Here is a 55893-nt window from a genome sequence, read left to right as displayed (position 1 = left end):
CCGTGCACCAGGATCACCTGTGCCTCGGCGGGATCCATCGAATCGAACTCCTTCGACAGCGCCCGGATGGCGAGTTCGCGTATCTGCCCGGCGATCTCGACCCCGGTGGGGCCGCCGCCGCTGATCACGAACGTGAGCCAGGGTTTGCGCAGCGCCGGCGTAGGGAGCGTCTCGGCGATCTCGAACGACGAGATGATCTTGCGTCGGATCGCGAGCGCATCGTCGACGGTCTTCATGCCCGGCGCGAACTGCTCGAACTGCTCGTTGCCGTGATACGACTGCCGCGCCCCGGCGGCGAGGATCAGATAGTCGTAGTCGATGTCGAAGGTCGACCCGTCGAATCGTCGCGCCGTCACCGTCTTCGCGGTCACGTCGATCCCCGACGCCTCACCGAGGAATACCCGCAGGTTGCGGCAGCGCCGCAACAGGTGTCGCAGTGGGCTCGCGATGTCGCCCTCCGACAACAGCCCGGTGGCGCACTGGTAGAGCAGCGGCTGGAACACGTGCGAGGTGCCACGGTCGAGCAGGGTCACCGAGACGTTCGCCCGCTTGAGGCGCCGAGCGGCGAACACGCCGGCGAAACCTCCGCCGATGATCAGGACATTCGGTCTATCACCAGCCATGGCTCGATTCTGCCCTACCGCCCGGCGCGGTCGACGGCGGTGCGGGTCAGGCGTTCGATCTGTGTCGAGTAGGCGACGAGGCTCACCAGATCGACCGACACCTCGGCGTCGCGTACCGCGCGAACCTGCTGTGCGACAGCGTCACCGACCGGCCACCCGTAGGAACCGCCGGAGATCAACGGGAAGGCGACCGACTCCGCGCCCAGCGAGTGCGCGAGCAGCAGGCACCGCGCGTAGGCCAGGCGCAGGACGTGCGACCGGTCGTGGGTGGAGGAGTGGCGCGGGCCGACGGTGTGGATCACCCACCGCGCGGGCAGCGCCCCGGCCGTGGTCGCGACCGCGGCACCGGTGGCCAGGCCGTCGGGCAACGTGGTCGCCCGGATCAGGCGGCATTCGTCGGTGATCGCGGCACCACCCGCTCGGTGGATCGCGCCGTCGACACCGCCTCCGCCGAGTAGAGAGGAGTTGGCCGCGTTGACGATGACGTCGCTGCGAAGGGTGGTGATGTCGCCTCGGACGACGTCGATGACGGTCATGGGGTCTCCTTCGGGGGCGTGGTGTCGGCGCCGGTGATGCGGTCGGCGGTGGCGACGAGGTCGGTGGTGGTCAGGCCGGGGTACCCGTGGAGCAGGCGCGTCCACTCCTCGGGGATCCCCGCGGTGCCGGCACAGGCGCCGGCCAATCCACCGGCGATCGCGGCGGTGGTGTCGGTGTCGTTGCCGGCCCGAACGCAGCGTTCGAGCGTCCCGGCGACATCGCCGTCGGCGCCGCAGACCGCCCACCAGGCCGTCTGCAGCGCGTGCACCACCCAGCCGTTGTTCGGGAAGTCGGCGGGCGTGCCGTACTGGGCGGCGTCGAGCAGCGGATGCCAGTGGTCGCGGACGTCGGCGGGCGCGGCGTCGAGCCAGAGGCGCACCCCGTCGCGGGCGCCGGTGCGCACACCGTGGGCGATCCCGGCCGACCACATCTGGCACGCCTCGCGGGCCCGCACGTCGGCGTGGGTGAGGTCGCTGATCGCCCCGGCGGCGCGCTCGCAGCCGGACGGGTCGTCGAGGAAGGCCAGCGCGACCGGAGCGGTGCGCATCAACGACCCGTTGCCGCCGGTGCGGCCGGGCACCGCCGCGGCCGCCGCGGTCATCGACGCCGCCGATGGACTGCGACGGCTCAGCACCGACCGTGTCTGGTTCCCGATGTCGGGTGGCGAGGTGTCGTACCAGCGCACGAAAGCCGCGGCGATGGCGTCGAGGTCGGCGACACCGGGTGCGAGCCCCTCGGCCACGCACATCGCCATCGAGGTGTCGTCGGTCCACTCCCCCGGCGCCCAGTCGAACGGGCCGCCGCCGATCATGCCGATCACGACATCGTCGGCCGGATAGGTGAACTCGTATCCGGCGCCCAGGGCGTCGCCGGCCGCGCTGCCGATCAGTACCGCGACCGCACGGTCGCGCTGGTCAGTGGTCAGGTGCATGGTCGACCTCCTCGTCGGAGAGCTCGAGGGCCGTCCGCCCTGCCTTAGCTCAACTCTGCGCTAAAGGTTAGCGCAGATCCGCGCTATAGTCCAGCGATGGTGTGGCGAGACGACCTGGGCAGGGCGCTGACCGATCATCCACGGCCGTCGGTGGCCGTCGATGTCGCCGTCCTCACCGTCGTCGACGACCGCCTGCACGTGGTGGCGGTCGAGAGCCCCCACGGGGTCGCGTTGCCGGGCACGTTCCTGCATCCCGGCGAGCGCCTCGCCGACGCCGCCGTGCGCGCGCTGCGGACCAAGGTCGGGGTGAGCGACGTCGACTTCCATCAACTCGCCCTGCACGACGACCCCGACCGCGACGACCGCGGATGGGTGCTGTCGATGGCCCACGGGGCCGTCACCCCGGCCGCGACACTGCCTGCGGACACCCGACTCGTCGCCGTCGTGGACGGTCGCCCCACGCAGCACCTGGCCTTCGACCACGACGCGATGGTCGCCCACGCCGTCGACGACCTGCGTGCCCGCTACGCCGACCGTCCCGACCCCGATCACGTTCTCGGCGAACGGTTCACACTGCTCGACCTGCGGCGCCTGCACGAGGCCGTCGCCGACCGGGAACTGCCGAAGGACACCTTCCGACGCCGGATGCTGCCCTTCCTGTCGGGCACCGGGGAGTTCTCCAGCGCCGACGTCGGTCGCCCCGCCGAGCTCTTCACGCCGCGGCCGCCGGACTGAGCTCGTCGCCACGAAAGCGCGCGAACCGGACATGCCGAGAATCGGACGGGCGGTTCGGTGTCGGGGCGAAACCTCGCCGGGCTAGCGTCAGATCATGAGCATGAGAGACCTGAGCGTGTTGCGGACCAAGACGGTCGAGGCCATCGCGCGCGATGCCGCGGCCGGTGAGGGCGACGGCGAGGGCAGCGGCCTGCGCAAGTCGCTCCGCACCCGCGACCTCGTCGGCTTCGGCGTCGGAATCGTGATCGGCACCGGCATTTTCACGCTGACCGGCATCCAGGCCAAGGAGAACGCGGGCCCGGCGGTGGTCATCTCGTTCCTCATCGCCGGCGTCGTGAGCATGCTCGCCGCGCTCTGCTACGCCGAGCTCGCCTCGGCGGTCCCCACCGCCGGCAGCGCCTACACCTACGCCTACGCGACCCTCGGCGAGGTGTTCGCGTGGATCATCGGCTGGGATCTGGTGCTCGAGTTCGCGCTCGGCGCCGCGGTGGTCGCGCGCAGCTGGTCGGGGTACCTCGCCGACCTGTTCGACCTCCCGCCGTCACTGTTCACCGAGGAGTCGACGGTGAACATCGGCGCCGTCGCCCTGGTGCTGGTGCTCGGCGTGATCGCCGCGGTCGGGGTGAAGGAATCCGCGCGCGTCACCAACACCCTGGTGCTGGTGAAGGTCGCGATCTCCGTGTTCATCATCATCGTGGGCGCGTTCTTCATCAAGAAGGCCAACCTGATCCCGTTCATCCCGAGCGCGGAGAAGACGACCACCGAGGTCAAGACATTCGATCAGCCACTGCTGCAGTGGATCGGCGGATTCGAACCGGCCACGTTCGGCATCTCGGGCGTCTTCACCGCCGCGGCCGTGGTGTTCTTCGCGTACACCGGTTTCGAGGCCGTCGCCAACCTCAGCGAGGAGACGAAGAACCCCGCGCGCTCCATCCCGCGCGCCATCCTCATCGTGCTCGGGCTGTGCACCACGCTCTATGTTCTCGTGGCGTTCGTGGTCACCGGCATGGTGAAGTACACCGACCTCGACTCCAGTGCGCCCATCGCGAAGGCGTTCGACGCCAACGACGCCAGCTGGGCGGGCACCCTCATCGCGATCGCCGCGGTCGCCGGACTCACCTCGGTCACGTTGGTCGACATCATCGCCATGAGCCGCATCGGATTCGCCCTGGGCCGCGATGGTCTCCTGCCGCAGTCGGTCGCGAAATCGTCGCCGCGATTCGGCACCCCGTTCCGCTTCACCATCGGCACCACGATCTTCGTGGCGATCCTCGCCGGACTGGTTCCGCTGACCGACCTGTCGGAGATGGTCAGCATCGGCACGCTGTTCGCGTTCCTGATCGTGTCGATCGCGGTGCCGATCCTGCGCCGCACCAAGCCGGATCTGAAGCGCCCCTTCCGCGTTCCGCTGAGCCCGGTGGTCCCGATCATCTCGGCGCTGGCGTGCATCTACCTGATGCTCAACCTCGTCGTCGCGACCTGGGCACGGTTCCTGGTGTGGCTCGCCCTCGGGCTCGCCATCTACCTGTTCTACGGCCGTCGCAACGCGCGACTGGCCAAGGCGCAGATCACCGAACCCACCGTCACCGGCGAGAAGACCCTGGGCTGAACCGTTCTCAGTTGGTGCGGATGTGCATCAGGTCCACGTTGTACGAGGTGTACGTCGTGGCCGTGAAATACAGGTCCTTGTCGGTCGAGAACGGGTGGATGAACCCGCCGTAGAGCTGCGGGTACTTCGCGCTCGACATGAGGTTGGTCGGCTCCGACCACAGTCCCTGCGGCGACCTCGACTGCCGCAGCACGATCGCGCCGCGCAGCACGTCGAGGTAGGTGGCCTGCCAGAGGCCGGATTTCTCCTCGTAGCGCACCGACAGCTCGCCGGTGGGGCCACCGAAGATCGGCGACGCGTTCTCGCCGTTGTTGGTCGGGACCCACTTGCCGTTGATCCAGTACTGGTAGGCCGACTTGTTCAGCACGTCGGCGGTGGGAACGCGCGCCAGACCCGTGCTGCCGAGTCGACCGTTCGGGGTGCCGAACATGTAGACGTAGTCACCCTGCGGGACCATCGACGACACCTGGAAGTTCGCGAGCCCGAACATGTTGTCCCAGCGCGCGTACTGCGAGTTCGTCCACGTGGAACCGCCGTCGTCGCTCCACGCGAGACCGCCGTAGTTGGTGAACCACTGGCCGGGCAGCGTGAAGTTGTTGATCGACATGTAGCTCATGTACTGCCGGTTGCCGATGGCGAAACCCGAGGTCGGGATCGTGGTCTGCTCGGCGTAGTTCACCTTGCGGCTGGCGATGAGTTCGGCTGCGTGGCAACGGCTGTCCTGCACCATCGTGTCGATGGACATGCCGTCGGCGAGCTTGGTGTCGGCACTGAACCCGAGGGTGTTCGAGCGCCAGTCGCCACCGTTGGCTCCCGGCGGACGGAACCCGCGACCGAAGGTGTCACCGAACGCGACGGCGACCTTGTCCGGCGCGGCCTTCCACATGATGCCGAGGTCGGTGCCGTTGACCTGGAAACGCTTGTCGGTGCGGCTCGTCGATCCCTTGCCGGTGAGCTGCGCGACGTAGTTGAGACCGCCGGCGCGCGGGTTCGGCAGCTTCGGCGTCACCGATCCCGGTGTTGTGCCGGGGATCAGGCGCGGCGGACGCGCCTGTCCGGGCGGCGGCGTGCCACCGGGGACGGGCACCGGCAGCGTGAGGAACGGCCGCGGGGTGATGGTGATCTTCGGGATCGGGATGTTGCCCGAACCGGTGGGGACCTGCGCCGCGGGCTTCGGCGGATCGGTGATGTCGGGGCACGGGTCCTTGCAGGGATCCTTCGGCGCCGGCTGCGACGGGATGCGCTTCCGGGAGTTCTGCGGCCCGAACTGCGGCACGGGCTGCAACTTCAGGTACGGGACGTTGAAGTCGATCCGCGGTGGGACCTGCGGCAGCGGGCTGCCCGGACTCGGGGGTTGGGGGAGGTCGTTGGCACATCCCGAACTCGGCAACGCCACACTGGGCGCCGGTGCGCCGAGTGCTGGGGCCCCGATGGCGATGGGTGCCAGTGCACAACCGGCGACGACGACCGTGAGAACTCTGCGCAGCACGGAATTCTTCCTCTACCTCAGGTGACAGACGAGTGAATTTAACATGTGTACAGCAGCGATCACGGATGCATCGCGGTCGCCGTGAGGTCGACACGCATTCGAGACCACCCGGTGACGACCGGCGCAACGCCCTCGCTCACCTGCGACTTCGCGTGTGCAGCCGCACGCAGGACCGTGGAGCGGACATACTCACAGCCATGGGTGTGCTGGTGACGGTGATCGTCGTCGTGGTTGTCGCCGTCGGGGTGGTGTTCGCCCTCGTGCGGGCGTCGCGGGAGAAGCCGCCACCCATCCCCGAGGGCTGGTATCCGGACCTGCACGACCCGTCGATCGAGCGCTTCCACGACGGCGCGGCGTGGACCGATCAGACGCGACCCAATCCCGAGGAACTCGACCGCTAGCAGAGATCTAGCAGCGGCCCAGGTCCGACGACGGCGGCCGGACCGCGCCGGGACCCGCGGAGGCTCCCGCGGTGAGCTGCTTGGGCATCGGGGTGCCCGGCGACGTGTCGAGGCGGGCGAGCAGCCAGTCGTAGACCTCGTCGTGGTTGAGCAGGGTGAAGTGGTTGGCCGCGGTGATCGCGAAGCCGTCCTCGTCACGGAAACCGATGTGACGCTTCTTGTCGCGGCCGTTGGCGCTGGGCACCAGCACCAGGCCGTCGCCGATGATGCGGCCCAGCGGGTGGCGTGGGTTGCGGGTCACCGACGCCGAGACGAAGCAGTGGGTGGCGCCCTCGAGCAGCGGGACCTCCTGCACGGCCGCGACGCGCAACGCGTCGAGGTCGCGTCCCGACCAGTCCTCGTCGACCAACGATCCGTGGAAGAGGTCGCGGACGCCGGCGCTGCGGCGACGCAGCAACCGTGCGAACGGGCGCGACTCGGGCAGCTTGTCCAGCGCCGCGGAGAGGTAGTGCACCGACCGCGCCATCGGGGCACCGAGGTGCGGGGTCCCCAGCGACACGACGTGACGGACCCGCGCGACCCACTCGTGACCGTCGGTCGCGGCACGGAAGCAACCGCTGCGCACCACGAGTCCGCCCATGGAGTGGCCGACCAATGCGATCTCGTCGACGGGTACGGGCCAGTTCGCCACCACCTCCGACAGCAGGTCGTCGAGTTCGCGACCGTTCTCGGAGATGTGCCGACCCGTGTTGAACCGGACCTGGACCTCGGTGGCGTCGAGGTCGTCGCCGAGGCGCTGCCCGTAGGTGGGCCGACCGCCGATCCGCCACGCGAGTTCGGTCTCCATCAGCCCGTGGAGGAACACGACGATGCGGCCGGTGGCCCGCGGGAACGCCTCGGCCAGGTCCGCGGGGGTCGGGGCGACCGGGACGCCGTCGACACGGATCGTCATGCCCTCGGCGAGCGGGCTGCCCTGCGCGTCGAGGTGGTCGCCGATGAGGCCGTTGACCGCGGCGATCGCGAACGCGCCCTTCGAGGTCTGCGACGGCGGGCGTCCCCACCCGTCGGCGGTCTGCCCGGCGATCTCCGACGCGGTGTCGCACACCGCGGTGATCACCGAGTACGTGCCGGCCGCGATCGAGTCGTGGAGGATCTTCGACGGCGTGACGAAGTCGCCCAGCCCCAGGCGCAGCCCGGCGAAGATGTGTTCGGAGAAGGCCGAGTGGACCTTCGCGATGCCGGCGGTGGCGTCGCCGAGTTCGGCCAACGCGAGTCGGGAGAGCTCACGGACCTCGGTGCGCCGCTGCTGGGCCAGATCGTTCATACCGCTGAGTGTACGACTGTTCACTGAGATTGTTCGACCCCTGTGACGTGTTCGTCGCGCACCGGTCCGGGCGGGGTTCGGGCACGATCGTGAGGTGACCACCACCCGAGACCCCTCGACCCGCTCGTGGCCGCGCAACGCCGCACGCGGCCTGCTCGGCGGATTCCTGATCTTCGCCGGGACCGCGCACCTGTTCTTCGCCCGCGACACCTTCCAGGCGCAGGTCCCCGACTGGGTGCCGCTCGACAAGGATCTCGTGGTGCTCGCCTCGGGTGTCGTCGAGATCGTGCTGGGGGTGGCTCTGGTCGCGCTGTATCGACACCGGGTCATCGTCGGGTGGATCGTGGCCGCGTTCTTCGTGGCCGTGTTCCCCGGCAACATCTCGCAGTACGTGACCGGGACCGACGCCTTCGGTCTCGACACCGACACCGGTCGCCTCATCCGACTGTTCTTCCAACCGCTGCTCATCGCGTGGGCGCTGTGGTGCACCGGCGCGTTCGCGGCCCTGCGAGCGCGGTCGCGTCAGCCGAGGTAGCGGCCGAACCAGTCGAGGACCTGGCCGTAGACCTTCTCCGCGGCCTGCTGCTTGTAGCGGGTACCGGTGTCGTTGAAGAAGGCGTGGTCGACGTCGGGAACGGTCTCGACCTGGTACTGCACACCGGCGGCCTTCAACGCGGCCTCGGCCTGCGGCTTCGAGGCGTTGACGCGTTGGTCGAGACCGGCGTAGATCGCCAGCACCGCGGCCTGCTTCGACCCGGCGAAGTTCGCGCCCTCGGGCAGCGGACCGTAGAACGGCACGGCCGCGGCGATGTCGGTGTCGCCCGACGCCAGCAGCGACCACACCTGTCCCCCACCGAAGCAGAACCCGATGACGCCGATCTTCTTCCCCGGGACCCGCTTGGCGAGTTCGGCGATGCCGGCCTTCATGTCGGCCACGAATCGGGCCTGCGGCACGTTGCCGAGCGCCGCGGTCGCCCGCGCGGGGTCGGCGAACGTGCCGGTGCCGCCCTCCTCGGAGAGCAGGTCGATGGCGAGAGACGAGTACCCGGCGCCGGCGAGCCGACCGGCGATCGTGCGGATGTGGTCGGTGAGGCCCTTGTTCTCGTGGATCACGAGCACGGCGCCCTTGGGCTCGGCGGCCGCGGCGAACGCGCCCTGCAGGGTGCCGCTCGGCCCGGCGAAGGTGATCGACTGCGTCGCGACGGCGGTCGACATCCCGGGCGCACCGGCGGTGAGCGAGGACGACGTGCCCGCGGCATTGGGTGTCGCCGCCGAGGCGGTGCCCGAAGCGTTGCCCGAGGAGGTCGCCGAGGCCGTGCCCGAGTCGCTGCCGTCGGTGCTGCAGGCGGCGAGCACCGCGGTCGCGGCGGTGGCCGAGAGTCCCAGCAGCCCGAGGCGTCGCATCGCCTCGCGGCGTCCGAACATGCCGTCGGCGTGGTCGATGGCGATCTCTTCGGCGATGTACTGCTTGAACTCGGTCATCTCGGTCCTCGCGACGGTGGCGTGATGGGGGCTCCCCCACTATGCCTGCGGTCGATGAACGATGTCCGAATTCACCGCGGGGACCGCCGACCATAGGTCGATATACGTTCGTGACCTACCCCGAGGTATCGACACGGTTGTGCGTCACCCCCGCCGATGACGCGCCGCCGACCGTCGCGCGGTGCTAGACCGAGGTGCACACGAAATACGAAGTCTCTCGGGGCGTTCAACAGTGAGATCCCCTTCCTCGCCGCGGTCGGCACGCTCGACCGTCGCGAATCTCGAAGGAGCTCACCATGTGGACTGTCATCTCCGCCGTCATCGGCGGTCTCATCATCGGCGCCCTCGCCCGTCTCGTGTTGCCCGGCAAGCAGAACATCGGCGTCATCATGACGATCGTTCTCGGCATCCTCGGAGCCCTCATCGGATCGTGGCTCACCTACCAGTTCGGCTACAGCAACGACAACGGCGGCTGGAAGGTCGTGCCGTTCATCGTCGGCATCATCGTCGCCGCGGTGCTGATCTTCGCCTACGTCTCGATCACCGGACGCCGCAAGGTCTCGCGCTGATCTGACCCAGACCAGACGGCGCCTGTCGCCGTCCACCGAGGGGCCGGCGGCTTCTGCTACACAGCGGAGACGCCGGCCCGTGGTGTTTCCCGCGACCCGACTTCCTGACAGTTCGCTGTGCGTCGACACGCGAAAACCCCTGCAGATTCGGGCATCTGACACATTCCGCCGATGACGTTCGTCACCTTCGACAGTCTCTCGCCGCCAACCCTGGCCCGGACCGCGAACCGGTCGTAGTCTCGGTCTTTAGCACTGCTCAACATCGGGCGTATCCGACACCCGATCACCGCAACCGCGAGGCCGCACACGATGACCACCAGGCACCCGATCGCCTCCCCCGAGATGGAGGTGACCCTCGACCGCACACCACCGCACCCGACGCTCGATGTGGTGATCCCCGTCTACAACGAGGAAGCCGACCTCGAGGGATGCGTGCGTCGACTCCATGCGCATCTCGCGACGACACCGTTCTCGTCGCGGATCACCGTCGCCGACAACGCCAGCACCGATCGCACCCTCGCCGTGGCACGCGGCCTCGCCGAGACGCTCCCGCGGGTGCGGGTGGTGCACCTCGAGCAGAAGGGTCGCGGTCGTGCGCTCAACGCCGTCTGGCGCGAGAGCGACGCCGAGGTGGTCTGCTACATGGACGTCGACCTGTCCACCGACCTCAACGCGCTCATGCCGCTGGTGGCGCCACTGCTGTCGGGTCACTCCGACATCGCGATCGGGTCGCGCCTGTCGCGCTCGGCCCGGGTGATCCGGGGAACCAAGCGCGAGTTCATCTCCCGCGGGTACAACCTCATCCTGCGCACCGCGATGCACGCGCGTTTCACCGACGCCCAGTGCGGCTTCAAGGCCATCCGCACCGACGTCGCGCGGCGCCTGCTGCCACACGTGGAGGACACCGGCTGGTTCTTCGACACCGAGATGCTCGTCCTCGCCGAACGCGTGGGGCTGCGGATCGCCGAGGTGCCCGTCGACTGGATCGACGACCCCGACTCGAAGGTCGACATCGTCAAGACCGCCACCGAGGATCTCAAGGGGTGCTGGCGGGTCGCCCGAGCCCTGGGCAGCGGCGACCTCCCCATCGCGGAACTGCGAGCGACCATGGGGCGCAACCGACTCGACGAACCCGAGGTGTCGGGCGTGCCACGCGGCATGATCGGCCATCTCGTGCGGTTCGGGCTCATCGGTGTCGCCTCGACCATCGCGTTCGCTCTGCTCTACCTCGCGCTGCACCCCCTCGTCGGCGCGCAACCGGCCAACTTCCTCGCCCTGCTCATCACGGCTGTGCTCAACACGTGGGCCAACCGGGCCTTCACCTTCGGGGTGCGGGGTCGCGACGGCGCCGTCGGCCACCAGATCCAGGGCATCGCGATCTTCCTGGTGGGCTGGGCGATCTCGGCGCTGGCGCTGTACGTGCTGCACGCCGATTTCCCGCACGCCGACAAGCACGTCGATCTCGCCGTCCTCATCGGCGCCAACCTGCTCGCGACCATCGTCCGGTTCGTCTCGTTGCGCTGGGTGTTCGGCCGTCATCTGCAGAAGGAGTCCACCGCATGACCGCCACCGTCGGGATACCCGAGGACACCGCGCCGACCGTCGGGCACGACACCGATGGTGGCAACGCCTCGGCGGGTCGCGGGCATCGACTCGCGTTCGCCGCGCTGCTGATCGGCACCGCGGTGCTCTACCTGTGGGACCTCTCGATCAACCGCTACGCCAACGATTTCTACGCCGCGGCCGAGCAGGCCGGGTCGCAGTCGTGGAAGGCGTGGTTCTTCGGTTCGTCCGACGCCGCGAACTCGATCACCGTCGACAAACCGCCGGTGTCGCTGTGGATCTCCGGTATCGCGGTGCGCGTGTTCGGTCTGAATTCGTGGTCGATCCTGGTGCCCCAGGCCCTGATGGGTGTCGCTGCGGTGGCGCTGATCTACGTCATCGGCCGACGCATCGCCGGTCCTCGAGCCGGGTTCGTCGCGGGTGTCGTGCTGGCCCTGCAGCCCGTCGCCGCGGTGATGTTCCGGTTCAACAACCCCGACGCCCTGCTGGTGCTGCTGCTCATCGCCGCCGCTTGGGCGACACTGCGCATCCTCGACGACGGCCGACTGCGGTGGGCCGTTCTCGCCGGCGGACTCATCGGCCTGGCGTTCCTCACCAAGCAGCTGCAGGCGCTGCTCATCGTGCCGCCGATCGCGGTCGCGTACCTCGCCTTCGGGCCACCGGCCATGCGGACCCGCATCGTCCACTTGCTCGCCGCGCTGGGCGCGGCCATCGTGGGCGCGGGGTGGTGGGTGCTGACGGTGGAACTGTGGCCGGCCGGCTCGCGGCCGTACATCGGCGGCACCGAACACAATTCGATCATCGAACTCACCCTGGGCTACAACGGACTCGGCCGCCTCACCGGCGACGAGGGCTCGGGACTGGGCGGTGCCGGTGGCCCGCGCGGCGCGGGCGGCTCCGGTGAGGGCATGAACCGGATGCTCGCGGCGTTCGGTGGCCAGACCGGGATCCTGCGGATGTTCTCCCCCGCGGTCGGCGGACAGGTCGGGTGGCTCATCCCCGCCGCGCTCATCCTCGGCGCCGCGGCGATCGTCCTGCGCGGGCGCGCAACGCGCATCGATCTCGAACGCGCCGTTGCGGTGTTCGCGTGGCTGTGGCTGTTCTCCAACGCCGTGTTGATGAGCTACATGGCCGGCATCTTCCACCCGTACTACACCCTGGCGCTGGTGCCGCCGATCGCACTGCTCGTCGGGATCGGGTCGGTGCGCGGCTGGCAGCACCGCGAGACGCTCTGGGTGCGTACGGTTCTCGTCGTCGCGGTGGTCGTGACCGCCGTGCTCGCGGTCATCGTTCTCGGCCGCACACCCGACTTCCAGTCGTGGCTGCGACCGTTCGTGATCGTCGTCGCGGTGCTCGCGGTCGCCGGGCTCGTCGTCGAACGGTTCCGCCCCGGACGCTGGACCGCCCGTGCGGTCGTCGCCACGGTCGTCGTCGTGGGACTCGCCGGCCCGCTGGCGTACAGCATCGACACCGTCGCCACATCCCGCGTCGGGGGACTCGCCACGGCGGGTCCGAAATCCGCCGCGGTGCGCGGGTTCGGCGGTCTCCCGCGGGAGATGTCGCCGGGCGCACTGCAGGCCGCGAAACGCATGTTCACCGGCGAGGCACCCCCGCGTGCGGTCACCGATCTGCTCGCCCGCGAGGCCGGGAACTACCGGTGGGCGGCGGCGACGGTGAGTGCGTTGTCGGCGTCGGGGTACCAGCTCGCGATCGAGAAGCCGGTCATGCCGGTGGGTGGCTTCTCCGGCGGCGACCCGTCACCCACGCTCGCGCAGTTCCAGCGCCTCGTCGCCGGGCACCAGATCCACTGGTTCATCGCGTTCGCGAGTCCGATCCCGATGCGCGAGAACACCTCCGCCTCGGCGCAGATCACCAGTTGGGTGATGGCGCATCACCGCCCACAGGTCGTCGACGGCGTCACCCTCTACGACCTCAACCCCTGACCCCACCCGCCAGTTGGGCACGTAACGCCGCCAGTTGGGCACCTAACGACCGCAGTTGGGCACCTAACCACCGCAGTTGGGCAGGTAGCGGCGGTCAGCCGAGACGCTGATCCGACTTGAGGTCGCGCAGACGCGACATCGCCGGCACCGCGGCGGCGAGGGCGGCGCGTTCGTCGTCGGTGAGCTCGTCCAGCACCGACACCACCGTGGCGGCACCGGCACGCCGGCGGTGCTCCACATAGTCGCGACCGAGGTCGGTGACGCTCACCAGCGACGCCCGCTTGTCGCTCGGATCGGTGCGCCGTGTCACGTGGCCCGACCGTTCGAGCGCGGTCACCAGCGCCGTCATTGACGGCTGCGTCACGCCCTCGGACGCCGCGAGGTCGGTCACCCGCCGCGGGCCGAGTCGGTTCAACGTCGAGAGCGTCGCGACCGAGGTCAGACTCATGTCGCGGGGCATCCCCCGGACGAGTTCGGTCATCAGGGCGTACACGGTCTCGCCGATCTCGCGAGTGATCGCCGGGTCGTCGACGGTGCTCGGTGACGTGGTCATGTCGCCCAGCATAGAACGATCCGAGGGATTGCATAGAAGATTTATATAGAGTACCTATGGATAGGAAGCGCTGGAACGCGCCAGACCGATCGACGCTCCACCAGGAGGAACCGTGGCACACACGCACAGCTCCGGGTCGTTTCTCGACTCGTTCCGTCAGCCCAAGGCGGTGTGGGCGGTCGCCTTCGCCTGTGTCATCTCGTTCATGGGCATCGGCCTGGTCGACCCGATCCTCCCGTCGCTGTCGTCGCAGCTCGACGCGACGCCGTCGCAGGTGACACTGCTGTTCACCAGCTACCTCGTGGTCACCGCGGTCGCCATGCTCATCACCGGCTGGTTCTCGAGCCGCTTCGGCGCCAAGCAGACGCTGGTCGTCGGCCTCGTCATCATCGTCATCTTCGCGGCTCTGGCCGGTGCCAGCGGCAGCATCGCCGAGATCGTCGGCTTCCGCGCCGGCTGGGGTCTGGGCAACGCGCTGTTCATCGCGACGTCGCTCGCGGTCATCGTCGGTTCGGCGACAGGCGGTTTCGGCGGCGCGATCATCCTGTACGAGGCCGCGCTCGGCGTGGGTATCGCCTCGGGTCCGCTGCTCGGCGGCGTGCTCGGCAACATCAGCTGGCGGGGACCCTTCTTCGGCGTCGCCGTGCTCATGCTGATCGCACTGGTGGCCACCATCGTCTTCGTCCCCTCGACACCGAAACCCGCCGAGAAGTCATCGATCCTCGAACCCATCAAGGCTCTGCGGCATCGCAGCCTCGCGACCACGAGCGTGACCGGCCTGCTGTACAACTGGGGCTTCTTCACCATCCTCGGGTACGCACCGTTCCTCATGAACCTCTCGGCGCTGAAGCTCGGCGCGGTGTTCTTCTGCTGGGGCATCCTCGTTGCGATCTTCGCGGTCTTCGGCGCCCCGATGCTCAAATCCCGCTTCGGGACCCCGACGACGCTGTACGGCGCGCTCATCGGCATGGCCCTGGCGTGCCTGGTCATCGGGATCTGGTCGGGCAGCCAGTCGGTGGTCATCGGCGCGACCATCGCGTCGGGCATCTTCGTGGGACTCAACAACACCCTCGTCACCACCGCGGTCATGAGCATCGCACCGGTGCAGCGGTCGGTCGCCTCGGCCACCTACGGGTTCGTGCGGTTCATCGGTGGCGGTCTGGCACCCTTCGCGGCGGGCAAGCTCGTCGAGCACTACAACGACCACGTGCCGTTCGTGCTCGGTGCGGTCGCCGTCGTGATCGCCGCGGTGGTCCTGTCGACCGTGCACGGCGCGCTCACCGACGCCGACACCGAGGAGCAGCAGACCGAGTCGCACGAACGCGCCGACGCCGAGAGCGCGGTCACCGAGATCCCGGCAGTCGAGGGTGAGGCCGTGATGGCCGAGACCGCCCTGCGCGAGGACCGCGCCGTCGCCCAGCGCCGCTGAACGGGCAGACCCAGCGATGGCCGCGCCGAACCCCGTCCCGATCGACCGCCGCACCCTGCTCGTCGGGGTCGACGGATCCGACACCTCCTGGCGCGCATTGTTCTACGCGCTCGGCCAGGCTCGGCGCGATTCCTCGGCGGTGATCGCAGTGAACGTCGTGCCGATCACGGTGGCCACCACCAGCGCCACCGTCGCGGGCTGCGCGGCCCTGGTCGACGCGGCGCAGGGCATCGAGTCCGAGATCGCCGAACTGCGAGCACAATTCGAGGTGGACATCCGCTTCGAGACCACCGTCGGCGATCCGGCGGGGTCGTTGGTGCGCCTGGCCGGCGAGCATCACGCCGACGGCATCGTGATCGGTGCGAGCACCACGCTCGTGCACCGGATCTTCGGATCGATCGCCGGGCGCGCGGTCCGCAACAGTCCCTGCCCGGTGACCGTCGTCCCCTGAGAACCGTTACGTCAGGCGGGATCAGGGCGTTCGATGTGCTCGACCATGGTGCGGTGCAGGTCGGCGAGGAACGCCTCGAACTGCGCGAGGATCTCAGGCGGATAGTCCGCCATCATCTCGTCGATGCTCTCGCCCAGGGGACCGAAGAACGCGTCGGCGTGGTCGTGCACCGACCGGCCGCTACGGAGGGTGACCACCCGGCGGTCGGAATGCTCCCGCGTGCGGACGATGTGGCCCGCCGCCTCCAGGCGGTTCAGCAGCGATGTCGTCGCTCCCGAGGTCAGATGGATGCGCTCGGCGAGACGCGCCGGCGACAGCGGCGTGCCCTGGTCTTCGAAGTACACGATGTCGATCAGCGCCTCGGCGTCGGTGGTGTGCAGACCCAGCGAATCGGCGAAGCGGCGACCGAACTGGTTGAAATCGGCTCCGTACCTCTGTAATCCGTCGAGCAGGCGCTCGCGGTGACCGCTCGCATCGTTCGTCACAGCGCACCTTCCGTCCATCGGCGTTGACAACCGTGCCCACCGTAGATACCTTGATCATCAAGTTACTTCACGGGGAAGCCTACTACGCGATGACAGGACGATGGCGATGACCACTGTATTGATCTCCGGCGCCAGCATCGCCGGACCCACCGCGGCCTACTGGTTGGCGTGCGCCGGGTTCGAGGTGACGATGGTGGAACGCTTCGACGAGCTGCGGCCCGGTGGGCAGTCGGTCGACGTGCGCGGCGCCGGTCGGGAGGTGGCGCGTCGCATGGGCGTCGAGGACGCCATCCGCGCGGCCGGGACCGGCGAGAAGGGCCTGCGGTTCGTCGACACCGACGGAAAGGTGAAGGCGGCGTTCGCGGCATCGGATTTCGCCGACGGCAACGGACCGACCGCCGAACTGGAGATCCTGCGCGGCGACCTCGCGCGCATCGTGTTCGACGCGGCAACCGACGCCGGCGCCGAGACCGTCTTCGGCGACACCATCACCGACCTCGACGACGACAGCACCGCCGTGCACGTCACGTTCGCGAGCGGCGCGACCCGCAGTTTCGACCACGTCATCATCGCCGAGGGGATGCGTTCGCGTACAAGGCGACTCGTGGTCGACGACACCGACGCCATCCGGTCGCTGGGCATGTACACGTCCTACTTCACGATCCCGCGCGCTGCATCCGACACGCAGTGGGCCTCGTGGTGCTCGTTCCCGGGCAGCCGCTCGGCGCTGATCCGCCCCGACACGCACGGGACCACCCGCGCGGCGCTGTCGTTCATCAGTGGCGAGAAGGGTCTCGACGCACTCGACACCGCCGGGCAGAAGGCGCAGCTGCGCGCCCGCTACGGCGACGCCGGGTGGGAGATCCCACGGGTGCTCGACGGGATGGACGCCTCGACCGACTTCTACTTCGAGGGCATCGGTCAGGTGACACTGCCCACCTGGGGGTACGGACGCGTCGTCCTGCTGGGCGATGCTGCCTACTGCGCCTCACCGGTCAGCGGCATGGGGACGAACCTGTCGCTGGTCGGCGCCTATGTCCTGGCCAACGAGATGATCGCCGGCGGGGACGCTTTCAGCCGATACGAATCGATCCTGCGCCCGTACGTCGCTCAGGCACAGAAGCTTCCGCCCGGCACGCCGCGCATCGCGAACCCGAAGACGCGTCTCGGTGTCCGCGTGCTCAACGCGGCGGCCGGTGTCGCGGCGTCGAAGCCGGTCCAGTCGATCGCGTCGAGGTTCTCCTCACCGCCCGCCGACGCGATCCATCTACCCGACTATCCGTCACCGGTGCGTCCCGGCTGACCTGTCGGACGGCGGTCGTACCCTTCTCCGACGACGAGCCGCCATTCGGCGGCGACGCGACGGGAGGAGGCAGACGTGGACGACACCGACTTCGACGTCGCCGTCGAGTCCGCGTGGCGCACGTTCCGTATCGACCTCGCTGACCGGCTGGCCCGGCTGGAGCCGGGCGACGAGCTGGAGGTCGCGCAGTCGACGCGGGAGCTGCCAGACGGCCCCCACGGTCGCCTCACGTTCACGGTGACCGCCCGGCGTCGCATTCGATGCACCATCGACGCCGCCGATCTGCACACCACTCCCGACTGCCACCTCGACCAGGTGCACCGACTCGAGGCGGCCGGGTGGCAGTGGCTGCGTGGTGCGCACGGTCGACATGTCGTCGAGTGCGGCCGGAGCGGGATCGATGCCCTTGCCCTGCAGGCACAGACGGCGTTGCGGGAGATCTGGGAGGTCGTGCACCCCACCTTCCTCGAGGGCGACCGCACCCCGACACCCAGGGAATCCGAGGTCGCGATCGGCGTGGTGGTCCGCACCGTCGACCAGCTGCGGGCCCTGGCCGTCGAGGCACTCACCGAGGCGGCCGAATTCGCGGTGGTGGTCGATTCCGACGGCGACATCCAGGTCCCCGCGGGAAGCATCGGGTCGTGGCTGCGCGTGTGCGACGACGACCCGCATCTCGAGTTCTTCGCTTGCATCGTCGACGAGGTGCCCGACGTCGCGGGCGCGGCGGTCTACCTCGCCACCCACGCCGCCCGCTGGCCGAGTGTGGGTCTCCGACTCATCGACACCCACATGTACGCGACCATGCGACTGGGGTGCACGACCTTTCACAGCGCGAATCTCGTTGCTGCGCTGCGTACCTGGACCGAGTTTCTCATCGACGACGTCCCGACGATCGAGGCCGCTCTGTCGACGCCATCGCCGGCCGTTCACGACGGAGCGATCCCGGCCGCCCTGGAGCGGGTGCACCACCTCGCCCGGTACGGACCGCCACCGGGTCCGCTGACCGTGATGGGGTTGTGTGGCGACAACCGGCGGACGGCCATGAACTACATCAGGGCCTCGTTGGAGCAGGTGAAGTCCCTGAACGCCTCGGCGGAGCGGGCCACCGCCGAGGGCGACATCGATGAGGCGAGAGCCTGTCGTGATGAGGCGAGGCAGTGGCGCGCGACGATGAAGCTGATCACCCAGTCGCTGCGGGTGGCTCTGCGCCGTGAGCGGTCGCGCCGCGACACCCCGGACTAGAGGCGGTCCGCAAGATCCACGAGCGATGTCACCTCGATGTCGGGTGCGCCGAAATGCGCGGGATAGGTTGCGCCCGTGCGGTTGATCCACGCCGTGCGCATGCCGACGCGGCGGGCACCCTCGAGATCCCAGGGGTGCACGGCGACCATCAGCGCCTCGACACCGGCGACGCCGGCCGAGCGCAGTCCGTGTCGGTAGGCGGCCGGTGACGGCTTCCAGCCGCCGGCGTCGTTGGCCGAGAGATACGAATCCATCGCCGCCGCGGCCGGAGTGTCGCCCAGCAGTGTTCGTGCGACGTCGGTCGACCCGTTGCTCAGCGTGATGACGCGAACGCCGACCTCGTTCAGCGCGACGATCCCGGGCACGACATCGGGGTGTGGTTGCGCGGCAACCATGGCCGTCATGATCGACTGTGCCGCCGCGTCGAGGTCGGCGTCGGAGCGGTCGGTATGGGCTGCGTGGATCATCGATCGCGCGACGTCGGTGCCGATGGCGGCGTAGGAGGCGTTGTCGCCCAACACCGTCGCCGCGAAACCGTCACGGAGCACCGAGAGGTACCAGGTGCGGACGTCCTCGGCGCGTAGGCCGGCATCGACGAACGCGCCGCCGACCGACCCGAGATCGGAGAGGGTGTCGTTGACGTCGAGGAATGCCGCGACGGGTCGCCCGGTCACGAGAACGCCCGGGTGTTGTTGAGCGCGGTGACCATTCCCGAACCGATGGGTCCGTGCACGTCGTAGAGGGTGGTGGTGCCGACGGCGATTCCCTCGGTGTCGATGTGGGAGTCCTCCCGCACGCCCACCCAGTCACCGTCGGGCAGACGCGACAGCGCGACGGTGAGGTCGCCGTTGATGTATCCGACCCACTCGGTGCCGAGATTGGTGACGAGGCTGGTCCACTCGGCGGTGGTGACGGCCCGCACGTAGGGGCTCGGCGGTCGGTCGGCGGTCATCGGGAGCACGTTCCACCACGCGGTGGTGCGGTCGGCGTTGAGATGCTTCTCGAGTTCGCTGGTCCATCCGACGCGGTCGGAGTGGTACCAGGTGACCGCGTCGGGCTCGTCGTCGACGGGCGGCGCGGGCACGGTGGCATCGGCACGCCAGCGGTCGCCGGGCGCGTTCTCCGACATCCGGTACTGCACGTACATCGCCGTGGCGACCAGGGTGTCGTTCTGGAACGCGTCGGCACGGGCGACCTTGATGCGCGAGCCGGTGCGCATCGTCTCGGTGCGCACGATGGTGGGCACGGTCTTGAACGCACGCAGCAGTTCGAAGGTGGTGCGCGCCGGCATGAACCCCTCGACGCGCTGTTCGTCCTCGAGGACCTGGGCGAGGAGACCGACCACCGCGGGCCCGGCCACGTGGTCGTCGCCCCAGGCGCTCTGTGCGTGCTCGTTGGCGCGGTAGGCGACCTCACCATCGCGGGAGACGACCTCGAAGAACGGCTTCATCGATTCACACTCTCACAGCGCCGCTGCCGAACCGCGCGCACTGTCGGACACCGGCCGTATCGTCGGCGACCCCCACACTCACAGACCTCCAGACCGTCCGAGGAGCCCACCATCAGCACCCGCCCCACCGTTGACCCGCACCGCCCGGTGCACGTCGTGTTCGCCGCACCGTGGCAGTCGATCGACCGCCACGGATCCGGCCGCACGACCGACGAGACCTGGTGGACGTTCCCCGACGACGTGGCCGACGGCGACACCGTCGTCACGGTCGTGCAGGGACGCGAGGCCGCGGTCCTGGGGGTGTCGGTGCTGCGCATGGGGACCGATCCCGACGACTGGGACCTCGAGCCCGCCGACCCACGGGTGTCCGAGCCGCTCGCCGCGGCCGCGATCTCGCGACGCGCCGGTACCGCGATCACCGTCGACCCCCGGTCGCTGCATCACACCGAGGGCGCCGCGGTCATCGCTGCCATCGAGGCCGAGTGCGACGCCCCCACCCCGTGGTTCGCGCTCCCCTCCCCCTGCGCCGACGTCGACACGATGGGCGTGAGCGCGGTCGAGAGTTCCTGGGGCTGCACCGGCTGCGGCCGACGGTGGGCGGGCAAGACCAGCCCGCGCCTGCAACGACACCAGACGGTCGAGGTTCCGTACGACGACATCGGCTGGGTCGCGCTGTGCCCGAGCTGCCACGACATCGTGCACCAGCCACTCGGGCCGAGCGTCGACGAGCTGATGTTCGGCAACCGACCGGCGTGTCCGGCGTGCAACGAGCACCGCACGTTCCGGGTGCTGTGGGGTATGCCGGCCTCGCCGCCGCCCTACGGCACCGTGGGCGCGGGATGTGTCGTCATCGGCGACGCCCCGACCCGTCGTTGCGGGGCCTGCGGGCACGAATGGTGACCGCTCGGCCGACGCGCACTGTCAGACCCCTGAACTAGCGTCGAAGACGAAGAGAGACACAGCGACTCGACGTCCGCACGAAAGGAGGCGCCATGCGCACCCACATCGATCTCGACGATGCCGTGGCCGCGGCCTGGCGGTCGTTCCGGTTCGATCTCGCCGATCGGCTCGCGCAGCTCGAGCGCGGCGAGACGGTCACCGTCGCCCAGTCGACGGTCGAGTTCCCCGAAGGCCCGCACGGGGTGATCCGGTTCTCCGTCACCGGTGCGCGTCGGGTCCGGGCCACCGTGGTCACCTCCGACCTCCACACCACCGAGGAGTGCCGTCTCGAGCAGATTGCCGTCCTCCGCGAGCTCGGCTGGCGACAGCTGCGGGGCGGCACCGTCGTTCTCGAATCGGGGCGGCGCGGTGTCGACGCACTTGCGACGGCGGTCGAGTCCACGCTGCGGCGCGTCTGGGAGGTGCTGCACCCGACGTTCCTGGCCGACTCGACCATTTCGGCGCCACCGTCGGAGCCGGAGATCTCGATCGGTGTCGTTCCGATGGATCAGGCGCATCTGCAGCACCTGGTGCTCGCGGCGATCGAACGCATCACCGGTACCGAGGTCGACGTCGACGCCGATGGCGACATCTGGGTCCCGGGGGTGATCGGTTCCTGGATTCGCGCTGACGCGGACTCGCCGACCGTCGTGATGGTGTCGTGCCTCGTCGACCGCGTCGCCGATCCGGACACCGCGGCGCGCCACATCGCCTCCCGCGCGAATACGGCCGGCGGCGTCACGTTGCTGCTCGTCGACGACCGGGTGATCGCGACGATGACGCTCGGGGCGACGGTGTTCCACGAGCACAACCTGGCCTCGGCGTTGTCCGCGTGGCTCGATTTCCTCGCCGACGGCGGTGTCGCGATCCGTGCCGCCCTCTCCGACCACCGGCATGCTCAGCCGGACACGAACGCACAGTTCGAGGCCGATCCCGACCGCCTGCCCGAGGCTCTGATGGCGTTGATCCAGCTCGATCAGGACGGCCCTCTGACCCCCTCCGAGGTCGCGCAGATCTGTGGACACCATCGAGGCGACATCCTCGAGTTCATCCGGCTGTGCGAGATCGAGGAGATCAGCTGGCGCACGAACGCCGAGAGGGCCGACGAATCGGGTGACGCCGAGGAGGCCGCGGCCTGCCGACACGAGCAGCACGCATGGGCCGCCACGGTCACCGTGCTGCGACAGGCGCTGCGGCTGGTGGTGTTGCCACCGGGTCGGCCGTCGGGCGAGCGCCGACCGACCTCGCACTGATCACCGGTGCGCGGGTGGGCGATCCATCGACCACAGCGGTGTCCCATCGGCGAGGGCGAACTCATCGCTCACCGTGAACCCGAAGCGTTGGTACAGCGCGACGTTCTCGGCGCGCGTGCACACCAGGTGCGCCGGGTGCCCATGCGCGTCCACAGCGGCAAGGCGGTGGTCGAGCAGGATGCGCGCGAGCCCACGTCTCTGCGCTGCGGGTGTGACGCCGAGGTTCACCAGCGTCCAGTGCGGGGCGGACGGTTCGTGGGCGTCGAGGCGCCGCCGCACGTCGAGGCCGGCACCGACTCGACCGCCGAGCGCGGTCAGCGTTCGTGGAGCCGCGCGCAGCGTGCGAGCCAGGCCGGCCATCGGGCCACCACGGTCGGGACCGTCCCACGCCGCGACAGCTATGGGGCGTCCGGTGTGGTCGGCGAGGTAGTCGACGACACCGATCCGCCCGTGCTCGTGGCGCAGGGTCGCGGTGAAGTACCTCGGCAGTGCCGCGTGCCTGCGGTGGGCGTCGGGCCAGAGGAACGTCATGAGCGGGTCGTCGGCGAAGGCCGCTGCCAGCGCGGTGGCGCAGACGGCGAATTCCTGTCGCGTCGCCGCGGTCCGCACCTCGGGTGGCGCATCCGACATCACGGGTCGGATTGTGCCGTACCCACCGATCCGCCGCTCACGGCCAACTCGTTGCCGAGACTCACGTAACTTCTACTCATGGCGAGTGTCGAGTGGGTGCTCGCGGATCTCCGCGAACCCGGACGACCGGCCGTGCTCAGCCGCGATGGTGCGCCGCGGGCACGGACGTCACTGAGTCGCGCCCTCACCGATCCGTTCGGTGCCCGTCGTGCCCGATCCGTCGCCGCCGAACTCGACCGGTGGGCCCGCGCGCCGCGGACCGAGAAGCCCTCGACGTTCGTCGTCGAGGGCATCCGCTGCGTTCCGGTACCCGGCACGACGGCCGAGGTCGCGGCGGCGTGGGTCGCAGCGGAGTCCGTCGACACCACCGATCCACCCGCGGCAGCCGCATTCACCTGGGATTCCATCGAACGCAGGTTCTGCGTTCCGCCGGAATCGGCAGCACTGGTCGGTCGTCGCGCCGTCGGCGAGAAACCGGCGTCGGTGCTCAGTGCCGATGCACTGCGGTTCGTGGAGGTCGACGACACCATCGGGCTCGTGCAGGCGATGCTGGTCCCCGATCGCGGGCCGTGGACGGGCACCGCGACCCTGCGCCCGGGCTCGAGTGCATCGAAGCGCGTGTCGGTGAGTCTGTTGCCGACGGGACCATCGGCGTTGTCGGGGGTGGTGTTCGAAGCGCCGACGCTCCCGATCACCCGACGGGTCGAATCGCTGGCGATGACCTCGATGGCGCAGGTGTCGAACATCCATGTCGTGGTGATGGACGTGGAGAAGATGCGGGTGCTGCGGTGGCTCACCGATCCGCCGAGCGGGATCGCGTGGAAGGGGCGCCGCGACGATCGCGATGCCCCGCACCCCGACGACGTGCGCCGGATCTTCGAGGTCGCGAGCGGGGTGTTCAGCGGCACCCAGCGCCGTGCCGCGCTCGACGGTGTCCGATTGCGACGGCTCGAGGGTGGCTGGCTCATCGTCGACGCCGCCGGTGAGATCGTCGACGGGGCCGATCCGCCGTTGGTGATCATCCAGATGGTGGCGCGCGGGGTGTCCGACGAGCCCGACCCGGTGCCGCCCGACGACACCGGTCACCCGGGGCTGTGAGAGGGCCTGTGGAATTCCGCTTTGCGGCCTGACCTGGACTTCGTTACCGTCAAGAACATTCCTGATGCCAGTCCTCGACGGCGTCGGACGGAAACGATCTGCCCACTCGCGTCGCCGGTTCCTTCTCGTCGGTGACGTTCGACGCGCGATTCGAGGTCCGACCATGACTGTGACGAGCACCGAGACCGGTGGTCCTGATCGTTCGGCCGTGGACGCGCCCTACGACGGCTCCGACGAGGCGACCACCGAGTATGTCGTCCGTCTGCGTGACGCCCTGGCCGCACTGTACGACGACCCGCTGTCGCTGGAGGCCGGGCGCATCGTGTCGAAGCTGCTGTAGCCCGCTCAGCCCTGGTTGAGCGCGACCGCCGCCTGGATGAGCGCGGTGAACGCCTCGCGATCGAGCTCATCAGCGGCCTTGATGTCGACGGCGCGCCGCGCGCCTGCGTCGAGGCTGGCGTTGAACACCGACTGCGGATCGGGAAGTGACGCGCCCTTGGCGAACGTGACCTTCACCTTGTCCTTGTAGGTCTCCAAGGTGCAGATGAGTCCGTCGCGCGAGAACGTCGGCACGCCATCGGGATTCGAGGGTTTGCGCCACTTGATCTCCTCGGTGATCCCGTCGTCTGCCCCGAGGATGAGGTCGCGGATGGTCCCGACGGTGTCCGCTCGCCAGTCTGTCGTCACGGGGTGGCAGATTACCCGCTGCACAGCCCGTTTGGTGACCTGCTTGTGCTCATCGGTGCAGTTCGGTGGAGCTCTTCGCCTTGGCCACCAGCGGCACAATGGGCAGGGCACGGCGGTTCAGATATCAGGACCATCAGCAGTGCCCGACCGGTCCTCGGCCGCGCCAACCCCTCCAGAACGAAAGGCACGACATGCACCTCGATGACGCTGTGTCGATGCTCGACACAGGCTCGCTGTCTCAGGACGGCTTCCTTCGCGAGCTGCAATCCTTCGAGATGGCGGTGCCGTTGAAACAGACGGCCGACGGTGGCTCGGCGTTGAGCGTCTTCACATACGGATCGCATTCGTGCGCAGCGGTGTTCAGCGCTCACGAACGCATCCTGACGCATCTACGGGACCGTCCCGCGGCGATGCTGACGGGACGACAACTCGCCGGGCAGTGGCCGAGCGATCTCGTGATGGCGCTGAATCCGACCGATGATGCGCCGGGCTTGATGATCCCGCCCGCCGAGGTGCAGCGCATGGCGAGCGACGACCTACAACGCGTCGTGCCGGCCGGGACCCGGACATTCATCGGCGCGCCGGCCGAGCATCCCCCGGTAGAGCTGCAACACGTGGTCCGCGAGCTCGTCGCAACCACCGGGGAGATCGATAGGGCGTACCTGTTCCAGATGGGCATCGGAGAGGACACCCCCGAATTGGTCCTGGGCGTGGTCCTGCGCGGAACTGCCGACACCAGAGCCGCGATGTCTCACGCCGCCCAGTGGGTCGCCGACCACCGCCCGGTCCACCCGCCGATCGCGCTACTGGTGCTGTCCGACTCCACGCTCGACATCGTCGCGAGCTGCGTCCCAGCGATCACGGGCGAGGAGCCGTGGACGCCACCGTCGCGATCCACCGAGAGTGACGTGCGTCGCATCGGGGATTGACCCCGGCCTGTCGCCGTGTTGACCCGAGCATGACTTACACGCTTACCGATGACTCCCCGCTGCTGAAGCCGTTCGACTCCGGCGTCATCCACACGCCCCACCGCGTGTTCATGGCACCGCTGACCCGCCTGCGCGCGGAGTCCGACGGCACCCCCACCGACCTGCAGACCGAGTACTACCGCCAGCGTGCGGGCGCCGGCCTCATCATCACCGAGGCCACGCAGTCCAGCGCCTCGGCCGGTGGCGCGTACATGAACACCCCGGGCATCCACAACGACGCCCAGCAGGCCAAGTGGGCCGAGATCGCCGAGGCCGTCCACAACGAAGGCGGCCAGATCTTTGTGCAGACCTGGCACGTGGGTCGCGTCGCGCACCCCGATCTCCCCGGCGGCGACCCGGTCGCCCCGTCGGCCATCGCTGCCGACGGCAAGGCCCACGGCCCGAACGGCAGCGTCCCCCTGGTCACCCCCCGTGCGTTGGAGACCAATGAGATCTCCGGCATCGTCGACGCCTTCCGCACCTCGGCTCGCCGCGCCATCGACGCCGGGCTCGACGGCGTGGAGATCCACGGCGCCAACGGCTACCTGCTGCACCAGTTCCTCGGCGACGACACCAACCAGCGCACCGACGAATACGGCGGCTCGCCCGCCAACCGTGCGCGCATCGTCATCGAGATCGTGAAGGCCGTCGTCGATGAGATCGGCGCCGACAAGGTCGGTATCCGCCTGAGCCCCGGCCACAAGGCCAACGGCATGAACGAGTCCGACACCGTGCCCGTGCACCAGGAACTCCTGCGCGCCATCGCCGACATCCCGTTGGCATACGTGCACTTCCTCATCGAGCCCACCGATCCGGTGCTCGCGACGCTACGTCCCGAGATCACCGTGCCGTTCCTGCTCAACACCGGCTTCGCCATCGAGTCCGATTTCGCGCAGCTCGAGAAGCTCGTCGCCGACGGCACCGCCGATGCGGTCATCGTGGGCCGGTGGTACATCTCCAACCCCGACCTGGTGGAGCGTCTCAAGAAGGGCGCCGAGCTCACCGAGCCGAACCAGGCCACGTTCTACGCGCCGGGCGCCGAGGGCTACACCGATTACCCGTCGCTGGAGACCCAGAACGCCTGACATCAGCGCACGATGAACGCCCGCCACTTCCCTCCGGAGTGGCGGGCGTTGTCGTATTCGACCCGAATGTCGGCGGTACGGGAACATTCGATGCGAGTCGCTGCATCTGATGTCGCGAGCGGTGATGGACACCGTCTTCGACTCCAGGAGTACCCGTGACCATCGACGACGCCTCATGGCACTACGACAGCGTGGGTGACCTCGGACTCGAGGTGTCGGCGTCCGGCATCCACATCGGCGCGTTCCTGGCGTGGGCCGCACTTCGAGGGTTGGTCGCAACGAACAAACAAGCTGCCATCGTCGCGGCTCACCAACGCCGAGTGACGCTGTCGGACTACACGTTCACGTACTTCCACGGAGAATTCAGGAGCCTCGACCTCACCGAGACCGGCACCGCCTTCGCCAAAGCCGCGTACCGGACATACCTCACGACCCTGTCGTCCGTTCCTGCCGTCGCGCGGTACGACAACAGCTACGAGGTCCCCGACACATGGGACACCTTCGACGCGATCTCGCCGCTGCTCGACGACATCTACGCCTATTGGAAAGCCGGCCGAACCGAGTACCCGTGATCGAGATGATCGAGACGGCAGCTTGCCGAAGCCGATCGCGAACAGCTCGCGAATACGAACGCGAACTGGTGCCCTCACAACGATTCCCCCGCATCGGGTAACTCCGCCAGGCGGCGCGATACCGTTCACGGGTGACCCGCATCGCGCTCGTCGGAACACTGGTCCTGCTCACCGTCGGCGCGGTGGTCGGAGGTGTGCTCGGCCCGTGGGGATGGTTCGTCGTCGCGGCGGTGCTCGGATGCGTAGCGGCAGTCGGTGTCTACGATCTCGTACAAACCCGACATTCGGTACTGCGCAACTATCCCGTGCTCGGCCACATGCGCTATCTCCTCGAAGCGGTCCGGCCAGAACTGCAGCAGTACTTCATCGAACGCAACGTCGACGGTCGTCCGTTCGACCGCGATGTCCGGTCCCTGATCTACGAGCGCGCGAAGGGAACCGCGGCGGAGCAGTCGTTCGGGACCGAACGCGATCTCGACGCCGACGGGTACGAATATCTCGTCCACTCGATCGCGCCGGTCGACCCGCCCGACGAGCCGCCGCGTGTGCGGATCGGCGGTCCCGACTGCACGCGGCCGTACGACATGTCGCTGTTGAACGTGTCGTCGATGAGCTTCGGGTCGCTCTCGGGGAACGCGTTGCGGGCGTTGAACTCCGGGGCCGCACGCGGTGGGTTCGCGCACGACACCGGTGAGGGCGGACTCACGCCGTACCACCTCGGTGGTGGTGACGTGGTGTGGGAGATCGGGTCCGGCTACTTCGGCTGCCGGACGGCGGAGGGGCGTTTCGACGCGGCCCAGTTCGCAGAGAAGGCCGCGCATGAGGCGGTGAAGTGCCTGTCGCTGAAGCTGAGTCAGGGTGCCAAGCCCGGCATCGGCGGGGTGTTGCCGGCCGCCAAGGTCACCGCGGAGATCGCCCGCTATCGCGGTGTCCCGCAGGGCCAGAAGTGCGTCAGCCCGGCCGGTCACGCCGAGTTCTCCACTCCCCGCGGCCTGGTGCAGTTCATCGCAAGGATGCGTGAGCTCGCCGACGGCAAGCCTGTCGGGTTCAAGCTGTGCGTCGGGTCGCGCGTCGAACTCCTCGCGATCTGCAAGGCGATGCTGGCAGAGCAGGTCACACCGGACTTCATCATCGTCGACGGATCCGAGGGCGGCACGGCCGCAGCGCCGTTGGAGTACGAGGACCACGTCGGGCTCCCGCTGACCGACGGCCTGATGACCGTCCACAACGCCCTCGTCGGTGTCGGTCTGCGCGACCGGATCCGTGTCGGTGCCAGCGGCAAGGTCGCGACCGGCTCCGACATCGTGAAGCGCCTCATCCAGGGAGCCGACTACACCAACTCCGCCCGCGCGATGATGATGGCGATCGGCTGCATCCAGTCGCAACGGTGCCACACGAACCACTGCCCCGTCGGCGTGGCGACGCAGGACCCGGCTCGTGCCCGCGCCCTCGACGTCACCGACAAGGGCCACCGGGTGTTCCGGTACCAGCAAGCGACCGTCGCCGAGGCGATGCGGATCATGGCGTCGATGGGTGTCACCGACCCCGCCGCGCTCCATCCGTCGATGCTGCGCAAACGCTTGGGTCCGGTGTCGCAGCAGGCGTATTCGGAGATCTACGAGTGGCTCGAGCCCGGCGAACTCGTCGCCGACACCCCGGCGAGCTGGGCCGAGGACTGGCTCCTCGCCGACCCGGACACCTTCACCCCGGCCGCGTTCAGCCGCTGACCGCGGCGAGTTACAACCGCCGCGAACAGCACTGTGCCCGGCTGCGAATGATCAGCCGGGCACAGCGATGGCGTGTCACCGCTTCGGGTGGCACTCCCTGTGGTGGTCGCGGATCGGCATGCGCGCCTGACGCAGTTCCTTGAACTCCTCGCGGTGGGTCTTGCGGAAGGCGCGGATCTCGGTGCGCCGCTGATCCTTCGGCACGGTGCGCACATGGGCGAGCTCGGTGGCGAGGTCGGGATGACGGGCCAGCACACCCGCGATCGCCGGTGCGGCCTGTGCGACGGCAGCCGCGCGACCCTGCGGTGTGCACTGCGCCGGGGCGGCCGAGGCGGTGGCGGCAGGAATCCCCGCGGCCAGACCCACGCCGAGTGCGACGGCTGCCGCCGCACCCACCCGTCGGGTCCAGAGAGTTGTGTGTCCGATGGCTGTCATGGTTCTCCTCAGGTGTCATCGCTGTGATGCACGGTCGAATCTCGCCCGGAATCCTGTGGCGAGCCTGAGAACGTCGGGATTGTCGTGAAGGTCTTCAGAGGTCCTTCAGGTGACGAGTCTGTAGGGGGTCAGACCGCACTCCACGGCGCGTAGGCCCAGCCCACGAACGTCCACGAGCCCAGGTTCGCCGACGGCAGGATCTGGTTGTCGGTGGCGTCGCCGTATCCGGGCGCGAAGCCCTGCACCCCGCCACTCTCGTAGTCGCCGTTGCCGATCGAGATGTCGACGTGGCCGCCGTCTTCGCTCTGCGAGAACACCAGCGCACCGGGTGGCGCGGGAAGCGTGGTGTGTCCCTGACCTGCCGCCGCGAGTCCGTTGTAGAACGCGAGGGCGGCGTCATGCGGGATGCCGTTCGCGGTGGTCTTCCCGTACGCGGCGTCGACGAAGTCCTCGCAGCCGTACTCACCGAAGTCGTTGCTGTGCAACAACGTGGCGCCGCGGACCAACGCCACTCCCCCGTTCGCGATCGCCACGGCGTCGCTGATGGGGCTGTCGGCCTGCGCCGCGGGTGCGACCGCGCAGGTGATGGCCATGACCGCACCGACGGCGGTAACGACGGCGGTGGTTCTCTTCGACGACACGATGCGAGGCATACCTGCACGGTCCCACCGCGTGGGCCCTCTACGGCCTCTGCGACCGATATCGACAGGTGTTTGCCACGAAGCACCCAGATTGCGGGTGCGTCTGCGCGGTTTGCCGGGTCCGGCAATCACTCTCGGAGGTGCACACACGACAACGCCCCCGCTCCGAAAGGAGCGAGGGCGTCGCGTTCGAGCGCGTCTGTCAGGCGTTGGCCTCGTCGCGCTTGGGGAGGACCCAACCCGGTCGCACGTAGTGGCAGGTGTACCCGCCGGGGTTGCGGATCAGGTAGTCCTGGTGCTCGGGCTCGGCCTGCCAGAACGGGCCGCTGGGCTCGATCGTGGTGACGGCCTTGCCCGGCCACAGTCCCGAGGCGTCGACGTCGGCGATGGTCTCGCGCGCCACCTTCTCCTGCTCGGGGGTGACCGGGAAGATCGCCGAGCGGTAGCTCGAGCCGCGGTCGTTGCCCTGACGGTCCTTGGTCGTCGGGTCGTGCGCCTGGAAGAAGAACGCCAGGATGTCGCGGTAGGTGGTCTGCGACGGGTCGAACACGATCTCGACGGCCTCGGCGTGGCCGGGGTGCTTGCGGTAGGTGGCGTGGTCGTTGGTGCCGCCGGTGTAGCCGACGCGGGTGGAGATCACGCCGGGGCGGCGACGGATGAGGTCTTCCATGCCCCAGAAGCAGCCGCCCGCCAGAACGGCGGTCTCGGTGCCCGTGGCGGTGGTGAGTGCTCCGGTGTCGGTGGTCATCGTGTGTGCTCCTCTGTACTCGAATCGGACGTGGTGTCGGTGGTGAACAGTGCGCGGTACTCGCCGTAGCCCTGGGCCTCGAGCTCGTCGACTCCGACGAACCGCAGCGCCGCGGAGTTCATGCAGTACCGCTGGCCGCCGGCGTTACGCGGGCCGTCGCCGAAGACGTGGCCCAGGTGACTGTCGGCGGTGGCCGAGCGGACCTCGGTGCGTTTCATCAGCAGCTTGCGGTCGCTCTTTGTGGTGACCGCGGCGTCGTCGATCGGCTTGGTGAAGCTCGGCCAGCCCGTTCCACTGTCGTACTTGTCGGTCGAGGAGAACAAGGGCTCACCCGACACGACATCGACGTAGATCCCGGGCTCGTGGTTGTCCCAGTACTCGTTGGCGAACGCCGGCTCGGTGCCGTCCTTTTGGGTCACCCGGTACTGCGTCGGGGTCAAGGCCGCCACCGCGTCGTCGGTCTTACGGAAACTCGTGCTCACATCTACCTCCTCGCACACCGCTGGCTGCGGCGTCTCCTACTCCAACGTACGAGGGTCGGGTTTTGGTCCCGAGCAGTGTCAGGTCAGGAAATCCTCGGGCGTCCACGCTCGCCACGTAGCGTTGCCGACCATGCGACCGCGGTCGAAGGAGGCGACGACACGGAACGGATTCCTCGCGGTGGTGTTGTCGTAGACGTAGGCCTGGTCGACGAGGCCGATCGCCTCACGAACCAGCGTCCACAGTCGCGCGTGGCGCTCGCGGATCTTGCTCTCGGGCACCGAGTGGCCTCCCAGCTCGACCCGGTTGAGCACCCGGGCCACGCTGAGGTCGACGGGGACGATCACGACGTGCAGCGTGATCATGTAACCGGCCGACGCCGCCGATCGGATCAGGTCGAGCTTCGACGGATGCGAGAACTCAGTCTCGGTGACGAAGGATCGGCGCTCGGCGAGCAACTCCGCGCGCTCATCGGCCGTGGTCCCATCGGCGTTGACGAACGGCAGCTGCGTTGTCGGCTCGAGCACCAAGTCGTAGAGCGTCGACTTCCCGGCCCCGTTCGGGCCGACGACGACGTGGAGGACCGGGCCGGCGGCCATTGCATCGGTCAGGACCGCCGCTCGACCACGCTGCCCTGTTCATCGAGTTCCTCGAACGGTCGACCCTCTGCGGCGAACCGCCCTTCGAGGTCGAGCTCGTCGATACGACTGCCGACGCGCTCGGACCATGCGGCACGTACCACTGCCTGCTCGCGGACCGACAGCGAGTCGTAGTCGGCGCGGCCGGTGAGCACGGCGTTGATATCACGCACACCGATGTGGCCGGACGCCTCGAGCTCACGACCGATCAGCGCCCAGTGCGCGACCTGCTGCGCTGCGACTCGCGACCCCGCCCGCGAGCTTCGCCGACGCATACAAGTCGTCGTCGATTCGCAGAGATGATGTGGTTCCCATGGCAACCTCCGGTCCAGACGATCTGAGTGCAGCAATCGGCCACAAAACCGCTGGAGCTCGCAGATCGGCTGCTCACCGCCCATAAACCGGCGTCTGCTGGGTACTACGACACGTAGTTGGAGGGCGTGACATCGGAGCAAGTGTACGTCTGTACTTATAGCTAGGGTGGTCTCCGCACGTATACGCCTACTTGAGGAAGCTCATGACGACACCGCCGCTGACGGCTGATATCGCAGCCATCCGCGACCACGCCGCAAGCATCGGGCGGAGCGCCGACGCGACCGACGAAGCGATGCGCTCATCGAACAGGGATGTCGGCGACTCCCTCGTCGGCTGGGCTCCGGCGTCCCAGCGCGCGCTGTCCGCGCTCCTCGAACAGTGGGAAAGGACAGCACCGAACCTCGTCGGCGCAACCCGTCGCCAGGTCGACGCTCTGGCGTCTGCCGCCACCGCATATGACACCCAGGAAGACCAGAACAAGGCAGCGATCCGTGCGGCCGGATCTGGCGCGGGCACCTCTGCCGCCAAGCCACAATGAACCCCGCTGAGATCGACCGATGGAAGCCGGAGTCGTTGTCCGCCGTCGGTGCGGCGTGCGCAAAACAAGGCGCAGCATGCGACGCGACGATTGACTCGCTCAAGGACCAACGGGTTTTCGGAACGTGGTCTGGGGTCGCCGCCGACTCAGCGCGAACAGCGTCCCAGACGCTGGCCGGCGAGTACGAGAAGCACCAGAATGAGCTACAGCAAGTACGAGCAGCAGCCGGCAACGGCGCAGAACGCGCATCACAGATCAAGGCCGATCTCGCGGCAGCACGGGACTTCATCACTTCTCACCAGTTCGTCCTCGATGACGCGTCGGGACGGGTATCTCTGAATCCCATCCAGCAATGGATGGTGGACGAAATAACAGTTCGCTCGCCGGAGCGGGCGCTCGAGGAGTCCCAGATGCTAGCGGCTCTCCGCGACGCGCAGGCGAAGATCGACGACGTGTCGGCGAAGGCTGATGCCGCCGACCGCGAGGTGGCGGTCGCCGTAGAGCGCGCCATGTCCGGCGACACAGCGCCGCTGACATCGTCGAATTCGGTGCCCGCTCCGCAACCAGGGCAATTGCCTGGTTCCCCTCTGCAGAATTCGATACCTCTCATGCACGAGCCCGGTTCGTCGACGACGAGTCGCCTCGTGCGTGTGGATGTCCCAGCCGGTTTTACTGACAAGTCGCTCACATCAGACCTCGCGAAGAAGTACGCCAAGCCCGTCACGTTCGACCCCCATGCGCCCGGCGTCATAGGAAAAGTCGTGGATACGCGGCAGCACGGGAAGAACTACAACCTCGGTGCGGGAAAACCGGACATCGTCATTCCCTTCAAGCCCGACACCGGCGACATGAACCCGCGCATCCCCCGCGCCCCAGGCTCTGCCGGAAGCCTGAACGTCAGCATCAATTCCCTCGAGAAGGTCCGCGCCGACAGCGCAACGCCGACTGCGATGCGCGCGGTGAACGTCGACGGACACAACTACCTTCAAATCGACTACCAGTACAACTACAGCGCGGCAGCACCCAATAACGTCATCGACGTGAACGGGATCAAGTTGTCGACAACGAACCACGACACGTGGGCACCATTGACCGCCGAGCAAGCGCAGGCGATAGCCGGCCGGGGGGTCCCGCTCCCCACCCCAGGGCAGTGAGAATGAGGACCAGACGCGTCCTCGTTGCCGTAGCGACAGTCGTTGTGGTTGCAGCGGTGGCGGTAGCAGCAGTGATCCTGGTGAGAAATGACTCGAGCAACAGTTCCTTCACGCCCTCCGACGGACTGCTCACTGCGGCCGACCTCCCGGGCTATTCACTGACACGGCAAGACGACAAGTCGACGCCCGTCAATGGGCAGACGACTCCCGCCACGTGCGTCGACGTCATCGCCGCTCAGGACCGACTCGTCGAGCGCCAATCCTCCGTCGCCGTGGTCGCCCAGTCAGCGAGCGATGACCTTCCCACGATCACCCAATCGGTACTGACCGGAGGCCCGTCGGTGGCTCAGACCCGAGACACGGTTTCCCGGTGCCCGCAGTACGCGAAGAGCGCCGGGGCGGAGTCGGTCACCATAGCAACGACTGTCCTGCGACCACCCTCGCAGTGCCCCTCCGATGCGCTCGTGGTCCGAATGCGGACGCAACTGAACACTGCTCAGCTGCAATCGGATTCCAGCTCGATAGTCGGATATGTGCAGGGGCGTTCCGCCGTCGGCGTACTCACGGAAGTACTCCGTTCGCCGACCCAGGACGTACCCGACAGGTTTTGCTCGCTCCTCACCACGATTCAGAATCGGATCGGCGAGAAGTGAGGTGGTTCAGAGGTTCGCGGGCACTATTCAAAGACCCCGACCTCGACGTCGACGCCGTGGCCCGCCACCTGCATGCGCGCATGGCACGAGAAGCAGCTCGCGAGGCCGTCGGGACCATTCACCTCACCGCGAAGCGGCAGTACCGGCGGTACCGGTCGACTCATCCTGACCAGTACTTGTCCTACGACACATGGCTGCGGCACTACAGAGAGATCACCGACGGGCCTACTCGCTGGCCAGACCCTCCCAGCGATGGAATGCAGCATGTGCCGGGTGGGACATTCACGCCCTGACGGATTCGGGCCAGAATGTGACATCGGTCGATGAGTACCCCCGGCACGACAGCCCCGATCTACTGGCGGCACGGATCGCGGTTGGTTCTGGGCCGGCAACGCCATGATCGGAACGTTGTTCCTGACCGTCGGCAGCGTCATCGTCGCTGCAGTGCGATGGGCGTTCTCACGCCTGAAGCACCGCCGATCACAGATGAAGGCGTGACGCCAACTCCACCCCGCCGACCTCTCGGACGAACTCCGGGTCACCGCAGACGACGAGCTGCTCACGCGCCCGCGAGAGACCGACGTAGAGACGTTCCCTCGATCGATCACGCGGCTTCGACTCGTTCAGGGCGAGGATGATGACGTTGCGTTCGAGTCCTTTGAAGCCGAGGACGTGCCCGTAGAAGATGTCGTCGTTGTCCCAGAACGTCTTCCAGTAGGCCTGAGCGCCCTCCTCCTGCCGCTCGACCTGGATCGGATGCCGACTCCCCGTCGACAGCAACGCGATGTCCTCGTAGCGCCACCCCTGCTCGAGCAGTCCGTCGACCTGATCGTCGGCAACACCCAACGCATCGTCGGCGGAGCACGCGACGAACGTGACCTCCGGGCCCTCGCCACCGCGGAGCTGCATTCGCTGACCGACCAGTGGATGGAACGCGGTGGCGATCTGCCGGGTGTTACGGAGGTTGTGATCGAGCACCAAGGGCACCAACGCCACCGGCGGCGAACCCTCACGGTCGAACACCCGCTGCGCCTCGTCGCTGAACACGTAGATGCCGCTGGTCTCGGGATCGGTGAGACAGGCGAGCATCGGCTTCCACCACTCGTCGGCGAAGTCCTGGGCCTCGTCGATGACGATCGCGTCGAATCGCTTGCCGGCCGGCAACGCCTCGGCGAGTTCGGTCATCTGTAGCGGGAGGTCGTGTTCCCAGAACTGCGCTGCCTCCTCGGTGCGGATGTTCTCGTCGGGTCCGGTCGCGGCACCCCACTGCTTGCCCAGGTCGTGGAATTCGCCGACGTAGGCGGGCTTCTCCTTGTAGGGCCAGGTGCCGGTGAGCCGTTCGAGGTAGGAGGCCAACCCGTGCGAATAGCAGATCAGCGCAACGCGTTTGCCGGCTCTGGTCAACCGGCGCGCCTGTTCGACGGCGAGGTAGGTCTTCCCGCTGCCGGCGCCGCCACGGATCTCCACGCGGTCGAGCACGTCGATCGCCCGCAGGATCACCGCCTGCTCCTGACTGAGCAGGTCGGCGGTCATCTCGTTCTCCGACGCCCGGGCCACCACGTCGCGCTGCGGCAGTCCGCGGCCGGCCAGACACGTTCGCAGCTGTTCGATGCTCGCCGAGTCGATATGGGGGCGGTCGAGTTCCTGCTTCAACAGCACGATGCGGATGAGCGGCAACAGTTCGTCGAGCTGGGTGCGGTCGATCACCTTCCAGCGCGGGCAATCCGGCACCGCGAAATCGGCGGGCAGTTCGGTGTTGGGCAGCACCACCATGTGGTCCCACCGCACACGACCGTGCGTCCACCGGGGATCGGCCTCGACGAACTCGCGCAGTGCGTAGCAGGCGTCGCGCGCCTGGCGGACAGGCTCGATCACATGGTGCTTGCCGTTGCGGCCCTGCCGCCATGAGTCACCGTCGTGCCAGACCTCGCCGCCCTTCACCTCGAGGCACATGATGCCCGCGCCCTCGATGGCGACGAGAACGTCGATCTCATGGTCTTTCAGATGATCGGTGACGCGCTGCCCGTGGACCACGAGGTCGGAGTCCATCAGCTGATCGACCAGCTTGTTCCACACCGACTGCTCGCTATGGTGCGCGAAACGCGGTGACTCTGGTTGCTGCATCGGCACTGTCGGCCCCTTCGACCACGTCGACTCCCCCGTTGCCGTGTCGGTCGAGACCACCGGGCCGTCGCTCTCCGTTCTATCGGATCACGCCGACAATGCGGGTACTTTCGGAAGCCATGTCCCCTCCCGCGGCCGATCCGCTCGCCCTGGGGCAGAAGCTCGTGAGCATTCTCGACGACGGCCTGCGCACCGCCACCTACAAACTCGCCACGCTCATCGCGCTGCTCGATCACGCCGTCGAGCACGTTCCTGCCGATACCGACGCCGAGGTGCACGTTGATCTCGACGATCTCGCCGCTCGCGTCATCGCGCTCTACTGGCGGCCGGTGCGCGACCTCGACGGCCACTACCTGCGCCAGTCGAGCAACCCCGTCGCGCGAATCCCCGACACCGTGCGCACGTTCCGGACGCTCGCGTCGCGGGTCGGTGGTACCGAACCGACCGTGGACGTCGCGGCCCGATCGCATCCGACCGACTACCTCGCTGCCGTCGCGACGGTGAAGCAGGTGCTGGTGACGCAACCGCTGTACCGACTGCAGCGGGTCCGCGGCGCCCAGCGCCACGAGTATTTCCTGTACGACGACACCTGGCTCAGCGATCGGGTGTCGGCGCGAACTCTGGCCCATCACAACAACCGGATCACGTTGTTGCCGGGCGTCTGCACCACCCTGGCGCGCCTGTCATCGCTGATGAGGCCGGCGCTGCAGATCTCGTGGCTCGACGACGTGCGCCGACTCAACCCGTTCCTGCACCGCGACGTGCCCGACCTCGCCGCGCACCATTTCGGCGCCGACCGCATCTCTCTCGACCGAGCCCGCAGCGCCCTGCTCGAGAACTTCGGGCCGAGGTGTTTCTACTGCGATGCACCGACGACCCAGCATGTGGACCATGTGCTTCCCTGGTCGCGGGTGGGTCTCGACGGGCTGAGCAACCTGGTGCTGGCCTGCGCCCGATGCAACCTGAACAAGTCACACCTGCTTCCCGACCCTCAGTTCGTGGCGCGGGCGCTCGACCGTGGACGCGACCGCCTCACCGACATCGCCGAGACGATCGCGTGGCCCAGCCAGTACGACCGTGTTGCATCCGCCGCGCACGGTCTCTACGCCACCCAACCCGCGGGCACACCCCTGTGGCTCGGCCATCGACGCGTGGACACCATTCGCACCGACTTCGCGTGGCCAAGGTTCACCACCATGACGGAAAGCGGCGAATGATGTTCGCGCGCAGGCAGAAGCTGTTCCTCGACGATGACCAGAACATGAGCCCCAAGGCGCGCCACTTCCACGCGCGGCTGGCCAGAGACGCAGCTCGCGAGGCCATCGGGACCCTGACGCTGACCGCCCGTCGACAATATCGCCGCTACCGGAAACAGAATCCTGACCAGTATCTCGGGTGGGAAGCATGGGTGGGGCACTACCGCGAGGTGACCGACGGTCCGGTGCACGGACCTGGATCGCCGAATGACGGCATGAACAACATCCCGATGAACCCGTGACGCCCCGCATCGAAATCGCACAGCGTCATAGCCTTCGAGCCTGACACCCGCGATGTGCGTTTCCGCAGCCCCCGCGCTCCGAGAGCAGGAACACGAGCCACACAGCGCACGAGGCGCAGTCATCGCCGTGGCCGCGAACCAGGTTGCTGCGCGTCGCCAGCGGCGCACCGCTACGGGACCGGCGGGCCATCCGCTCACACTGTTCGGAGCCTGCTGATTATTTTCTTCGCCGCAACTGCGCCCACGGCGATGGTGGCGAGAGCAGCGATGACGAGGAAAATTGTTCCCTGCAGTCGGTTGTTAGACATCTGACCGGAGATCGAGGCACCGTTCTGACCGGGACCCGTCCCTACTTCGGCGGCGGGGATCAAGGTCTCCGCCGTCCTGGCGATGTGTCTGCATCGATCGCCCGATGACATCTGCACGCCATCGCAGAAGTCCTGGTGGGTGAGGCTGTTCCACCCGATGACACCTGAGAAGCCCACGATGCCCGCGAGCACCAGCAGACCGAGGACGACTTTCATCGGTGAGGTAGTCCGCTCCGGGTGTCGCACGGACGTGGGGCCGGTCATGCCACTTCTTCGAGGATCCGGCCGGACGCGATGCGCTCGACGACCCGGTCGTCGGCCAGCTCATCGCGGAGTTCGGGGTGCGTCCAATAGAAGTGAATGAGCCAGAACGCTGCTCGGTTGCCCATCGGCCAGTTGATGGAGATCGAGAGCGGTCGCTTGCCGACACCAGAACGAATCAGCCACAAACGGTCCGGAAAGTAGACACGTTGCCGCTTCTTCCTTTGCTGCGGGGCGAGAGTGAGTTCGTCGATGTCATCCCACGGAATCCGGTTACGAGTCAGACCCAGGTCCATGGAGTCGATACCTGCTGGGCTGAGTGCGAGCCAGCCGCTCGAACCGCGAACCAGGATCGCAACAACCATCCACACCGCGATCAGGCCGATCACCGCGGTCAACGCGGGGATCGCGTGACCCCGCCTACCCGACAGATCGAAGACGAGAATGTCCGTCCAGACCCCGACGGAGAATGCCCAACATCCCACGGCCAACAGCGCCACGAAGCCGACCGTCCGGAGTGTGGATCGGATGTCGCGCCGCATCCGGATCTGCCCGCCGCCATGCTCGGCAACGAATTCTCTGAGCGAGCTGCAGTCCCTGTCTCCCCGAGTGAATTGCGCCAACGCAGGCATTGCGAAAACCGCCGCGCCGGGGACGTAGACCAGCAGGTATGGCCAGCGACCTTCCACCACGGCGCGGGCGCTCAAGAAGGCGAAGAAGATGCCGCAGACAGCACTCACCGCGAGGGCGGTGATGAGCAACGGCGTCATCGGAGTGCGCGCCCCCGCGTATCCGGTCGGCTCGGGTAGTCGTTCGCTCACCGGCACAGGACGTCCCCCAGCTGTTCGCCCAGTTCGGAACCAATCCATCCGATGAACACGCTGCCAAACGCCGCACCGACGCCAGTTCCCGCGGGGCCGCCCGGCGAACCTGCAAGCGCACCGAGCTCGCCACCCGCGGCCCCAGCCGCGAGACCCGACACTCCCGCAACCCCCTCGACGCACTTGTCTTCGAGTGTGGGCGCGCGGTAGACGTCGACGAGTGCCGTTGCGATGCCCACGGCGGGGCCCGCATAACGAGCACCCACCTCGACCTTGCTCGCCGTCGCCGCGGAAATCCGCGGGATGTCGCCCGCTTCGCCTAGTCCCTTCTCGACTCCAGTGAGAGCCCCACCCACCGAATCGGTGATCGGATGCTTCCAGAGCGGGTCATCCGCCGGGATCTCGCGACTGTATCCGCCCACGTCGATTCTCGCGGTCTTGGTCCCACTCGGCGTCTGGGTGTAGACGACCGTCGTACCGTTGGCGAACCGTGTCTCGGTGTTCTTGGTTCCGTCCACCCAGCTGTACGACGACACTGTCGACACGTACTTCCCCGATGGGTCGAAGGTGGTCACCGAGACCTGGTCCCGTCGTGCCGTGTTCGGATTCGCTTCCCAAGGACGCGCCGGGGGATCGACGGTCTCGATCTCTTGGCGGCTGCCGTCCTGCATCTCGAGGGTCTTTCTGCGATACCCCTGATAACCGTCGTGCTCGGGAACGTGCTCCTCGCTGACCTTGCGGGGCGTGGATGCTTCCCACTGTCGCCTGATTGTGTCCTGCTGCAGATGCGCCGTGACCCCGCCGGCGCTGCCGGGGTTGGGCGCCTCGTCAGCCGGCGGAAGCGAACCGGGCAGCGGCATCCCGAAGAGATCACCACGCGAAGCGATCCCGAGCGTCTTCACCGCACTCAGGAGTGTCTGAGGGTCATCCGCCGCGGCCAGCGCGACAACTCGCTCGTTGATCACCGTCTGCGCTTCGCGCTGCGCCGCTCGCACGTCGTCGATCTCGTCTGCGGTCCATGGGATTGCCGCCAATTCGACCACCCACTGATCATCGACCGTGAACTTGCCAGTGGATTCGACGCCGTGAGCTGCATCGAGCAGATCCGTCTTGGCTCGCGACACCGCGTGAAACGCGGTGGTCAGGGCCGACGCGACCGCCGAGCAAACGTCGGAAACGTGCGCGGCGGCCTTGAATCCTCGGTCGAATGCTCCCTGTGCCGCGTCATGCGCGACACCGGTCCATCCCTTGTCGACGGGCAACGCCGCACAGAAGGTGCGCGACTCCGACGAACCCTGTTCGATCGCGTCACCGCCCGCGGTGATTGCGGGGGCGGAATGTGCGAGAGTCTCCGGCCGCCAGGTCTCGAGCCGCGAACGTGTGGGGATCACTTCGCGGGCCACGCCTTGTTCAATGTGGTCGCGACGTCCTCGTCGGTCATCCGGTAATCCTTGGCTGCACCGGCAACATGGTCGGCCGTACCGCGCGCAGAGTCGACATACTCGGTCACCTGCCGGCCGAGCTGCTGACCGATCTGACGCGCCGCCCACTGCAATGACGAACCGGGAAGGCCGTCGCAACTTGTCTCGACCGCACGATCGATGTGTTCAGCCGCAGCGGCGTCTGCGGCTGATGTTGCCTTCTCCGCCAGCGCACGCAATCGCTCCGGGTCGACCCACACTGATGTCATCGATGCCTCCTGGACGTAGCGATCGGCTTGCCGTAAGACAGTACAGTTCGTCGCCCGCTCGCGCGTCGCACTGTCCACAGGCTCGAATGCTGCATGAGTCATCCCCAGCCTTATCGCTGCCCGGCGGTTCATCTTCACGAAGCACTGTCGTCGGTTAGCTATCTGATAAACAGGACGGGCGAACACGAGACGGGGGACTCGTCGGGGCGTCTACCTCAGCTCGGCCACCCCTCGCAGCAATGCCGACTCCGATGGACTCGCTGAACACGGCAGCACTTCGACGGCGTAGATGCACGAGCCGGAAGGCATTTCAATGAAGCTTGTCTACCTACACGGAGTCGGCGACGGTGACGTGGACCGCGGGTGGCTCGCCGGCCTCAACGAGGGCCTCGAGGCGCAGAAGCTCCCTCCAATCAGCGAGGACAACGTGATCGCGCCGGTGTACGCAGACCTCTTGTCGTCGTCTGACGCAGTAGCGGCCGTCCCGAAGCCGACTCCGCACGGCGACAACGCCGATGTCTTGGCGGAGCGCGCACAGTTCCTCAATCGGCAGATCGAGGCCTACCGCAGTTCTCGATTCCCTTCGCCGGATTGCTGGCACGAGTTGCCCGTATCGCACTTCGTGAGATCGGGAAGCATCGGCGGGCATCACGGACGCAAGAAGTTGTAGCCCCACGTGGTATACGGCGTCGGAGTCGGTCAGCCGCCCTGCAGTCGCGCGATCTCGGCGGCGACGTTATCGCGGGCCCGGCTCTCCCAGTGCGCCTTTACGTACGAGGTGTGAAATAGCGTCTCCGCGTCGAGCATGGTGGGTGAGCAGCTGCGCCCGACCGGCGTTCAACACGTCGTCGGGGACGGCGCGGTACTCGTCGCGCACCCGATCGGCATATGTCGCGTACTCGTCCTCCGTTCCGGCGAGGACCGCCAGATCGGCATCGCACAGAGCTGCGGCGTTGACGTCATCGCCGACCGGCCGATGGTCAGCGGTGACGCGAACAAGTCGGGCGGCCTCGGCGGCCGTGGGAGTGTTTTCGAGACTACTCAATGCCAATGCCGCCGAACGTTCCTCGTTGTCGGAGCTTCCGATCTCGTAGACGGCGTCATGGAACCACGCGGCAATTTCGACCGGTTCCCGATCGAATTCCACACCGTCGTGCACAAGAACATCCACGGCCTGCAGGACTGCCGAAAGATGATCAACGGTGTGATATCTACGGTGCGGCTGGCGCCATCGCGCCAGCAGGTCCGCGGTGAGGTCCGGCGAGAGATACCGGCAAACAGGGTCATTCATAGAACTCACCTTTGGGCAGCCGCGGTCGTGCCGAGTCCGGCCAACCACCCGGCGAGCGCGTGATGGTCCACGTTGCGGGGGGCTCTGTGAAGTTCATCCACCGACCGTCGCCCAGCCACAGGGACCACAAGTCTTCATCGGGAAAATTGCCCATCCGCAGATGGAGAACGTCATTGCCCATGGAACCAGTCATCCATCCGTGGTCATTCGGGGCGTCGACGAAGTTGATCTGCGCGCCGAGCGCAGCCTCCAAATCGCGCACCACATCCGACCGTTTCACCATCGTCACTCCTCAGTCGACAAAATTGACTGTCTGAATCTCGGCGACCAGGCCGGCGTGATCCACTGGGGCTCGAGAGCTGTCGATCACTGTCGCAGTTGTTTGCACGAGGTACCCGACGTTGCCGCGTTCATGGACCGCATAGGTCGACGCTGCGAACAGATTCGCCGATCCCGAGGTGTAAGTACCTGTTTGCAGAGCCCAACCCGAATGGCGGCCTTGAGCGGGCCACCTGCGGACCGTTTTCTCCCGCCAATCTTCGAGGGCTCGAGCATCGACGTATGCGTGATCGATCAAGTCGGCGGGTTTCACGCCGTGATTGAAGACGAACCTGGTGCAGATGACAGCAATGTTGTCCCGGAAAGACAGTTCGGATGTCTGTGGCCCCAAAACAAGCGCGATACATCCCGCATCAGTTCCGTCTGCAACGGTCCACCCTGGCAGGGTGTGCGCTATGACGCCGGGCAGCGTGCGCTCATCGGTAACCCGGCTGTAGCTGACCGCCATCACAGCAAGCCGCTCGTAGATCGTCGTCGTTGGGTTCAATCGAAGAGACCACCAATCGTTTTGCCAAGGTTACTTCCCATCAAAGCGCCCACGGCGCCACCAATCGGGATGCTCAGTCCCATCGCGGCGGCGGGTACTCGACGGGTAAGGCTGCGATGCCCGCAGCTGTCGCGGCACCTGCAGCCAGGCCTCCGGCCGCCGCGGCGTAATCGTTGGTGCGGGCGACAGTTTCGCTCCAGCCCTTCTCGTGGTCATCGACTGCCTGATACTCGGCGACAGCGCCGGAAGCGAGCACGTTGACAACCGGGATGTATTTGAGGAAGGACGACTCCTTCGGCACAGCTTTCAGCGAACTGGGACAGATTCCTGACGCTCGGCAGCCGCAGCGATGACGGGCAAACTTTCGCCGAAGTACTGAACGATGTCCTGCTTGTATCGAACGACTCGGACACTCGTCGCCGGATCCGCAAACGCCCGCCCCCCTTCGCCCGCCAGAGCCCCTAATCGCACTCGTAACAGACGCCGGTCACGGGGAGCACCGTGTGGTGTGTCGGACAGAGCTTCGGGGGCGTTTCGGCCTTCGCCTTGGCCCTTGCCGCCGCTCGCGTTTTGGCAACCTTCGGAGTCAACGTGGGCACGCCTCCGTTGGGCGGGATCTGTGCACCGAAGTACCGATAGCACTCGAGGCGCGTCCGGGCCGCGAGATCGTCCAATGACTGAAGATCCACATGCACAGCCCCTTCGGGGGTTTCGCCGCGAGCGCGTCTTTCCGCCTCGATCGCGTAGCGATATCCCTCCCCGACCGTTCCCTCCGAGGTCACACACAGCGCACTGAGCTGCGGAATGCTGGCATCGACGCAGTGGTCGATCACCCTGCCCAGCAGCTGACCTATCCAGTTGGTGATGAGGCCCTTGTGGGTGATCCCGCTCCGCTCCTGGACGTGCTCACTCAACTGCTTGTAGGTGACGAAGTCGTTGTACCTTGTCGCGGCGTCGGTCAGTAGAGCTACCGCGTGCGGTTCCCACGCGTCGTAGGCGACGTTCATCGCGACCGTATCGCCCTCGTTGTCGAACGGCATGTGCCGGCCCCCTCAGATTCTGCGCCAAGTGTTCCACACCGGGTTCGGCCGATGCCTTCGGCGGAGTTCGGCACCACTGCGTTGAGCGTCAAGACTCCAACAGCAACCTTCAACGGGAGCCGGTTCTATTGCAGTGCTTCCGGCTATCGCTGCCTGACGCGATACGAAGTCAACTTACCGTGAAAGGTCCGCTGTTCTAGAGTAATCGCTCCGGTACCGCTTCCTCGACCGGTGAATTACCCTGCAGCGCCTCGGGATCGGCCAACTGGGAACCCAGCGCTTCAACATGTCGCTGTCGCAAACGCGCAACCTCAGTCAATTGCGACACGGTGATGTCTGATGCATCGACATAGCGGTAGATGAAGTCAGGATCGAATCGATTGAATGGCTTCTTCAATGGCAGCGACGTCAGCGAACCACGTTGCAAGATCGATTCGTACTCCGAGAAGTCGAATAGCTCCGGGTTGGAGTCACCCCACTGCTCACGTTTGGCGCGCGCAGCAGCGGTTCGCCCGGCCAAACTCGGCAGCACTGCAAAGAGCCTAAGTTGCGCACCTTGGAGTTGCCATCCCACGATGGTCGATCGCTTCGTGTTCGTCAGCGCATAGGAGACTTCCGTCGCGGGTGCCCCGTTCGAGAACCCGACGCTCGGCCACCGTTTCATGGACGGCGCCTCAAGCGCCCGCTCTATGTGCGTCACCACGTAACGTGCTCGAAGTTTCGACAGTGAGCTGACGAGTTGCTTATCCGACGTCGCCTCCTGCAGAACGTCATTCATGTAGACAGGCGCATTTTGGTCGACAGACACCTCGAGAAGCGCAGCCATCTCGTGCAGGTTCCCGACCAACGCGGCGTAATGCCGAATCGTTTCGGTCGCGTAGTCCGATCCGCCTGCTTCAATCGCAGTTGCGATTGCCTGTCCGAGCGCGCCATAGGAGACATGCCGCCACCGCACAGGCTGTTCCGACGTCTTTGCGCCTCGCGAAAAATATTGCTGCTCATCGAACTGCGGATCAGAAAGGCTCAGGAGTACGGCATCAACGTCGACCCACCCGGGTGCCTTCCGGATTTCGATCGCGTACCGATCCAACTGGGCGACGTCTGGAAGACTAAAAACTTTGTTCTCGATCACCACTGGCCGGCGCTCGTCGCCATCCCACTCAATGACCAGGTCCATGTGCTGCCACTCACGACGAACCGTGATTCGAGCAGACTCAGACACCGGCGAGCCAACACGCTGGAGAAGGTCGTCGAACACGGCAGTCGCTCGCGCAGGCATGGTCTCGCAAAACCACGCAAGAAGATTCGAATGGAAAAGCTCCCGCCCGCCGAACATGATACGGGCGAGTGGCTCGTCGCTGATCTGCTCCGCAAGTGATGCAACCGAACTCCGGATTTCATCGGCCACTGTCTGTCTCCTCAATTGCGTCGCTTCAGTCGCGCCACTCCGCCGCTCAACACAGTCTTTATCGATTTGCATTCAACAGGCGAGACCTCGAGGTCATTGGCGCTTCGCAGCGCCGCCGTGGCGAGCTGAGGACTGTGCGACTCCTTGTACCGTCCGACTCTGCCAGTCCGCATCCTGTCGAGCGCGAAGCGTGCAGCACCGCGGCGGAGCGCCGCAGATTTGTGCAGTGCGTTGACGAAATCCTGAACAGAGTCGAAGCTGATCACCTCTTCGAATGGCCCAGCTGACGGGTGAACTTTGCCCAGCGATTCCATCCGCAGTTTGGCTGTACTCCAGAGGGTCGGGAGGAACTGGAAGTCCGTGCCGACCCGTACGGACACACGACCCGATTCAAGGTCCTCAGTAAACCAGAGGACCTCGAGGAACGAGATGCTGAGCGTACAGACCCTCTCGTATACTCCCTTCTTCCAACCCGGGCACGTGACAACCCACCACTCGTACTCGGTGGCCGCAGCGTGCGGAATACACAGACGCGCGTAAAGCGCGACGGCATCGATGATCGCCCCCGAATCATCGCGGCCCGCGAACTTGAGCCACGCCTTCTTGGCTGCCTCAGACTGCTGGCTTGATCGCGAACCGTCGAACACATCCCACTCTGCTATCGGATCCTCAAGCCATGCGAACTGCTCGGCCGGCGCGAGTACTACATCGAATTCCGAGTCGCCGAATATCACCGCGGCGTGCTCGCGGTTCATGACGACGAAATTCGACCTGTCTTCCACCGCCGAGTGGACCAACTCACGTTCAAGGTTGCGGAGTTCGCGACTGCCCCGTGTGTCCTTGCGGTACCGGAACGCTTGGATGTTCGAGACTGATCGAAAGTCCCGAATATGCGAGCGCAATCGTGTCGCCACGTGCCTCTCGGATATACCGACGTAGATGTGGTGCTCGGAGTCTTCCCACAGGTAGAGACCCGGAGCGGAGCCGCCGTATTGCTTTGAGAACGCGCGAAGTTGCTGCTCAGTGGCGGCAAGCGCGTCGCCGAACCCGTGGTGGTGCGCCCACTTCTCCACCGCAGGAGACGGTTCCCAACCCGGGACGGGAGAATTCGGTAAGGATGGCATGCGCTTGACCCTAGAACAGCACTCGGGCACTTTGTGGCCGACCAGCGATAAGCACCCGGGTCCAAGCGCCAAGTAGGAGCGCAGGCGAGAAACTACGCGCTCACGGCAGTTCTGAGCAATACCGTCGCCCCGCCCGGTCGACAGAAGATCAGTTCGAGGCGACAGACGCGCTTTGCTGCCGCTACTTCGAGCCAGGTGTCGGTGAAGCGGGCGACGCCGTGCCGTCGAGGTAATCGGCCAATGCGGTGCCGCTGTCGAGGGCGGCAAGGACCGCATAGGCTGCGTCTTCGCTCAGCGTTGCGTCGGTCTCCACCAACGCCCAGACCGTATCGACCAGCGACTCGCTTTGATCGGCGTTCAGAGTAGAGATGACGTTCCTGCTTTCCCTCAGCGTGGGCGTGCGGCTATGCCTGTTCTATCGGATCAGTCGGACATCCGTACCTTTTGTCCGGTACCGGAGAACGACGGTTCAGTCGGCTGAGCTCATTGACCTTTTGCCGCCCCCCACTCCCCGTCTGCTCTGGAGTGGCCCCGAGACGGGGGGCTTGGGTCGGCAGGTTTAATGACAGGGAACATGGGAATTGACCCGAAGTGTGCCGATAGCGGTTCTCGCGGCTTCGAACGACCAGCTGTCATGTTCACGACGAAGCCACCTGGCCCGACTGTCACCAGCGTGAGAAGGTATCGCTTGCCATGGCTTCTTCGACAGCACGCAACGTTTCCTCGGACACCGGAGGTTCACCCGTTTGCGCCAGATAGTTGGTGAGCATTGACCGAAAACGGTCTGACCCGGGTTCCGAGGCCGACGACGCGCGAGTGTTCCAAAACGACGTACGAGTTTCCGGCGTCAGGTCAATTCCATCATCGTTCATCTAGTCAACGTAAGCGGCCTCAGCGTGTGCCGCGGCGGGTTCGAATTATCCGGTCACCACCGGTGTGTAGAGGACGTGACTCGACTGCCGACCAAATCATCGAAGCGCGCTCGTTCCACGCACAATGCGCCTTTCACGTCCGCCGTCGGTCCAGCACCGTTGCTTCACCCGGCCTGCAGAAGATCAGCTCCAACCGGCATACCGATTGCCCCGTCGCACCTTCGAGCAATGACGCATAGATCGAGAGCTGGATCCAGTACTCCTCGACGGTCGCGGCAGTGACCCCGAGATCGGTCTTGTAGTCGGCGATCACAAGGTCCCCCGATTCGTCGCGGTAGACGAGGTCAGCGACGCCGTCGACGACGGTCTCGCCGTCGGGCGCCAGTCCGATCAACGGCATCTCCCGCCAGTGCTCGGTGGCGGCGGCTCGACGAACTGGTTCGGACTCCAGCGCTGACTGCGCCAGCAGCACAAAGCGATCGGGATCCAACAGGCCGGCAAGCGCCGCCGCAGCTCGCGCCTTCTCTTCGAAGGCATCAGCGACTGGCGCAGCGAGATCAACCACTTCCATCAAGGCATGCAACGCCGTACCCAAGTCGGTGCCGTGGTCGACAGCACCCACCGACGGCGGGACGATCTCCGCAGAATTGCGCACTGTGAACGGGTGGTCGCTGTATCCGGCGAGGACCGCCCGGGTCACGTCATCACCGGCATGGGCGATGGTCGTCGGCGACATCGACGCCACGATGGACGACGTAGCTTCCACCTTCGCCGTCGTCGCCTGCCACTCATCCCAAGTTTCGGTGTGAGCGCCGGCTGCATTGCCGTCGTCTTCAAGCTTGACCACTTCCAGCAGATCCGGCGGATCGTTCGCGATCTCGGCGAGCGCCGGCGCCAACACCTTTCCCCAGCCGCTGCGTTCAGGCATGTACCCGGACATGGCGAGGAAGCTCTCCGCGCGCGTGCAGGCTACGTAAAGCAATCGAACCCGCTCAGCCGCAGTGTGTGTCTTCTCCAGCGTCGCGGCGTCGTCGTACCCGATTGTTTTTGCGGCGCCGGCTACCGCTGCGTGCACCTCTCCGGTTTCATCCCAGATCGCGGGGTCCGATGTATTGGGATGTCCACCGCTCATCCCGGCCACGATCACCATCGGGAACTGCAATCCCTTTGCAGCATGGATCGTCATGATGCGAACGGCATTCACGCCGATCTCGGGCAGCACCGCTTCAGCGACACGCGCGCTCTCTGCGCTCTGCGTTTCGGCCCAGTCGAGGTAGTCCCTCAGATCGCCACGGTCGTCGTCATACCAGGCGTGCGCCTGATCGATGACGAACCGCAGCCGTCGCCACACATCGCGGTGGCGGGGCGAGTCCATCGACACCTCGAACACCCGGCGATCGGTTGCCAAGCGGCTCAACAACGCTCCGGGATTAAGGTCTCCCAGCTCGAACCACACCGACTTCAGATAGGCGAGGGCCGCGGCAACCGGCGACTCCTCCAAACCGGCGGGCGCTTCGCCGAACCACTTCCATCGACCGTCGCCACTCTTCCACCGCAACAGGTCGTCATCGCCGCAGCCGAACAGCGGTGTCCGCAACGCGGCGACCAACGCCGCCTCGTCCGCGGTGTTCGACAGCGCGCGACACGTCAGCAGCAGGTCATGCACCTCCTGCGTCGAGTACACCAGCGACGATGCTTCGGAGCGGAACTCGATACCGGCGGCATCCAGGGACTTCTCCAGAAACGGCAGGATCGCGCGCGACGGGATCAGAATGCAGATGTCGCGCAGCGAGATCGGCTCATGCTCGTACTTTCCGAAGCCACCGATCTCCTTCTGCCACCCTTCGGTGGTTGCGGTGTAGATGATCTTGGCGACGTCGCGCGCCTCGCGTGCCCGGAGTGCCCCCGACTTCGACAGCGACAGTTCGTCATCGACCGGTGTGGTCGGGTCCATGAACACGAACGGCTTCGGCCCCCACCCCGTGGATGCCGTCCATTGCGGCCGCCCGGGCGCGGGATCAAGCGGCGTGTACTCCGCCTGGACGTGGTGTTCGGCAACGATGCTCCGACCGAACACGTCGTTCACCCAGTCCAACACGGGAATTGTCGACCGGAAGTTGGTTGTCAGCATGGCGATGCCGCTTGGGCCGGCGAGCTCGCGGGCCGACATGTACGCCGCGATATCGGCGCGACGGAACCGGTAGATCGACTGCTTCGGGTCACCCACCGTGAACAACCGGCCGGGTTCATCGGGTCCGGCGACGATGAGTCGTGCCAGTTCGAGTTGCAATGGATCGGTGTCCTGAAACTCGTCGAGCATGATGCGCTCATAGGAACCGTGCACGGCCGCCTGCACCTCGGGAACCCGCAGCACATCACGCGCGTAGACCAGCAGGTCGTGGAACTCGAGCTGCCCTTCGCGACGACGCTGCCCCGCCTCGTCGATGATCACCTCCGACAGGTGATGAAGGAGAACATGAATTGCGCTCGACACATACCGTGTTCGCACGTCGAGGGCGTAATCATGCAGTTCCTTCATGGCGGCGACCACTTGAGGCTTACTGCCCGCCCAGTTTGGCGCCCGTCCAGCATTTCCCGGCTTGGGACACAGCGCTGCGACGGCAAGCCACGCGGCGCTGTCGCGGCTGGCGGCCAGATCGCGGCGCCACAGGGCGACCTTGTCCAGCTGCCGCAGCAGCCCGTCCTCCGGGTCAGAGCAATCCGAGGCTCTGTCGCAGACAAGGTCAGCTGCACGCAGAAGGTCATCGATGTCGGGAATAGCCATGAGAGGCGCGGTGTCAGTGACGACCAGACGATCCCAATGGCGGTCCAGCGCATCGGCGAAGGTCCGCACCTGATCAAGCGAGGCACCGGCGGCGACGATCACCTTCATCGCGTCGGTGAGCTCGGGCGGTGTAGTGGACGAGTCCCCGAAGAGGTGCGCCTGGATTCGGCGCCAGCGGCGTTCGAACGACAGTTGCGACCCCATCGCGTCAACCACCTGCAGCCGCGGCGGGACACCGGCCTCCAGTGGGTGCTCGCTGACGATGCGTGCGGCGAACGCATGCAGCGTTCCGATGGCGGCGGTGTCGACCTGCAGGAGGGCTCGTTCGGCGAGCGGCCCGGTGTGCTTGGCGATCTCGACGCGGACTCGCTCACGCAGTTCCGCGGCGGACTTCTCGGTGAAAGTGATGGCGGCGACGCGGTCGAGCTCGATACCGTCCTCGAGCAGCAGATGGCAGATGCGCTGCACCAGCGAATGTGTCTTACCGCTGCCCGCGCCGGCTTCCACAAACAGCGTTGCGGCGGTGTCATTTTCGATTCTGGCGCGCTCGGCGGAGTCGACGAGGGACTGTGATGCCATGGTCATGATCGCGGGTATTTCTCTAGGTAGGTGTTGAGTTCGTCGACGTTTTCCAGGTTGGCCCAGGCTCGGTCCAGTCCGCGGACACCCACGAGTTCCAGGAGATCGTCCGACCAGTGTGTGTCCGGCGTGCGGGGCGGAAAGTAGCCCGCGGTGATCGCAGCGTGGATCAATGACATGTCGTCGACGAGGACATCGACCACGGCCTCGGTCAGCGGGTACCCGATCTCATCGAATCCGCCCTTGGTTGTGATGAACCAATACCGGGAGCTGACTTCGGCACCCAGGCCCCGGGCGGCCAGACCGTAGACCGGTAGCTGAAACTTGTAGCCACCATCGGTCGGTGTTTGCGGCGTGAGATCCGAATAGAACTTCGATTGCCCCGACTTGTAGTCGGTGACGCGCACGCGGCCGTCCTCATGGATGTCGACGCGGTCGATCGATCCCCGGAACTTGACCACTCCCCCGGCGACATCGATCACCGCCTCGTCGTCACCGAATCTTTTCTCAACGATGGACGGCGACCAGCCATCCGCCCGATCGGTGGCGTCGTGGGTAAACCAGGCGATGAGGTCGTCGCGGATGGCGGCGCGGTCTTTGTCCCACAACTGGGGAAGCCAGCCAGGTGAGCTTGCATGCGCGGCGAGCAGTTCCCTGTCGGCGATGGTGAGCAGGCGATCGAGCGAGGGCTCCTCGTGATCGATGACGGTCTGGACGTAGTGCTCCAGGATCGTATGGATCAGAGTTCCCTTGGCGAGAGCGTCGATCTGGGACGCGGCGTCGGGATCGTTGAGAACCTGGACACGGAGGATGTGCCCGAGAAAGAACTTGTACGGGCTGTTCACCCAATCTTCGAGTCGGGTGGGGGCAACGGCATCGTCGAAGTAGCGCAGCAGATCCCGCACAGCTGACACGTTGCCGTTGAATCTGCTGAATCGTCCGTTGAGACGGTCGCTGCGCAGCGCCATGCCGTTGGCGATCACTGCGTCCGACAGCACACCTTGGCGGCGTCGGGCCGATACGGCCGCCAGTGCCCGCTGGCGCCATTCGGTCGGCGATGCCGCGCTGACTCCGATTCGGTTGTCCACCTCTTGAATCGCGGAGTCGAAGGATTCAATCGTCACGATCTGTTGTGTATCGACCGTGTCCTTCTGCCAGTCGACGACGCCGACGGCATGTCCGGCGAGATGCGCCATGGTGGGCAGCAGCCAACGCGACGGCACCTTCTCCGCGCCGCCACGAAGACTGCCTCGAGGGAAAGTGATGATGCGATGCGACCGGCCGGCGGCCAGGGTCAGGTTCCACAGTCGGTGGTCGTGTTCGATGTCATCCGCGGTGGTGCGGCCGGTGAGCTCGGCTGGGAGCAGCGGATCGGCTCGACGTCGCGCCGGGATGATGCCTTCGGCCGCGCCGACAATGATCGACACCTCGAGGTCACGTCCGGCGCCGGCGGAGAGCGGGCCGACTGTCACCGCGGCAGAAGTCTCACCGACGTGATGGGTGGCGGACTCGATCCGTAAGGTGAGGGCGTCGGTGATGCGCGTGATCGACGGTGTGGGTGCAATTCCGTCCAGTTCGGCCAGGGAGCTGACAATCGACGTCACCGCCGCCACGTCGCGCGCGGTCCGGTCGTGTTGTGGTGAAACAAAGTGGTCGGCGAGCAGCGTCGCGATCGCGGCGGCCGCATCGGCCCACGTTCGTGCGTCGTTGATCGCAGCGAGGCTGTTCCGCAGCGACACCACGAACGCGTGGGTCGCGAGCGCGTCGTCGTAGTACCTGGCGTCGGCAGGCACTGAGGCGAGGCGATCCCAGTCGCTCCCGCTGACGATCGGGATGTATTTGCGTGTGAGCCGCTCGAGCCGAGCCTGCGACAGAGATCCGCCGGAGGTTTCGGGGCGGCGGAGGGCCTGCTCTGCGAGTGCCGCGAGGAGGTCGCGTCGTGGGAGTTCCGCTGGGTCGAGGGTGAGTAGCGCGATGAGGGATCGGGCAACGGGTCGGTCGGCGAGGCTGTGGCATTCCGGGGCGGTGAAGGCGATGCCGGCGGCGGCGAGGTGTTCGTGTAGGAGTCGCAGGTAGGGGTCGCGGGAGCCGTAGAAGATTCCGATGCGGTGCCCGGGGATGCCATCGGCGAGGTGGGCGCGGACGATGCGTGCGACCGCGCGCACCTCGTCGTCTGCGTCGGAAGCATGCACGACGAGAGTTCCATGGATGGTGTCAGCGTCGTCGATAGTGGTCCCCCGAGCCTGCATCGCGGCGAGCAGATTGGCCGAGGCCGGATCGGAGGCTGTGGGCCGATAGACGATGATCTCGCCAAGCTGGTCCAGGCGCGCGAGCGCCGCCGCATACGCCCCGTGGCGCAGGTAGTACTTCTCCGCGTGAACCGCGGTTGCGATCCGATGAATGCGCAGCATCTCCCCGATCAGCTTCGTCGGTGACTGGACGGCCGGGTTGTTGTATCCGGTCAACTCAAAGGATGCGCTTGCGAGCGCCCGAGCCGTGATCGGTTGCTCAGCCACCTCAGCAAACAGCCCGGGCTGGTCGTCGAGGATCCGTTCGATCGACGCCTCCAACAGCGGAAACGGCAGAGGAAGCCTCGGCACTAACGCAGGTGCCGCCAACACGTCGACGGCTTCGTCGAGAGTGAGCACGCGAGTGTTCGCCGCCCCACCCTGGAGCGCGAACGCGCGTGTGACGTCCCGACGAGCGCCCGAACCGGGAACAATGACCGTCACCAAGCGCAGCGGGTCGCCGGACCTTGATGCTGAGACCGTCGCATCCAGCTTGGCCATCAAATGATCACTCACACACAACAATCCTCCCCCGCAGGGCGAACAATCTGAACGGCCGATCTTCGGGAACCGATGGCGCACGCCGACCATCTGCGTAGACGTGCCAGCGAACGCGAGCGGTAGGACTGTAGCGAGCCGGACGGGCGCAACCAACACTCGGGCCCTGTGTTCACCTACTCTGACAACGGCGGGCGGTGCTTCGGTGTCTCGCGGGCGTTCTGCCCAGAATCCCCGTCGAGCTGGAACACTCGTCGATCACGGGAAATCTCGAATTACCTCTCCACCTCGACTGCAACTCGTAAAACAAGCTACTGGCCTTACATGATCGGGCACAGAGTAAGCGGTGCATTGCGATTCGAATGCGGCGTCCACCTGCACGTTCTCTGCAGATACGCTCTGATGGACCTTGCTAACCACCTCGGAGCCTCGTTGAGGGAGCCAGGACGGTAAGTCGAAACCCGCAGCTCGATGAGCCCGACAACTGAACCTGCACCCACCCGCGTCGGCAAACTAGGCCTCTGATCCGCCACCAATACGGCGAGCGCCGGACCCTATGCACGGAACGGCACGCGGGCGCCAAAACCCGGTCCATCGAAGTAGCACCTCTTGACTGCTCCCGGCCACCCCGACGCCGCACCTGCCCAGCCAACATGTGCGTAGCCAGGTGTCACTGAGGCAAGCCTCGCCGGTACGCACGAAAGGCTTGGACACACAGCTCGCATTTGCAGCCATCTGCGTACGTAGAGTACCGGCCGTGCCGAATGCCACGGAAGCCGTCTGCCTGCATCCGAGCCCTTCGGTTTCGCATAGCAGCTGCATGGGCCGACTTACAGTCATCGCACCTGCATCCGCTGCTGTACTTCGACGCCGTGCCATGCCTCGCAGGCGGCAATCCCATTAGACGACGATAGCGAGCCTGTGCGCGTCGTGTTGATCAGGGCTCGGATCTGTGGTGCATTCCCTTCGTGACACAAATCGCTGGCAGCGTTACCGTGAGTCAAAGCATCCCTCGGCGGGTGATCAGCGCCCATCACCTGGGCGCTGACGCCGAGTTGAGAAAGCTTACGGGTGGCCTCGGAACGAAGTGGTTGAAGGCAGGTGTTGAGCACGCGTACACGTCGCTCGATCTCATCGATTACAACTTGACCAGAAACGGCAGCGAGCCACTAAGCCAACTGGTTGAGATGGCTAATCTGTCGTCCATGGTCGGCAATCTGATCGGCGCAGGGCTGGCGCGTAACTCAGGAGGGGCTTACATCCGAAACGCACCTCACACGTACCCCGACCTGGTTCCGCAAAGCGGAAGTGTGCACGGCGTCGAGATCAAGATGGCCTTAGAGAAGTTGATGCCGAAGGGCCACCTGCCCAAGGCAGGCCTCCACCTCACGTTCCGTTACGTGATGTGTGACGAGCGCGGCTCGTTCCATGGCACCGGCGCGAAAAACCGTGGAACCGTGCCGACAATTTGGGAGGTTCGAGCAGGCGTTTTGAGCCTTGATGACTTCAGTATTAGCAACACAGCCGGAGACTCAGGCAAGACGGCGGTCGTTCGCACCTCCGTTCTTCAGGCGATGAAGAGAGTCCTATACGTTCCTGAGCTGTTGCCCTACGCCAGGCGTGAGTCCGCCTGGGGGGACTCGCAACTCTAGTGTACGATCGAACATGTGTGCGAGTTGCCGAGGCTCGCTCTGCAGCCAAACGGGGGTTGACGTGGCGTTGAAGGTGATCGACCTTTTTTGCGGCACCGGCGGATTCTCAAAAGGATTTGAGAACTTAGGTGCATACGAGGTTAAGTAC

At 66.5% G+C, this 55893-nt stretch carries 60 protein-coding genes (2 of these 60 running past the window's edge); 26 read left to right on the top strand and 34 right to left on the bottom strand.

The genetic code is table 11. The features are described from left to right. The 3 genes in view from ASG12_RS07960 to ASG12_RS07950 are tightly spaced (at most 14 nt apart) and all read right to left on the bottom strand, a layout consistent with a single transcriptional unit that may run on beyond the window. A protein-coding gene (locus tag ASG12_RS07960) for an NAD(P)/FAD-dependent oxidoreductase (protein WP_055787210.1) crosses the window boundary here: on the bottom strand, positions 1–623 show its beginning. Its footprint begins 688 nt before the window's first position; only the first 623 of its 1311 coding nucleotides appear in the window; it begins with the start codon at positions 621–623; the stop codon falls past the left edge of the window. 14 nt (positions 624–637) lie between these two features. Next, positions 638–1159, bottom strand: coding sequence for an O-acetyl-ADP-ribose deacetylase (locus ASG12_RS07955; protein WP_055787208.1), 522 nt, complete (start codon positions 1157–1159; stop codon positions 638–640). Next, positions 1156–2091, bottom strand: coding sequence for an ADP-ribosylglycohydrolase family protein (locus ASG12_RS07950; protein ID WP_055787204.1), 936 nt, complete (start codon positions 2089–2091; stop codon positions 1156–1158). Before ASG12_RS07950 ends, ASG12_RS07955 begins: the two co-directional genes overlap by 4 nt. Before the next feature lie 96 nt (positions 2092–2187). Between ASG12_RS07950 and ASG12_RS07945 the strand changes: the two genes are divergently transcribed. Beyond that, positions 2188–2826, top strand: a complete 639-nt coding sequence (locus tag ASG12_RS07945) for an NUDIX hydrolase (RefSeq protein WP_055787201.1) — start codon at positions 2188–2190, stop codon at positions 2824–2826. 94 nt (positions 2827–2920) lie between these two features. Further along, positions 2921–4435: an APC family permease gene (locus ASG12_RS07940; RefSeq protein WP_200932738.1), complete on the top strand. Its 1515-nt coding sequence runs from the start codon at positions 2921–2923 to the stop codon at positions 4433–4435. 7 nt (positions 4436–4442) lie between these two features. Here the strand turns inward: ASG12_RS07940 and ASG12_RS07935 are convergent, their stop codons facing one another. Then, positions 4443–5924 carry a DUF4185 domain-containing protein gene (locus ASG12_RS07935; RefSeq protein ID WP_235456155.1) on the bottom strand — a complete coding sequence of 494 codons (1482 nt, stop codon included), beginning with the start codon at positions 5922–5924 and terminating at the stop codon, positions 4443–4445. 197 nt (positions 5925–6121) lie between these two features. Between ASG12_RS07935 and ASG12_RS21640 the strand changes: the two genes are divergently transcribed. Then, on the top strand, positions 6122–6325 hold the full coding sequence (locus tag ASG12_RS21640; RefSeq protein ID WP_156377985.1) for a DUF2510 domain-containing protein: 204 nt from the start codon (positions 6122–6124) through the stop codon (positions 6323–6325). Between the two features lie 7 nt (positions 6326–6332). Here ASG12_RS21640 and ASG12_RS07925 read toward each other — a convergent pair whose 3' ends face one another. After that, entirely contained in the window at positions 6333–7649 is a 1317-nt protein-coding gene (locus ASG12_RS07925; RefSeq protein ID WP_055787197.1) for an esterase/lipase family protein, read from the bottom strand. Between the two features lie 94 nt (positions 7650–7743). On the opposite strand from ASG12_RS07925, the gene ASG12_RS07920 reads away from it, so the two are divergent. Then, positions 7744–8184, top strand: a complete 441-nt coding sequence (locus ASG12_RS07920; protein ID WP_055787193.1) for a DoxX family protein — start codon at positions 7744–7746, stop codon at positions 8182–8184. Here the strand turns inward: ASG12_RS07920 and ASG12_RS07915 are convergent. After that, complete coding sequence (locus ASG12_RS07915) at positions 8172–9131, bottom strand: dienelactone hydrolase family protein (RefSeq protein ID WP_055787191.1); 960 nt, start codon at positions 9129–9131, stop codon at positions 8172–8174. The two genes, ASG12_RS07920 and ASG12_RS07915, sit on opposite strands and share 13 nt — an antisense overlap. 296 nt (positions 9132–9427) lie before the next feature. On the opposite strand from ASG12_RS07915, the gene ASG12_RS07910 reads away from it, so the two are divergent. The 3 genes from ASG12_RS07910 to ASG12_RS07900 all read left to right on the top strand — a co-directional run bounded on the left by ASG12_RS07910 (position 9428) and on the right by ASG12_RS07900 (position 13206). Further along, the gene (locus ASG12_RS07910; RefSeq protein ID WP_055787187.1) at positions 9428–9700 is read left to right on the top strand and encodes a GlsB/YeaQ/YmgE family stress response membrane protein; all 273 of its coding nucleotides are present in this window, start codon (positions 9428–9430) and stop codon (positions 9698–9700) included. A gap of 309 nt (positions 9701–10009) precedes the next feature. After that, on the top strand, positions 10010–11263 hold the full coding sequence (locus tag ASG12_RS07905; RefSeq protein ID WP_055787184.1) for a bifunctional glycosyltransferase family 2/GtrA family protein: 1254 nt from the start codon (positions 10010–10012) through the stop codon (positions 11261–11263). Further along, positions 11260–13206 (top strand): ArnT family glycosyltransferase, encoded by a 1947-nt coding sequence (locus ASG12_RS07900; RefSeq protein WP_055787182.1) that lies wholly within the window; start codon positions 11260–11262, stop codon positions 13204–13206. Before ASG12_RS07905 ends, ASG12_RS07900 begins: the two co-directional genes overlap by 4 nt. 94 nt (positions 13207–13300) lie before the next feature. On the opposite strand, the gene ASG12_RS07895 is transcribed toward ASG12_RS07900, so the two are convergent. Continuing rightward, complete coding sequence (locus ASG12_RS07895) at positions 13301–13759, bottom strand: MarR family transcriptional regulator (RefSeq protein ID WP_235456153.1); 459 nt, start codon at positions 13757–13759, stop codon at positions 13301–13303. A 112-nt stretch (positions 13760–13871) separates the two neighbouring features. Here ASG12_RS07895 and ASG12_RS07890 point away from each other — a divergent pair, with 112 nt between their 5' ends. Next, positions 13872–15188, top strand: coding sequence for an MFS transporter (locus ASG12_RS07890; RefSeq protein ID WP_055787179.1), 1317 nt, complete (start codon positions 13872–13874; stop codon positions 15186–15188). A 16-nt stretch (positions 15189–15204) separates the two neighbouring features. Then, positions 15205–15639, top strand: coding sequence for a universal stress protein (locus tag ASG12_RS07885; protein ID WP_055787177.1), 435 nt, complete (start codon positions 15205–15207; stop codon positions 15637–15639). 11 nt (positions 15640–15650) lie between these two features. Here the strand turns inward: ASG12_RS07885 and ASG12_RS07880 are convergent, their stop codons facing one another. Continuing rightward, entirely contained in the window at positions 15651–16124 is a 474-nt protein-coding gene (locus tag ASG12_RS07880) for a MarR family winged helix-turn-helix transcriptional regulator (RefSeq protein ID WP_235456144.1), read from the bottom strand. A 106-nt stretch (positions 16125–16230) separates the two neighbouring features. Between ASG12_RS07880 and ASG12_RS07875 the strand changes: the two genes are divergently transcribed. Both ASG12_RS07875 and ASG12_RS07870 read left to right on the top strand, forming a co-directional pair. Continuing rightward, positions 16231–17427, top strand: coding sequence for an FAD-dependent monooxygenase (locus tag ASG12_RS07875; protein ID WP_200932737.1), 1197 nt, complete (start codon positions 16231–16233; stop codon positions 17425–17427). 75 nt (positions 17428–17502) lie between these two features. Beyond that, entirely contained in the window at positions 17503–18669 is a 1167-nt protein-coding gene (locus tag ASG12_RS07870; protein ID WP_055787169.1) for a TY-Chap domain-containing protein, read from the top strand. On the opposite strand, the gene ASG12_RS07865 is transcribed toward ASG12_RS07870, so the two are convergent. After that, positions 18666–19343, bottom strand: a complete 678-nt coding sequence (locus tag ASG12_RS07865; RefSeq protein ID WP_055787165.1) for an HAD family hydrolase — start codon at positions 19341–19343, stop codon at positions 18666–18668. The genes ASG12_RS07870 and ASG12_RS07865 overlap by 4 nt on opposite strands. After that, entirely contained in the window at positions 19340–20119 is a 780-nt protein-coding gene (locus ASG12_RS07860) for an acyl-CoA thioesterase domain-containing protein (protein ID WP_055787162.1), read from the bottom strand. Before ASG12_RS07860 ends, ASG12_RS07865 begins: the two co-directional genes overlap by 4 nt. Before the next feature lie 156 nt (positions 20120–20275). Between ASG12_RS07860 and ASG12_RS07855 the strand changes: the two genes are divergently transcribed. Together ASG12_RS07855 and ASG12_RS07850 are read left to right on the top strand one after the other, a co-directional pair. Further along, positions 20276–21019 carry a hypothetical protein gene (locus tag ASG12_RS07855; RefSeq protein ID WP_156377984.1) on the top strand — a complete coding sequence of 248 codons (744 nt, stop codon included), beginning with the start codon at positions 20276–20278 and terminating at the stop codon, positions 21017–21019. Positions 21020–21111: 92 nt separating this feature from the next. Next, entirely contained in the window at positions 21112–22311 is a 1200-nt protein-coding gene (locus ASG12_RS07850) for a TY-Chap domain-containing protein (protein ID WP_055787159.1), read from the top strand. Here ASG12_RS07850 and ASG12_RS07845 read toward each other — a convergent pair whose 3' ends face one another. Next, positions 22312–22941, bottom strand: coding sequence for a GNAT family N-acetyltransferase (locus ASG12_RS07845; protein ID WP_055787923.1), 630 nt, complete (start codon positions 22939–22941; stop codon positions 22312–22314). It lies immediately after the preceding gene. A 78-nt stretch (positions 22942–23019) separates the two neighbouring features. On the opposite strand from ASG12_RS07845, the gene ASG12_RS07840 reads away from it, so the two are divergent. Further along, on the top strand, positions 23020–24039 hold the full coding sequence (locus ASG12_RS07840; protein WP_055787157.1) for a hypothetical protein: 1020 nt from the start codon (positions 23020–23022) through the stop codon (positions 24037–24039). 163 nt (positions 24040–24202) lie between these two features. Next, a complete protein-coding gene (locus ASG12_RS21635) occupies positions 24203–24379 on the top strand; it encodes a hypothetical protein (RefSeq protein ID WP_156377983.1) in 177 nt (58 codons plus the stop codon). Between the two features lie 5 nt (positions 24380–24384). Here the strand turns inward: ASG12_RS21635 and ASG12_RS07835 are convergent, their stop codons facing one another. After that, on the bottom strand, positions 24385–24726 hold the full coding sequence (locus ASG12_RS07835; protein WP_055787153.1) for a DUF1801 domain-containing protein: 342 nt from the start codon (positions 24724–24726) through the stop codon (positions 24385–24387). 80 nt (positions 24727–24806) lie between these two features. Here ASG12_RS07835 and ASG12_RS07830 point away from each other — a divergent pair, with 80 nt between their 5' ends. From ASG12_RS07830 to ASG12_RS07815, 4 genes are all read left to right on the top strand, one after another. Continuing rightward, positions 24807–25655: an enhanced serine sensitivity protein SseB C-terminal domain-containing protein gene (locus tag ASG12_RS07830; protein WP_156377982.1), complete on the top strand. Its 849-nt coding sequence runs from the start codon at positions 24807–24809 to the stop codon at positions 25653–25655. A 29-nt stretch (positions 25656–25684) separates the two neighbouring features. Next, on the top strand, positions 25685–26779 hold the full coding sequence (locus tag ASG12_RS07825; RefSeq protein ID WP_055787149.1) for an alkene reductase: 1095 nt from the start codon (positions 25685–25687) through the stop codon (positions 26777–26779). A gap of 155 nt (positions 26780–26934) precedes the next feature. Beyond that, complete coding sequence (locus ASG12_RS07820; protein ID WP_055787146.1) at positions 26935–27351, top strand: DUF7832 domain-containing protein; 417 nt, start codon at positions 26935–26937, stop codon at positions 27349–27351. A 131-nt stretch (positions 27352–27482) separates the two neighbouring features. After that, positions 27483–29078, top strand: coding sequence for an FMN-binding glutamate synthase family protein (locus tag ASG12_RS07815; RefSeq protein WP_082501721.1), 1596 nt, complete (start codon positions 27483–27485; stop codon positions 29076–29078). A 75-nt stretch (positions 29079–29153) separates the two neighbouring features. On the opposite strand, the gene ASG12_RS07810 is transcribed toward ASG12_RS07815, so the two are convergent. From ASG12_RS07810 to ASG12_RS07785, 6 genes are all read right to left on the bottom strand, one after another. After that, a complete protein-coding gene (locus ASG12_RS07810) occupies positions 29154–29513 on the bottom strand; it encodes a hemophore-related protein (RefSeq protein ID WP_082501720.1) in 360 nt (119 codons plus the stop codon). A 128-nt stretch (positions 29514–29641) separates the two neighbouring features. Beyond that, the gene (locus tag ASG12_RS07805) at positions 29642–30154 is read right to left on the bottom strand and encodes a hypothetical protein (RefSeq protein WP_235456133.1); all 513 of its coding nucleotides are present in this window, start codon (positions 30152–30154) and stop codon (positions 29642–29644) included. A 202-nt stretch (positions 30155–30356) separates the two neighbouring features. After that, complete coding sequence (gene msrA / locus ASG12_RS07800; RefSeq protein ID WP_045820840.1) at positions 30357–30902, bottom strand: peptide-methionine (S)-S-oxide reductase MsrA; 546 nt, start codon at positions 30900–30902, stop codon at positions 30357–30359. Beyond that, positions 30899–31384, bottom strand: coding sequence for a peptide-methionine (R)-S-oxide reductase MsrB (gene msrB, locus ASG12_RS07795; RefSeq protein WP_055787917.1), 486 nt, complete (start codon positions 31382–31384; stop codon positions 30899–30901). Before msrB ends, msrA begins: the two co-directional genes overlap by 4 nt. 78 nt (positions 31385–31462) lie before the next feature. Next, on the bottom strand, positions 31463–31981 hold the full coding sequence (locus ASG12_RS07790; RefSeq protein ID WP_055787138.1) for a zeta toxin family protein: 519 nt from the start codon (positions 31979–31981) through the stop codon (positions 31463–31465). Between the two features lie 8 nt (positions 31982–31989). Next, positions 31990–32295, bottom strand: a complete 306-nt coding sequence (locus ASG12_RS07785; protein ID WP_055787136.1) for a TA system antitoxin ParD family protein — start codon at positions 32293–32295, stop codon at positions 31990–31992. Positions 32296–32537: 242 nt separating this feature from the next. Here ASG12_RS07785 and ASG12_RS07780 point away from each other — a divergent pair, with 242 nt between their 5' ends. Further along, positions 32538–32873: a hypothetical protein gene (locus ASG12_RS07780; RefSeq protein ID WP_055787132.1), complete on the top strand. Its 336-nt coding sequence runs from the start codon at positions 32538–32540 to the stop codon at positions 32871–32873. Further along, entirely contained in the window at positions 32870–34027 is a 1158-nt protein-coding gene (locus ASG12_RS07775) for a hypothetical protein (protein ID WP_156377981.1), read from the top strand. Before ASG12_RS07780 ends, ASG12_RS07775 begins: the two co-directional genes overlap by 4 nt. A 1133-nt stretch (positions 34028–35160) precedes the next feature. On the opposite strand, the gene ASG12_RS07765 is transcribed toward ASG12_RS07775, so the two are convergent. Continuing rightward, positions 35161–36804 (bottom strand): nuclease-related domain-containing DEAD/DEAH box helicase, encoded by a 1644-nt coding sequence (locus tag ASG12_RS07765; protein WP_055787125.1) that lies wholly within the window; start codon positions 36802–36804, stop codon positions 35161–35163. A gap of 119 nt (positions 36805–36923) precedes the next feature. Here ASG12_RS07765 and ASG12_RS07760 point away from each other — a divergent pair, with 119 nt between their 5' ends. Both ASG12_RS07760 and ASG12_RS07755 read left to right on the top strand, forming a co-directional pair. Further along, positions 36924–38021: an HNH endonuclease gene (locus ASG12_RS07760; protein ID WP_055787121.1), complete on the top strand. Its 1098-nt coding sequence runs from the start codon at positions 36924–36926 to the stop codon at positions 38019–38021. Further along, complete coding sequence (locus ASG12_RS07755; RefSeq protein ID WP_156377980.1) at positions 37982–38302, top strand: hypothetical protein; 321 nt, start codon at positions 37982–37984, stop codon at positions 38300–38302. Before ASG12_RS07760 ends, ASG12_RS07755 begins: the two co-directional genes overlap by 40 nt. A gap of 194 nt (positions 38303–38496) precedes the next feature. Here the strand turns inward: ASG12_RS07755 and ASG12_RS07750 are convergent, their stop codons facing one another. Genes ASG12_RS07750 through ASG12_RS07735 form a run of 4 tightly spaced genes read right to left on the bottom strand, consistent with a single transcriptional unit; the run spans position 38497 to position 41382 of the window. Further along, positions 38497–38826, bottom strand: a complete 330-nt coding sequence (locus ASG12_RS07750; protein WP_055787116.1) for a hypothetical protein — start codon at positions 38824–38826, stop codon at positions 38497–38499. Between the two features lie 44 nt (positions 38827–38870). After that, a complete protein-coding gene (locus tag ASG12_RS07745) occupies positions 38871–39692 on the bottom strand; it encodes a hypothetical protein (RefSeq protein WP_156377978.1) in 822 nt (273 codons plus the stop codon). Then, positions 39689–41095, bottom strand: coding sequence for a hypothetical protein (locus ASG12_RS07740; protein WP_055787110.1), 1407 nt, complete (start codon positions 41093–41095; stop codon positions 39689–39691). The genes ASG12_RS07745 and ASG12_RS07740 overlap by 4 nt, the downstream gene beginning before the upstream one ends. After that, complete coding sequence (locus tag ASG12_RS07735; protein WP_162243412.1) at positions 41080–41382, bottom strand: type VII secretion target; 303 nt, start codon at positions 41380–41382, stop codon at positions 41080–41082. Before ASG12_RS07735 ends, ASG12_RS07740 begins: the two co-directional genes overlap by 16 nt. 289 nt (positions 41383–41671) lie before the next feature. Between ASG12_RS07735 and ASG12_RS07730 the strand changes: the two genes are divergently transcribed. Next, positions 41672–42052, top strand: a complete 381-nt coding sequence (locus tag ASG12_RS07730) for a hypothetical protein (RefSeq protein ID WP_055787103.1) — start codon at positions 41672–41674, stop codon at positions 42050–42052. Between the two features lie 66 nt (positions 42053–42118). Here the strand turns inward: ASG12_RS07730 and ASG12_RS21170 are convergent, their stop codons facing one another. From ASG12_RS21170 to ASG12_RS07700, 11 genes are all read right to left on the bottom strand, one after another. Continuing rightward, positions 42119–42673, bottom strand: coding sequence for an HD domain-containing protein (locus tag ASG12_RS21170; RefSeq protein WP_235456131.1), 555 nt, complete (start codon positions 42671–42673; stop codon positions 42119–42121). After that, positions 42666–42956, bottom strand: coding sequence for a hypothetical protein (locus ASG12_RS21165; RefSeq protein WP_082501800.1), 291 nt, complete (start codon positions 42954–42956; stop codon positions 42666–42668). The genes ASG12_RS21170 and ASG12_RS21165 overlap by 8 nt, the downstream gene beginning before the upstream one ends. 9 nt (positions 42957–42965) lie before the next feature. Beyond that, positions 42966–43499 (bottom strand): LpqN/LpqT family lipoprotein, encoded by a 534-nt coding sequence (locus ASG12_RS21160; protein WP_156377976.1) that lies wholly within the window; start codon positions 43497–43499, stop codon positions 42966–42968. Between the two features lie 73 nt (positions 43500–43572). Then, positions 43573–43800, bottom strand: a complete 228-nt coding sequence (locus ASG12_RS21630) for a hypothetical protein (protein WP_156377975.1) — start codon at positions 43798–43800, stop codon at positions 43573–43575. 160 nt (positions 43801–43960) lie between these two features. Further along, on the bottom strand, positions 43961–44539 hold the full coding sequence (locus tag ASG12_RS07720; RefSeq protein WP_055787098.1) for a hypothetical protein: 579 nt from the start codon (positions 44537–44539) through the stop codon (positions 43961–43963). 196 nt (positions 44540–44735) lie between these two features. After that, entirely contained in the window at positions 44736–45947 is a 1212-nt protein-coding gene (locus tag ASG12_RS07715; protein WP_055787096.1) for a PD-(D/E)XK nuclease family protein, read from the bottom strand. A gap of 11 nt (positions 45948–45958) precedes the next feature. Beyond that, positions 45959–47020, bottom strand: a complete 1062-nt coding sequence (locus ASG12_RS21625) for a GIY-YIG nuclease family protein (RefSeq protein ID WP_055787093.1) — start codon at positions 47018–47020, stop codon at positions 45959–45961. A gap of 232 nt (positions 47021–47252) precedes the next feature. Beyond that, on the bottom strand, positions 47253–47387 hold the full coding sequence (locus ASG12_RS22230) for a hypothetical protein (RefSeq protein WP_268810429.1): 135 nt from the start codon (positions 47385–47387) through the stop codon (positions 47253–47255). Between the two features lie 349 nt (positions 47388–47736). Next, complete coding sequence (locus tag ASG12_RS21620) at positions 47737–47943, bottom strand: hypothetical protein (protein WP_156377974.1); 207 nt, start codon at positions 47941–47943, stop codon at positions 47737–47739. Between the two features lie 133 nt (positions 47944–48076). Further along, positions 48077–51313: a UvrD-helicase domain-containing protein gene (locus ASG12_RS07705; protein ID WP_235456121.1), complete on the bottom strand. Its 3237-nt coding sequence runs from the start codon at positions 51311–51313 to the stop codon at positions 48077–48079. Next, entirely contained in the window at positions 51310–54096 is a 2787-nt protein-coding gene (locus ASG12_RS07700) for a PD-(D/E)XK nuclease family protein (RefSeq protein ID WP_055787090.1), read from the bottom strand. The genes ASG12_RS07705 and ASG12_RS07700 overlap by 4 nt, the downstream gene beginning before the upstream one ends. A 1016-nt stretch (positions 54097–55112) precedes the next feature. On the opposite strand from ASG12_RS07700, the gene ASG12_RS07695 reads away from it, so the two are divergent. Together ASG12_RS07695 and ASG12_RS21155 are read left to right on the top strand one after the other, a co-directional pair. Then, entirely contained in the window at positions 55113–55745 is a 633-nt protein-coding gene (locus ASG12_RS07695; protein WP_055787088.1) for a hypothetical protein, read from the top strand. A 61-nt stretch (positions 55746–55806) separates the two neighbouring features. Beyond that, positions 55807–55893 carry the 5' portion of a DNA cytosine methyltransferase gene (locus tag ASG12_RS21155; protein ID WP_200932736.1) on the top strand. It continues 1110 nt past the right edge of the window, so the window shows 87 of its 1197 coding nt (coding positions 1–87); it begins with the start codon at positions 55807–55809; its stop codon lies beyond the right edge, outside the window.

It is taken from the genome of Williamsia sp. Leaf354 (genome assembly GCF_001424365.1).
Taxonomy (GTDB): domain Bacteria; phylum Actinomycetota; class Actinomycetes; order Mycobacteriales; family Mycobacteriaceae; genus Williamsia_A.
Note: the sequence above shows the minus strand (reverse complement) of the source record. Positions and strands in the feature narration are given on the sequence as shown.

What these genes read in the sequence shown, in the direction of transcription:
- ASG12_RS07925 (WP_055787197.1), bottom strand. Translation starts at nt 7,649, where the DNA reads ATGAACGATCTGGCCCAGCAGCGGCGCACCGAGGTCCGTGAGCTCTCC.
- ASG12_RS07730 (WP_055787103.1), top strand. Translation starts at nt 41,672, where the DNA reads ATGCACGAGCCGGAAGGCATTTCAATGAAGCTTGTCTACCTACACGGA.
- ASG12_RS07950 (WP_055787204.1), bottom strand. Translation starts at nt 2,091, where the DNA reads ATGCACCTGACCACTGACCAGCGCGACCGTGCGGTCGCGGTACTGATC.
- ASG12_RS07780 (WP_055787132.1), top strand. Translation starts at nt 32,538, where the DNA reads ATGACGACACCGCCGCTGACGGCTGATATCGCAGCCATCCGCGACCAC.
- ASG12_RS07750 (WP_055787116.1), bottom strand. Translation starts at nt 38,826, where the DNA reads ATGAAAGTCGTCCTCGGTCTGCTGGTGCTCGCGGGCATCGTGGGCTTC.
- ASG12_RS21620 (WP_156377974.1), bottom strand. Translation starts at nt 47,943, where the DNA reads ATGAACGATGATGGAATTGACCTGACGCCGGAAACTCGTACGTCGTTT.
- ASG12_RS07760 (WP_055787121.1), top strand. Translation starts at nt 36,924, where the DNA reads ATGTCCCCTCCCGCGGCCGATCCGCTCGCCCTGGGGCAGAAGCTCGTG.
- ASG12_RS07735 (WP_162243412.1), bottom strand. Translation starts at nt 41,382, where the DNA reads ATGACATCAGTGTGGGTCGACCCGGAGCGATTGCGTGCGCTGGCGGAG.
- ASG12_RS07850 (WP_055787159.1), top strand. Translation starts at nt 21,112, where the DNA reads ATGCGCACCCACATCGATCTCGACGATGCCGTGGCCGCGGCCTGGCGG.
- ASG12_RS07860 (WP_055787162.1), bottom strand. Translation starts at nt 20,119, where the DNA reads ATGAAGCCGTTCTTCGAGGTCGTCTCCCGCGATGGTGAGGTCGCCTAC.
- ASG12_RS07905 (WP_055787184.1), top strand. Translation starts at nt 10,010, where the DNA reads ATGACCACCAGGCACCCGATCGCCTCCCCCGAGATGGAGGTGACCCTC.
- msrA (WP_045820840.1), bottom strand. Translation starts at nt 30,902, where the DNA reads ATGACCACCGACACCGGAGCACTCACCACCGCCACGGGCACCGAGACC.
- ASG12_RS07885 (WP_055787177.1), top strand. Translation starts at nt 15,205, where the DNA reads ATGGCCGCGCCGAACCCCGTCCCGATCGACCGCCGCACCCTGCTCGTC.
- ASG12_RS07910 (WP_055787187.1), top strand. Translation starts at nt 9,428, where the DNA reads ATGTGGACTGTCATCTCCGCCGTCATCGGCGGTCTCATCATCGGCGCC.
- ASG12_RS21635 (WP_156377983.1), top strand. Translation starts at nt 24,203, where the DNA reads ATGACTGTGACGAGCACCGAGACCGGTGGTCCTGATCGTTCGGCCGTG.
- ASG12_RS07775 (WP_156377981.1), top strand. Translation starts at nt 32,870, where the DNA reads ATGAACCCCGCTGAGATCGACCGATGGAAGCCGGAGTCGTTGTCCGCC.
- ASG12_RS07720 (WP_055787098.1), bottom strand. Translation starts at nt 44,539, where the DNA reads ATGCCGTTCGACAACGAGGGCGATACGGTCGCGATGAACGTCGCCTAC.
- ASG12_RS07700 (WP_055787090.1), bottom strand. Translation starts at nt 54,096, where the DNA reads ATGGCCAAGCTGGATGCGACGGTCTCAGCATCAAGGTCCGGCGACCCG.
- ASG12_RS07895 (WP_235456153.1), bottom strand. Translation starts at nt 13,759, where the DNA reads ATGACCACGTCACCGAGCACCGTCGACGACCCGGCGATCACTCGCGAG.
- ASG12_RS07785 (WP_055787136.1), bottom strand. Translation starts at nt 32,295, where the DNA reads ATGCGTCGGCGAAGCTCGCGGGCGGGGTCGCGAGTCGCAGCGCAGCAG.
- ASG12_RS07955 (WP_055787208.1), bottom strand. Translation starts at nt 1,159, where the DNA reads ATGACCGTCATCGACGTCGTCCGAGGCGACATCACCACCCTTCGCAGC.
- ASG12_RS07875 (WP_200932737.1), top strand. Translation starts at nt 16,231, where the DNA reads ATGACCACTGTATTGATCTCCGGCGCCAGCATCGCCGGACCCACCGCG.
- ASG12_RS21165 (WP_082501800.1), bottom strand. Translation starts at nt 42,956, where the DNA reads ATGGTGAAACGGTCGGATGTGGTGCGCGATTTGGAGGCTGCGCTCGGC.
- ASG12_RS07825 (WP_055787149.1), top strand. Translation starts at nt 25,685, where the DNA reads ATGACTTACACGCTTACCGATGACTCCCCGCTGCTGAAGCCGTTCGAC.
- ASG12_RS07705 (WP_235456121.1), bottom strand. Translation starts at nt 51,313, where the DNA reads ATGACCATGGCATCACAGTCCCTCGTCGACTCCGCCGAGCGCGCCAGA.
- ASG12_RS07845 (WP_055787923.1), bottom strand. Translation starts at nt 22,941, where the DNA reads ATGTCGGATGCGCCACCCGAGGTGCGGACCGCGGCGACGCGACAGGAA.
- ASG12_RS07900 (WP_055787182.1), top strand. Translation starts at nt 11,260, where the DNA reads ATGACCGCCACCGTCGGGATACCCGAGGACACCGCGCCGACCGTCGGG.
- ASG12_RS07945 (WP_055787201.1), top strand. Translation starts at nt 2,188, where the DNA reads ATGGTGTGGCGAGACGACCTGGGCAGGGCGCTGACCGATCATCCACGG.
- ASG12_RS07765 (WP_055787125.1), bottom strand. Translation starts at nt 36,804, where the DNA reads ATGCAGCAACCAGAGTCACCGCGTTTCGCGCACCATAGCGAGCAGTCG.
- ASG12_RS07790 (WP_055787138.1), bottom strand. Translation starts at nt 31,981, where the DNA reads ATGGCCGCCGGCCCGGTCCTCCACGTCGTCGTCGGCCCGAACGGGGCC.
- ASG12_RS07940 (WP_200932738.1), top strand. Translation starts at nt 2,921, where the DNA reads ATGAGCATGAGAGACCTGAGCGTGTTGCGGACCAAGACGGTCGAGGCC.
- ASG12_RS07810 (WP_082501720.1), bottom strand. Translation starts at nt 29,513, where the DNA reads ATGACAGCCATCGGACACACAACTCTCTGGACCCGACGGGTGGGTGCG.
- ASG12_RS07840 (WP_055787157.1), top strand. Translation starts at nt 23,020, where the DNA reads ATGGCGAGTGTCGAGTGGGTGCTCGCGGATCTCCGCGAACCCGGACGA.
- ASG12_RS07915 (WP_055787191.1), bottom strand. Translation starts at nt 9,131, where the DNA reads ATGACCGAGTTCAAGCAGTACATCGCCGAAGAGATCGCCATCGACCAC.
- ASG12_RS21640 (WP_156377985.1), top strand. Translation starts at nt 6,122, where the DNA reads ATGGGTGTGCTGGTGACGGTGATCGTCGTCGTGGTTGTCGCCGTCGGG.
- ASG12_RS21170 (WP_235456131.1), bottom strand. Translation starts at nt 42,673, where the DNA reads ATGAATGACCCTGTTTGCCGGTATCTCTCGCCGGACCTCACCGCGGAC.